The 51,921-nt window shown below is 63.8% G+C and carries 55 protein-coding genes and 34 tRNA genes (1 of these 89 only partly in view); 33 read left to right on the forward strand and 56 right to left on the reverse strand.

All coding sequences use genetic code 11. From position 1 onward, the window contains the following. The 3 genes from AKN83_RS00005 to AKN83_RS00015 all read right to left on the reverse strand — a co-directional run. A partial coding sequence (locus AKN83_RS00005; RefSeq protein ID WP_063695117.1) for an AIDA repeat-containing protein occupies positions 1-5,116 on the reverse strand: 5,116 nt, incomplete at its 3' end. A gap of 503 nt (positions 5,117-5,619) precedes the next feature. Further along, the gene (gene mfd, locus AKN83_RS00010) at positions 5,620-9,138 is read right to left on the reverse strand and encodes a transcription-repair coupling factor (protein WP_050405427.1); all 3,519 of its coding nucleotides are present in this window, start codon (positions 9,136-9,138) and stop codon (positions 5,620-5,622) included. After that, positions 9,135-9,425 (reverse strand): FAD assembly factor SdhE, encoded by a 291-nt coding sequence (locus AKN83_RS00015; RefSeq protein WP_050405429.1) that lies wholly within the window; start codon positions 9,423-9,425, stop codon positions 9,135-9,137. Before AKN83_RS00015 ends, mfd begins: the two co-directional genes overlap by 4 nt. A gap of 142 nt (positions 9,426-9,567) precedes the next feature. Here AKN83_RS00015 and recG point away from each other — a divergent pair, with 142 nt between their 5' ends. Then, positions 9,568-11,673 carry an ATP-dependent DNA helicase RecG gene (gene recG / locus AKN83_RS00020; protein ID WP_050405426.1) on the forward strand — a complete coding sequence of 702 codons (2,106 nt, stop codon included), beginning with the start codon at positions 9,568-9,570 and terminating at the stop codon, positions 11,671-11,673. Positions 11,674-11,807: 134 nt separating this feature from the next. On the opposite strand, the gene AKN83_RS00025 is transcribed toward recG, so the two are convergent. The 3 genes from AKN83_RS00025 to AKN83_RS00035 form a co-directional block, all read right to left on the reverse strand. After that, positions 11,808-12,587: a DUF502 domain-containing protein gene (locus AKN83_RS00025; RefSeq protein ID WP_050405425.1), complete on the reverse strand. Its 780-nt coding sequence runs from the start codon at positions 12,585-12,587 to the stop codon at positions 11,808-11,810. A gap of 107 nt (positions 12,588-12,694) precedes the next feature. Next, positions 12,695-14,521: a glutamine--fructose-6-phosphate transaminase (isomerizing) gene (glmS, locus tag AKN83_RS00030; RefSeq protein ID WP_050405424.1), complete on the reverse strand. Its 1,827-nt coding sequence runs from the start codon at positions 14,519-14,521 to the stop codon at positions 12,695-12,697. Between the two features lie 377 nt (positions 14,522-14,898). Then, on the reverse strand, positions 14,899-15,174 hold the full coding sequence (locus AKN83_RS00035) for a hypothetical protein (RefSeq protein ID WP_050405423.1): 276 nt from the start codon (positions 15,172-15,174) through the stop codon (positions 14,899-14,901). Positions 15,175-15,293: 119 nt separating this feature from the next. Here AKN83_RS00035 and AKN83_RS00040 point away from each other — a divergent pair, with 119 nt between their 5' ends. Continuing rightward, on the forward strand, positions 15,294-16,511 hold the full coding sequence (locus AKN83_RS00040) for a GGDEF domain-containing protein (RefSeq protein WP_063695118.1): 1,218 nt from the start codon (positions 15,294-15,296) through the stop codon (positions 16,509-16,511). A 40-nt stretch (positions 16,512-16,551) separates the two neighbouring features. Here the strand turns inward: AKN83_RS00040 and AKN83_RS00045 are convergent, their stop codons facing one another. Continuing rightward, positions 16,552-17,346 carry an adenylate/guanylate cyclase domain-containing protein gene (locus AKN83_RS00045; RefSeq protein ID WP_050400312.1) on the reverse strand — a complete coding sequence of 265 codons (795 nt, stop codon included), beginning with the start codon at positions 17,344-17,346 and terminating at the stop codon, positions 16,552-16,554. A 102-nt stretch (positions 17,347-17,448) separates the two neighbouring features. Continuing rightward, the gene (locus AKN83_RS00050) at positions 17,449-18,489 is read right to left on the reverse strand and encodes a carbon-nitrogen hydrolase family protein (RefSeq protein WP_050400313.1); all 1,041 of its coding nucleotides are present in this window, start codon (positions 18,487-18,489) and stop codon (positions 17,449-17,451) included. A gap of 161 nt (positions 18,490-18,650) precedes the next feature. Between AKN83_RS00050 and AKN83_RS00055 the strand changes: the two genes are divergently transcribed. From AKN83_RS00055 to AKN83_RS00065, 3 genes are all read left to right on the forward strand, one after another. Next, on the forward strand, positions 18,651-19,601 hold the full coding sequence (locus tag AKN83_RS00055; RefSeq protein WP_050400314.1) for a LysR family transcriptional regulator: 951 nt from the start codon (positions 18,651-18,653) through the stop codon (positions 19,599-19,601). A gap of 78 nt (positions 19,602-19,679) precedes the next feature. After that, on the forward strand, positions 19,680-19,985 hold the full coding sequence (locus AKN83_RS00060) for a DUF485 domain-containing protein (RefSeq protein WP_050400315.1): 306 nt from the start codon (positions 19,680-19,682) through the stop codon (positions 19,983-19,985). A gap of 14 nt (positions 19,986-19,999) precedes the next feature. Next, positions 20,000-21,583, forward strand: coding sequence for a solute symporter family protein (locus AKN83_RS00065; RefSeq protein ID WP_050400316.1), 1,584 nt, complete (start codon positions 20,000-20,002; stop codon positions 21,581-21,583). A gap of 86 nt (positions 21,584-21,669) precedes the next feature. Here AKN83_RS00065 and glmU read toward each other — a convergent pair whose 3' ends face one another. Then, positions 21,670-23,028: a bifunctional UDP-N-acetylglucosamine diphosphorylase/glucosamine-1-phosphate N-acetyltransferase GlmU gene (gene glmU / locus AKN83_RS00070; RefSeq protein ID WP_050400317.1), complete on the reverse strand. Its 1,359-nt coding sequence runs from the start codon at positions 23,026-23,028 to the stop codon at positions 21,670-21,672. A 183-nt stretch (positions 23,029-23,211) separates the two neighbouring features. Between glmU and AKN83_RS00075 the strand changes: the two genes are divergently transcribed. Continuing rightward, positions 23,212-24,552: a hypothetical protein gene (locus AKN83_RS00075; protein WP_063695119.1), complete on the forward strand. Its 1,341-nt coding sequence runs from the start codon at positions 23,212-23,214 to the stop codon at positions 24,550-24,552. Positions 24,553-24,648: 96 nt separating this feature from the next. Then, positions 24,649-25,029 (forward strand): hypothetical protein, encoded by a 381-nt coding sequence (locus AKN83_RS00080; protein WP_050400318.1) that lies wholly within the window; start codon positions 24,649-24,651, stop codon positions 25,027-25,029. Here AKN83_RS00080 and AKN83_RS00085 read toward each other — a convergent pair. Beyond that, complete coding sequence (locus AKN83_RS00085) at positions 24,989-26,617, reverse strand: glycoside hydrolase family 17 protein (protein WP_050400319.1); 1,629 nt, start codon at positions 26,615-26,617, stop codon at positions 24,989-24,991. The genes AKN83_RS00080 and AKN83_RS00085 overlap by 41 nt on opposite strands. A gap of 244 nt (positions 26,618-26,861) precedes the next feature. Here AKN83_RS00085 and AKN83_RS00090 point away from each other — a divergent pair, with 244 nt between their 5' ends. The 12 genes from AKN83_RS00090 to AKN83_RS38035 all read left to right on the forward strand — a co-directional run bounded on the left by AKN83_RS00090 (position 26,862) and on the right by AKN83_RS38035 (position 34,886). After that, positions 26,862-27,470, forward strand: a complete 609-nt coding sequence (locus tag AKN83_RS00090) for a hypothetical protein (protein ID WP_050400320.1) — start codon at positions 26,862-26,864, stop codon at positions 27,468-27,470. A gap of 192 nt (positions 27,471-27,662) precedes the next feature. Continuing rightward, the gene (locus AKN83_RS00095) at positions 27,663-30,530 is read left to right on the forward strand and encodes a glycosyltransferase (RefSeq protein ID WP_050400321.1); all 2,868 of its coding nucleotides are present in this window, start codon (positions 27,663-27,665) and stop codon (positions 30,528-30,530) included. Between the two features lie 280 nt (positions 30,531-30,810). Beyond that, a tRNA-Lys gene (locus AKN83_RS00100) sits at positions 30,811-30,886 on the forward strand. 125 nt (positions 30,887-31,011) lie between these two features. Further along, positions 31,012-31,371 (forward strand): hypothetical protein, encoded by a 360-nt coding sequence (locus tag AKN83_RS00105; protein ID WP_050400322.1) that lies wholly within the window; start codon positions 31,012-31,014, stop codon positions 31,369-31,371. Positions 31,372-31,379: 8 nt separating this feature from the next. Next, on the forward strand, positions 31,380-31,586 hold the full coding sequence (locus tag AKN83_RS00110) for a hypothetical protein (RefSeq protein ID WP_050400323.1): 207 nt from the start codon (positions 31,380-31,382) through the stop codon (positions 31,584-31,586). A 61-nt stretch (positions 31,587-31,647) separates the two neighbouring features. Next, positions 31,648-31,863, forward strand: coding sequence for a hypothetical protein (locus AKN83_RS00115; protein WP_157113121.1), 216 nt, complete (start codon positions 31,648-31,650; stop codon positions 31,861-31,863). Positions 31,864-31,888: 25 nt separating this feature from the next. Continuing rightward, complete coding sequence (locus AKN83_RS39275; RefSeq protein ID WP_157113122.1) at positions 31,889-32,155, forward strand: hypothetical protein; 267 nt, start codon at positions 31,889-31,891, stop codon at positions 32,153-32,155. After that, a complete protein-coding gene (locus AKN83_RS00125) occupies positions 32,152-33,483 on the forward strand; it encodes a hypothetical protein (protein WP_157113123.1) in 1,332 nt (443 codons plus the stop codon). Before AKN83_RS39275 ends, AKN83_RS00125 begins: the two co-directional genes overlap by 4 nt. Next, positions 33,483-33,728: a hypothetical protein gene (locus AKN83_RS00130; protein WP_063695121.1), complete on the forward strand. Its 246-nt coding sequence runs from the start codon at positions 33,483-33,485 to the stop codon at positions 33,726-33,728. The genes AKN83_RS00125 and AKN83_RS00130 overlap by 1 nt, the downstream gene beginning before the upstream one ends. After that, positions 33,725-34,258, forward strand: coding sequence for an HD domain-containing protein (locus AKN83_RS00135; RefSeq protein ID WP_063695122.1), 534 nt, complete (start codon positions 33,725-33,727; stop codon positions 34,256-34,258). Before AKN83_RS00130 ends, AKN83_RS00135 begins: the two co-directional genes overlap by 4 nt. Continuing rightward, positions 34,245-34,583: a hypothetical protein gene (locus tag AKN83_RS00140; protein WP_050400329.1), complete on the forward strand. Its 339-nt coding sequence runs from the start codon at positions 34,245-34,247 to the stop codon at positions 34,581-34,583. The genes AKN83_RS00135 and AKN83_RS00140 overlap by 14 nt, the downstream gene beginning before the upstream one ends. A 12-nt stretch (positions 34,584-34,595) precedes the next feature. Further along, positions 34,596-34,886 (forward strand): hypothetical protein, encoded by a 291-nt coding sequence (locus tag AKN83_RS38035; RefSeq protein ID WP_083991858.1) that lies wholly within the window; start codon positions 34,596-34,598, stop codon positions 34,884-34,886. On the opposite strand, the gene AKN83_RS00145 is transcribed toward AKN83_RS38035, so the two are convergent. Beyond that, a tRNA-Trp gene (locus AKN83_RS00145) sits at positions 34,855-34,928 on the reverse strand. The genes AKN83_RS38035 and AKN83_RS00145 overlap by 32 nt on opposite strands. A 12-nt stretch (positions 34,929-34,940) precedes the next feature. Here AKN83_RS00145 and AKN83_RS00150 point away from each other — a divergent pair. Then, positions 34,941-35,330: a hypothetical protein gene (locus AKN83_RS00150; RefSeq protein ID WP_157113124.1), complete on the forward strand. Its 390-nt coding sequence runs from the start codon at positions 34,941-34,943 to the stop codon at positions 35,328-35,330. Here the strand turns inward: AKN83_RS00150 and AKN83_RS00155 are convergent. Then, positions 35,331-35,405 (reverse strand) — tRNA-His (locus AKN83_RS00155). A gap of 10 nt (positions 35,406-35,415) precedes the next feature. Here AKN83_RS00155 and AKN83_RS00160 point away from each other — a divergent pair. Then, entirely contained in the window at positions 35,416-35,607 is a 192-nt protein-coding gene (locus AKN83_RS00160; RefSeq protein WP_050400331.1) for a hypothetical protein, read from the forward strand. Between the two features lie 288 nt (positions 35,608-35,895). Here the strand turns inward: AKN83_RS00160 and AKN83_RS00165 are convergent. The 5 genes from AKN83_RS00165 to AKN83_RS00185 all read right to left on the reverse strand — a co-directional run bounded on the left by AKN83_RS00165 (position 35,896) and on the right by AKN83_RS00185 (position 36,515). Further along, positions 35,896-35,970, reverse strand: a tRNA-Met gene (locus tag AKN83_RS00165). A gap of 7 nt (positions 35,971-35,977) precedes the next feature. Further along, a tRNA-Gln gene (locus tag AKN83_RS00170) sits at positions 35,978-36,054 on the reverse strand. A 5-nt stretch (positions 36,055-36,059) separates the two neighbouring features. Next, a tRNA-Glu gene (locus AKN83_RS00175) sits at positions 36,060-36,136 on the reverse strand. 127 nt (positions 36,137-36,263) lie between these two features. Beyond that, positions 36,264-36,339 (reverse strand) — tRNA-Gly (locus AKN83_RS00180). 99 nt (positions 36,340-36,438) lie between these two features. Next, positions 36,439-36,515, reverse strand: a tRNA-Arg gene (locus AKN83_RS00185). An 89-nt stretch (positions 36,516-36,604) separates the two neighbouring features. Here AKN83_RS00185 and AKN83_RS00190 point away from each other — a divergent pair. Beyond that, positions 36,605-36,808, forward strand: coding sequence for a hypothetical protein (locus AKN83_RS00190; RefSeq protein WP_050400332.1), 204 nt, complete (start codon positions 36,605-36,607; stop codon positions 36,806-36,808). A 44-nt stretch (positions 36,809-36,852) separates the two neighbouring features. Here AKN83_RS00190 and AKN83_RS00195 read toward each other — a convergent pair. The 8 genes from AKN83_RS00195 to AKN83_RS00225 form a co-directional block, all read right to left on the reverse strand. Continuing rightward, a tRNA-Arg gene (locus tag AKN83_RS00195) sits at positions 36,853-36,928 on the reverse strand. A gap of 39 nt (positions 36,929-36,967) precedes the next feature. Beyond that, positions 36,968-37,042 (reverse strand) — tRNA-Cys (locus AKN83_RS00200). 4 nt (positions 37,043-37,046) lie between these two features. Next, positions 37,047-37,124 (reverse strand) — tRNA-Gln (locus tag AKN83_RS00205). A gap of 8 nt (positions 37,125-37,132) precedes the next feature. Next, a tRNA-Pro gene (locus AKN83_RS00210) sits at positions 37,133-37,208 on the reverse strand. Between the two features lie 6 nt (positions 37,209-37,214). Continuing rightward, positions 37,215-37,293, reverse strand: a tRNA-OTHER gene (locus tag AKN83_RS39280). Positions 37,294-37,297: 4 nt separating this feature from the next. Further along, positions 37,298-37,372, reverse strand: a tRNA-Glu gene (locus AKN83_RS00215). Positions 37,373-37,417: 45 nt separating this feature from the next. Beyond that, positions 37,418-37,813, reverse strand: coding sequence for an HNH endonuclease signature motif containing protein (locus AKN83_RS00220; protein ID WP_063695123.1), 396 nt, complete (start codon positions 37,811-37,813; stop codon positions 37,418-37,420). Between the two features lie 6 nt (positions 37,814-37,819). After that, positions 37,820-37,903 (reverse strand) — tRNA-Asn (locus AKN83_RS00225). Between the two features lie 149 nt (positions 37,904-38,052). On the opposite strand from AKN83_RS00225, the gene AKN83_RS00230 reads away from it, so the two are divergent. The 3 genes from AKN83_RS00230 to AKN83_RS00240 all read left to right on the forward strand — a co-directional run bounded on the left by AKN83_RS00230 (position 38,053) and on the right by AKN83_RS00240 (position 40,502). Then, positions 38,053-38,388: a hypothetical protein gene (locus tag AKN83_RS00230; RefSeq protein WP_050400333.1), complete on the forward strand. Its 336-nt coding sequence runs from the start codon at positions 38,053-38,055 to the stop codon at positions 38,386-38,388. Positions 38,389-38,664: 276 nt separating this feature from the next. Next, positions 38,665-39,738: a ComEC/Rec2 family competence protein gene (locus AKN83_RS00235; protein WP_050400334.1), complete on the forward strand. Its 1,074-nt coding sequence runs from the start codon at positions 38,665-38,667 to the stop codon at positions 39,736-39,738. Next, on the forward strand, positions 39,738-40,502 hold the full coding sequence (locus AKN83_RS00240; RefSeq protein WP_050400335.1) for a hypothetical protein: 765 nt from the start codon (positions 39,738-39,740) through the stop codon (positions 40,500-40,502). Before AKN83_RS00235 ends, AKN83_RS00240 begins: the two co-directional genes overlap by 1 nt. A 7-nt stretch (positions 40,503-40,509) precedes the next feature. Here AKN83_RS00240 and AKN83_RS00245 read toward each other — a convergent pair. The 6 genes from AKN83_RS00245 to AKN83_RS00255 form a co-directional block, all read right to left on the reverse strand. Continuing rightward, positions 40,510-40,585: transfer RNA gene (locus AKN83_RS00245), tRNA-Phe, on the reverse strand. 33 nt (positions 40,586-40,618) lie between these two features. Then, positions 40,619-40,692 (reverse strand) — tRNA-Gly (locus tag AKN83_RS39285). Positions 40,693-40,698: 6 nt separating this feature from the next. After that, positions 40,699-40,786, reverse strand: a tRNA-Tyr gene (locus AKN83_RS39290). Between the two features lie 113 nt (positions 40,787-40,899). Continuing rightward, positions 40,900-40,976: transfer RNA gene (locus AKN83_RS00250), tRNA-Met, on the reverse strand. A 110-nt stretch (positions 40,977-41,086) separates the two neighbouring features. Continuing rightward, positions 41,087-41,172 (reverse strand) — tRNA-OTHER (locus AKN83_RS39295). Positions 41,173-41,260: 88 nt separating this feature from the next. Then, positions 41,261-41,338, reverse strand: a tRNA-Arg gene (locus AKN83_RS00255). 287 nt (positions 41,339-41,625) lie between these two features. Between AKN83_RS00255 and AKN83_RS00260 the strand changes: the two genes are divergently transcribed. Beyond that, entirely contained in the window at positions 41,626-41,895 is a 270-nt protein-coding gene (locus AKN83_RS00260) for a helix-turn-helix domain-containing protein (protein ID WP_050400336.1), read from the forward strand. Between the two features lie 156 nt (positions 41,896-42,051). Beyond that, entirely contained in the window at positions 42,052-42,636 is a 585-nt protein-coding gene (locus tag AKN83_RS38040; RefSeq protein ID WP_083991859.1) for a zinc ribbon domain-containing protein, read from the forward strand. Between the two features lie 28 nt (positions 42,637-42,664). On the opposite strand, the gene AKN83_RS00270 is transcribed toward AKN83_RS38040, so the two are convergent. Beyond that, on the reverse strand, positions 42,665-43,201 hold the full coding sequence (locus AKN83_RS00270) for an HNH endonuclease (protein WP_050400338.1): 537 nt from the start codon (positions 43,199-43,201) through the stop codon (positions 42,665-42,667). A 112-nt stretch (positions 43,202-43,313) separates the two neighbouring features. Between AKN83_RS00270 and AKN83_RS00275 the strand changes: the two genes are divergently transcribed. Then, positions 43,314-43,946, forward strand: coding sequence for an outer membrane protein (locus tag AKN83_RS00275; protein WP_083991860.1), 633 nt, complete (start codon positions 43,314-43,316; stop codon positions 43,944-43,946). A gap of 2 nt (positions 43,947-43,948) precedes the next feature. Here the strand turns inward: AKN83_RS00275 and AKN83_RS00280 are convergent. The 4 genes from AKN83_RS00280 to AKN83_RS00295 all read right to left on the reverse strand — a co-directional run bounded on the left by AKN83_RS00280 (position 43,949) and on the right by AKN83_RS00295 (position 44,319). Beyond that, a tRNA-Ile gene (locus AKN83_RS00280) sits at positions 43,949-44,023 on the reverse strand. A 5-nt stretch (positions 44,024-44,028) separates the two neighbouring features. Next, positions 44,029-44,105: transfer RNA gene (locus tag AKN83_RS00285), tRNA-Pro, on the reverse strand. A 33-nt stretch (positions 44,106-44,138) separates the two neighbouring features. After that, a tRNA-Asp gene (locus tag AKN83_RS00290) sits at positions 44,139-44,214 on the reverse strand. 21 nt (positions 44,215-44,235) lie between these two features. Further along, positions 44,236-44,319, reverse strand: a tRNA-Leu gene (locus tag AKN83_RS00295). 12 nt (positions 44,320-44,331) lie between these two features. On the opposite strand from AKN83_RS00295, the gene AKN83_RS39300 reads away from it, so the two are divergent. Further along, the gene (locus AKN83_RS39300) at positions 44,332-44,490 is read left to right on the forward strand and encodes a hypothetical protein (protein WP_157113125.1); all 159 of its coding nucleotides are present in this window, start codon (positions 44,332-44,334) and stop codon (positions 44,488-44,490) included. A 3-nt stretch (positions 44,491-44,493) separates the two neighbouring features. Here the strand turns inward: AKN83_RS39300 and AKN83_RS00300 are convergent. The 7 genes from AKN83_RS00300 to AKN83_RS00325 form a co-directional block, all read right to left on the reverse strand. Beyond that, a tRNA-Lys gene (locus AKN83_RS00300) sits at positions 44,494-44,582 on the reverse strand. Positions 44,583-44,650: 68 nt separating this feature from the next. After that, positions 44,651-44,809, reverse strand: a complete 159-nt coding sequence (locus AKN83_RS39305; protein WP_157113126.1) for a hypothetical protein — start codon at positions 44,807-44,809, stop codon at positions 44,651-44,653. Positions 44,810-44,826: 17 nt separating this feature from the next. Then, a tRNA-Ile gene (locus AKN83_RS00305) sits at positions 44,827-44,901 on the reverse strand. A gap of 7 nt (positions 44,902-44,908) precedes the next feature. Next, positions 44,909-44,983 (reverse strand) — tRNA-Val (locus AKN83_RS00310). Between the two features lie 4 nt (positions 44,984-44,987). Continuing rightward, positions 44,988-45,062 (reverse strand) — tRNA-Val (locus tag AKN83_RS00315). Positions 45,063-45,067: 5 nt separating this feature from the next. After that, positions 45,068-45,146: transfer RNA gene (locus AKN83_RS00320), tRNA-Leu, on the reverse strand. Between the two features lie 24 nt (positions 45,147-45,170). Beyond that, a tRNA-Leu gene (locus AKN83_RS00325) sits at positions 45,171-45,253 on the reverse strand. A gap of 32 nt (positions 45,254-45,285) precedes the next feature. Between AKN83_RS00325 and AKN83_RS00330 the strand changes: the two genes are divergently transcribed. Then, positions 45,286-45,747 (forward strand): hypothetical protein, encoded by a 462-nt coding sequence (locus tag AKN83_RS00330; protein ID WP_063695125.1) that lies wholly within the window; start codon positions 45,286-45,288, stop codon positions 45,745-45,747. Between the two features lie 22 nt (positions 45,748-45,769). Here AKN83_RS00330 and AKN83_RS00335 read toward each other — a convergent pair. The 4 genes from AKN83_RS00335 to AKN83_RS00350 form a co-directional block, all read right to left on the reverse strand. Next, positions 45,770-45,844 (reverse strand) — tRNA-Thr (locus AKN83_RS00335). 4 nt (positions 45,845-45,848) lie between these two features. Further along, a tRNA-Thr gene (locus tag AKN83_RS00340) sits at positions 45,849-45,925 on the reverse strand. A 100-nt stretch (positions 45,926-46,025) separates the two neighbouring features. After that, positions 46,026-46,100, reverse strand: a tRNA-Thr gene (locus tag AKN83_RS00345). 159 nt (positions 46,101-46,259) lie between these two features. Then, entirely contained in the window at positions 46,260-46,454 is a 195-nt protein-coding gene (locus tag AKN83_RS00350; protein WP_050400341.1) for a hypothetical protein, read from the reverse strand. Positions 46,455-46,914: 460 nt separating this feature from the next. Between AKN83_RS00350 and AKN83_RS00355 the strand changes: the two genes are divergently transcribed. The 3 genes from AKN83_RS00355 (at position 46,915) to AKN83_RS00365 (ending at position 48,402) form a co-directional block, all read left to right on the forward strand. Then, entirely contained in the window at positions 46,915-47,349 is a 435-nt protein-coding gene (locus AKN83_RS00355; protein WP_157113127.1) for a hypothetical protein, read from the forward strand. After that, on the forward strand, positions 47,346-47,609 hold the full coding sequence (locus tag AKN83_RS00360; RefSeq protein WP_050400343.1) for a hypothetical protein: 264 nt from the start codon (positions 47,346-47,348) through the stop codon (positions 47,607-47,609). Before AKN83_RS00355 ends, AKN83_RS00360 begins: the two co-directional genes overlap by 4 nt. 190 nt (positions 47,610-47,799) lie before the next feature. Beyond that, positions 47,800-48,402 (forward strand): ATP-dependent DNA ligase, encoded by a 603-nt coding sequence (locus tag AKN83_RS00365; RefSeq protein WP_050400344.1) that lies wholly within the window; start codon positions 47,800-47,802, stop codon positions 48,400-48,402. 5 nt (positions 48,403-48,407) lie between these two features. On the opposite strand, the gene AKN83_RS41670 is transcribed toward AKN83_RS00365, so the two are convergent. The 9 genes from AKN83_RS41670 to AKN83_RS00400 all read right to left on the reverse strand — a co-directional run. Continuing rightward, positions 48,408-48,542, reverse strand: a complete 135-nt coding sequence (locus AKN83_RS41670) for a hypothetical protein (protein ID WP_283807341.1) — start codon at positions 48,540-48,542, stop codon at positions 48,408-48,410. Between the two features lie 224 nt (positions 48,543-48,766). Then, on the reverse strand, positions 48,767-48,940 hold the full coding sequence (locus tag AKN83_RS39310) for a hypothetical protein (protein ID WP_157113128.1): 174 nt from the start codon (positions 48,938-48,940) through the stop codon (positions 48,767-48,769). Positions 48,941-48,949: 9 nt separating this feature from the next. Further along, entirely contained in the window at positions 48,950-49,339 is a 390-nt protein-coding gene (locus AKN83_RS00370; RefSeq protein ID WP_050400345.1) for a hypothetical protein, read from the reverse strand. Position 49,340: 1 nt separating this feature from the next. Beyond that, complete coding sequence (locus AKN83_RS00375; protein WP_050400346.1) at positions 49,341-49,625, reverse strand: hypothetical protein; 285 nt, start codon at positions 49,623-49,625, stop codon at positions 49,341-49,343. Next, positions 49,622-50,146: a hypothetical protein gene (locus AKN83_RS00380; protein WP_050400347.1), complete on the reverse strand. Its 525-nt coding sequence runs from the start codon at positions 50,144-50,146 to the stop codon at positions 49,622-49,624. Before AKN83_RS00380 ends, AKN83_RS00375 begins: the two co-directional genes overlap by 4 nt. Next, a complete protein-coding gene (locus AKN83_RS00385; RefSeq protein WP_050400348.1) occupies positions 50,146-50,388 on the reverse strand; it encodes a hypothetical protein in 243 nt (80 codons plus the stop codon). The genes AKN83_RS00380 and AKN83_RS00385 overlap by 1 nt, the downstream gene beginning before the upstream one ends. Continuing rightward, complete coding sequence (locus AKN83_RS00390; RefSeq protein ID WP_050400349.1) at positions 50,385-50,651, reverse strand: hypothetical protein; 267 nt, start codon at positions 50,649-50,651, stop codon at positions 50,385-50,387. Before AKN83_RS00390 ends, AKN83_RS00385 begins: the two co-directional genes overlap by 4 nt. A 10-nt stretch (positions 50,652-50,661) precedes the next feature. Next, the gene (locus tag AKN83_RS00395; RefSeq protein WP_050400350.1) at positions 50,662-51,351 is read right to left on the reverse strand and encodes a hypothetical protein; all 690 of its coding nucleotides are present in this window, start codon (positions 51,349-51,351) and stop codon (positions 50,662-50,664) included. A gap of 51 nt (positions 51,352-51,402) precedes the next feature. Continuing rightward, positions 51,403-51,921 carry the 3' portion of a sterol desaturase family protein gene (locus AKN83_RS00400; protein WP_050400351.1) on the reverse strand. It continues 51 nt past the right edge of the window, so only the last 519 of its 570 coding nucleotides appear in the window; its start codon lies off the right edge, out of view; its stop codon occupies positions 51,403-51,405.

The raw sequence follows: 51,921 nt of genomic DNA on the forward strand, positions 1-51,921 counted from the left end.
CCTGATAGGTGGTCTGGGAAAGTTGCGCCGCCGTGATGTCGATCTCGGTATTCGCGGCCTGCGTAGCTCCGTTGACGCTCCAATGCCCGTTGGTATTCGAATCCCACAGCGCATATTTCGTGATGGCATCGCCATCCGCGTCCGTCGCGCTGAACAGGTTCGATGCAGCAAAGGTCTGCCCCGAGACCGTCACGACGTTGGCGACCGAGACCGTCGGCGCCTGGTTGGTGGCGGTTGCCGTGAAGCTCTTCCAGGCGCTCCACATGCTGCCGTCATTGGCCTTCACCCAGAGCGTATCCGATGCCGAGCCGCCGGGGCCGAACACGTAGCTCACCTGCGACAGGTTCGCCGCCGCAACATCGATCTCGACGCCGGCCGCCTGCGCGACCCCATTGACCACAAAGTGGCCGTTGCCGCCGGTGTCCCAGAACGCGTACTGGGTGATGGTATCGCCTAGATCGGGATCCGAGACCGAAAACAGGGTCGAGGCCGCCACCGAATGATCGTGGATTCCAGTCGTGTTCGACGCCGTCACCACCGGAGGCTGATCGGGTCCGGGTGTCGCGGAGAATCCCTTCCACGCACCCCACATGCTGCCGTCATTGGCCCGCACATAGAGCGTATCTGCCGTCGAGCCGCCGGGGCCGAACACATAGCTGACCTGCGACAGGTTCGCCGCCGACACATCGATCTCGACGCCGGCCGCCTGGGCGACACCATTGACCACAAAGTGGCCGTTGCCGCCGGTGTCCCAGAATGCGTATTGGGTGATCGCATCGTTCTCGGCGTCGGAGACAGAGAACAGGCTCGAGGCGAGCGTTGAAAACTCGCCGTGAACCGCTGCCAAGTTCTGCGCCGTTACCACCGGAGCCTGATCAGGTCCCGGGGTCGCCGTGAATGCGGCCCAGGCGCCCCACTTCGATCCGTCGTTGGCCCGCACGTAGAGCGTGTCCGGCGTTGAGCCGCCGGGACCGAACACGTAGCTGACCTGTGACAGGTTTGCCGCCGCGACGTCGATTTCGGTATTGGCGGCCTGGACAACGCCATTGACCACAAAGTGGCCGTTGCCGCCGGTGTCCCAGAATGCGTATTGGGTGATCGCATCGTTCTCGGCGTCGGAGACAGAGAACAGGCTCGAGGCGAGCGTTGAAAACTCGCCGTGAACCGCTGCCAAGTTCTGCGCCGTTACCACCGGAGCCTGATCAGGTCCCGGGGTCGCCGTGAATGCGGCCCAGGCGCCCCACTTCGATCCGTCGTTGGCCCGCACGTAGAGCGTATCTGGCGTCGAGCCGCCGGGACCAAACATGTAGCTGACCTGCGACAGGTTCGCCGCCGAGACATCGATCTCGACATTGGCTGCCTGGGCGACTCCATTGACCACAAAGTGGCCGTTGCCGCCGGTGTCCCAGAACGCGTACTGGGTGATCGCATCGTTCTCGGCGTCCGACACCGAGAAGAGGCTCGAGGCGAGCGCCGACGTCTGGCCGTGACTGGCGGTCACGTTCTGCGCCGTCACCACCGGAGCCGTGTCGGAGCCCGGTGATGCCGTGAACGCGGTCCAACCTCCCCACAGCATGCCGTCATTGGCCCGCACGTAGAGCGTATCGGATGGAGAGCTGCCGGGACCAAACATGTAGCTGACCTGCGACAGGTTCGCCGCCGCAACATCGATCTCGACATTGGCTGCCTGGGCGACTCCATTGACCACCCAGTGACCGTTGCCGCCGGTGTCCCAGAACGCGTACTGGGTGATCGCATCGTTCTCGGCGTCCGACACCGAGAAGAGGCTCGAGGCGAGCGCCGACGTCTGGCCGTGACTGGCGGTCACGTTCTGCGCCGTCGCAACCGGAGCGTGATCGGATCCTGGCGTTGCCGTGAACGCGGTCCAGCCTCCCCACAACGTTCCATCGTTCGCCTTGATGTACAACGTATCGGGTGCCGACCCTGTGGGCCCGAAGACGTAGCTCGTCTGCGACAGCTGCGCCGCCGTAATATCGATCTCGGTGTTGGCGGCCTGCGCCACGCCGTTCACCACCCAATGACCGCTTCCTCCGGTGTCCCAGAGCGCATACTGGGTCATCGTGTCGCCGTCCGGATCGCTCACTGTGAACAGGCTGGATGCGGCAATCGACGTTTGGCCGTGCGCCGCAGTCACGTTGACTGCGTTCACGGTCGGCGCGGTGTCGGCGAATGCTTTGGCCGTGAATGCAGTCCAGCTGCTCCAAGCCGTGCCGTCATTAGCCCGAACGTAAAGCGTGTCAGTCGATCCGCTTGGACCGAAGACGTAGCTCACCTGCGACAGGTTCGCCGCCACAACATCGATCTCGGCGTTAGTGGCCTGGACGACGCCGTTGATGGCCCAGTGGCCGTTACCCTGCGTGTCCCAGAACGCATATTGGGTGATGGGATCGCCATCGGCGTCCGAAGCGGTGAAGAGGCTGGACGCCAGCGCAGAGCTCTCGCCACGAACTGCCGTGACGTTGGACGCGGACGTCACCGGTGCGACATCGGCGCGCGTCGTGACCAGCGTGCCGGTGCCGGAATCCGCGCTGACGCTGAAGCGCACGCCGGGCGTTGCATCAAGCTGCAGATCGAAGGAGGAGGCTCCCTCGGTGACATGCAGGATGTTGCCGGCGAGCAAGGTCGCCGACCCGCCGGAGACGAAATTGAGGCCTGCCAGATCGATGCTGTCGCCCAAGACCAGACTGCCGATGGTCGTGCCGGCCAACGACGTGCTGTCGATCTTCAGCTGACCGCCGGACCCGCTGAAGGTGATGCCGCCGCTCGCGGTGCTGCCCGCCTGCAACTCGACCACGCCGCCCGAGATCGACACCGGACCTGTCGACCCGCCGGAGGAGACGATTTCCGCGCCGCCGGCAAACACCACCACGTTGCTGGTCACTGCGCCGGCCACATTGAACGTACCGCCGCTGGAGACGGAAACATTGTGCGCAGTCGCTCCGGACCGAACGTTCAAGACGCCGCCACTGATGACGGTCGTGTGGTCGATCGCGCCTCCCGACGACACGTTCACCGTGCCGCCCGAAATGCCGGTCCCGGAGCCGGTCACGCCGGTGACCACACCTCCGGAGAAAACGTTCTCGATGCCGCCGGCAAAGACCGCGACATTGCTCAGAACCGTACCGCCGACGTTGAAGATACCGCCGCTCGAGACGGAGATATGGTCCGCCGTCGCGCCGGACGAGACATTCAGGTCACCGCCATTGAAGACTGTCGCGTATTCGAACGACGCTCCGGAGAGAACGTCGACCAGCCCGGAAATTGCGGTCCCCGAACCGGTAACGCCGGTGACGGAGCCACCTGCCGAGACGATTTCGTGGCCGCCGCTCTGAATGGTGACATTGCTGGTGATCTTGCCCCGCACGTTGAGCGTGCCGGACACGTTGATCATGCTGGCCGAGCCTCCAGCCAGCACGTTGAGCGTTCCGCCCGCCGCGACGAACGTTCCCGTACCAGCCGTGCCGCTGATGGTGCCCTGGATCACGCCACCGGACGAGACGTTCTCGATGCCGCCGCTCAACACCGCGACCGTATTGGACGTGGTCCCCGTGACATTCAGAGTGCCGCCCGCCGAGACCGTCGTTCCAGTGGCAAATCCACCACCCAGCACGTCGAGCGTTCCCCCGGAGACGAGCGTTCCGCTGGCCGCACCGCCGCTGCTGACGAACATCGTCGCGCCACTTGCAACGACGGCATTCGCATCGTTCCCAGCGACCACTTCGGTGCTGCCGGAAGAGATGGTCGTACCCGTGTCGTTGCCGCCCTTGCTGATGGTCAGAAGGCCGCCGCTGCTGACGGTGGTGCTGACGGCTGTCCCGCCCGAGGCAACGAACATCGAACCGCCATTGAGCACGGTATCACCGGTGTCGGTTTGTCCGCTCGACACCGTGTAGGACGATCCGCTGCTGACGGTCACAGGGGCGCTTTCGATCACAACCGTGCCGCCATTGCTGGTCACGTTCGTGACATTGGCGCCGGCGATGAGAATCAAGGTGCCGCCGCTATCGACAGTGATGCCGCTTGCGGTGCCGCCGGACGAAACGACCTCGGTGCCGCCGGAGCTGATCACTGTGCTGCTGGCGATGCCGCCCGCCATCACGGTCTCGGTGCCGCCGGCGCTGATCACCGTAGTCCTGGCGATGCCCCCGGATGAAACGATCTGGGCGCCGCCGGAGCTGATCACCGTGCTGCTGGCGATGGGGCTGTACACGCCGCCGCCCCACACGATCTGTTCGCCGCCCGCGATCAGCGTGGTGGAGATCGCCGTTGCGCTTCCGCAGTATTGGCCACTGCCGACGTATTGGATGCTGCCGCTGCCGGTGACCGTCGTACTGACGGCTGTGCCGGTTTCAATGTAGCCGTATGGCGCAATGTACTGGATTCCGCCATCGGTAACGGTGGTATTGCTGGCGTAACCAATACCGGCGCTCCCGAAGGCGGCATAGCCTATGTACTGCGTACTGGCGTCGACGACGGTGCTGACCGCAGAGCCGGCCCCAAGAAATCCAACGATCTGTTCGGAACCGCCTTGCAATGTCGTATTGGACGCGAATGCGCTGCCGTAGGCGTTAGGGTTGTTGTTGTAGTCGTTCGAGATGTACTGGTATCCGCCGCTCACAACCGTCGTGTTGAACGCGGTACCGCCATAGATTTCCTGTCCTCCCCCACTGACAGTCGTATTGCTGGCGGTGCCGCCGAACAGGTCTAGCCTGCCGCCGCTGTCGAGCGTGGTGTTACTCGCGGTTGAGCCGGTGTCCACTGACAGTCGGCCGCCACTGATCGTGGTGTTGATCGCGGTTCCAACGCCGGTTGTGTATGAAGGGACATAGCTGAAGCCGAGGATCGCGTTGCCGCCGTCGATCACGGCGCTGATGATGGTGCCGAGAACATACAACTGCGCGGCACCATTTGAATCGTAGGATACGGTGTCGCCGATATCGGTGCCGCCGGAGGACACAACGACAGTGCCGACATCGAGCGTGCTGCTGATCGTCCCGCCATTCAGCACGTAGAGCGTGCCGCCGTCCTGGACTGTATTGCCGCTTTGCGTATTGGAAACAGAAGCGGTGCTTCCGCTGGAAACGAACACCCCCATAGACCCCCCGAAAAAAAACCTACGAAATGCAATACGTCCGTCGTGCAATTCATCCCGCGGCCCGGCCCGCCCGAAATCCTGCCGACAGCGGAATCAAGACGCCTGCAAGCCCTCGCCAATTCACTTGGCGCGAGCTCCTGATCACTGAGTTTTGGAGAGCAGTTGAAATGCTGGCGGGACGCGAACCAGATTCAAGTTACTACGTCATCCAAAATATAAAGGCCGATCTGAACTAAATACACGACCAGCTTACAAATCGCGCAAAGGCCGTCAAGGTCGCGTTGGCAAAAGTCCAATGTTCCTCGCCTGTTGTTCACAATGTGGGACCTTCGCGCCCGCCTTGAATATTCCGTTCGATCGCCGCGAGCGATCCGCCCTCTCCAAATGTTTCTGGACGTTTCAGAACAGTCGTGACCGGCACAAGCGCGGCCATGCCAAGCTTGCGACAAACGCCGATCACCTCGCCCCCGATGCCACAGCCGTGCCTGCCGGGCGCGAATGCCTCACGCCGCCTTCTTGCTCTCCGCAAGGTTGGCGAGCTGGCGCAGGATCTCGGTGGTGCCGGCGAGCCGCTCCTCCGGCGTATCCCATTCCTGGAAGAACACCACCTTCATGTCGGGGCGTACCTTTGCGGCTTGGCCGTGCTGGCGAATGAACGTCACCAGCCGCTCCGGATGCGCAAAGCTGTTGTCGCGGAACGCGATCACGGCGCCCTTCGGGCCGGCATCGACCTTGCCGACATTGGCCCTGCGGCAGTAGGCCTTGATCGCCGCGACCTTGAACAGATAGCGCACCTCGTCGGGCAGCACGCCGAAGCGGTCGCGCATCTCGGCGGCGAAGGCGTCGATCTCGTCGTCGGTCTCCAGATCGGCGAGGCGCCGATAGAGCGACAGCCGCACGCTGAGGTCGTTGACGTAGTCCTCCGGGATCAGGACCGGCATGCCGATCGTGATCTGCGGCGACCAGCGGTCGGCGGCGGGCTCGGCGACGCCGGCCTTGAGGTTGACGATCGCCTCCTCCAGCATCGACTGGTACAGTTCGAAGCCGACTTCCTTGATGTGGCCGGACTGCTCCTCGCCAAGCAGATTGCCGGCGCCGCGGATGTCGAGGTCGTGCGAGGCAAGCTGGAAGCCGGCGCCAAGCGTCTCCAGCGACTGCAGCACCTTGAGCCGCCGCTCCGCCTGCGCCGTGATCTTCTGCTGGGCCGGCAGCGTGAACAGCGCATAGGCTCGCAGCTTCGAGCGGCCGACGCGGCCGCGCAGCTGGTAGAGCTGGGCGAGACCGAACATGTCGGCGCGGTGCACGATCAGCGTGTTGGCGTTCGGGATGTCGAGACCGGATTCGACGATCGTGGTCGAGAGCAGGATGTCGTATTTGCCGTCGTAGAACGCCGACATGATGTCCTCGATCACGGTCGGCGGCATCTGGCCGTGCGCGACCGCAACCTTCATCTCCGGCACGTTCTTGTCGAGGAAATCCTTGACGCCGGCGAGATCCTCGATCCGCGGCACGACGTAGAACGCCTGACCGCCGCGGTAGCGCTCGCGCAGCAGCGCCTCGCGGATCATCAGGGGATCGTGCGGCGCGACGAAGGTGCGCACCGCGAGGCGATCGACCGGCGGCGAGGCAATGATCGAGAGCTCGCGGACGCCGGTCAGCGCTAGCTGCAGCGTGCGCGGGATCGGGGTCGCCGACAGCGTCAGCACATGGACCTGGGCACGTAGCTGCTTCAGCCGCTCCTTGTGGCTGACGCCGAAATGCTGCTCCTCGTCGACGATCAAGAGGCCGAGGTCCTTGAACTTGATGGCCTTGCCGAGCAGCGCGTGGGTGCCGACCACGATGTCGACGCTGCCGTCGGCGAGCCCCTTCTTGACCTGGTTCAACTCCTTGGTCGACACCAGCCGCGAGGCCTGCGCCACATTGACCGGGAAACCCTTGAAGCGCTCGGTGAAGGTGCGCGAGTGCTGCCGCGCCAGCAGCGTGGTCGGCACCACGACCGCGACCTGCCTGCCCTCAAGCGCTACGGCGAACGCCGCGCGCAACGCCACCTCGGTCTTGCCGAAGCCGACGTCGCCGCAGATCAGGCGGTCCATCGGGCGGCCGATCTCGAGGTCCTTCAGGGTCGAGGTGATGGCCCCCAGCTGATCCTCGGTCTCCTCATAGGGGAAGCGTGCGCAGAACTCGTCATAGACGTGCGGCTGCAGCGGGAATTTCGGCGCCTCGTGCAGCTGCCGCTCGGCTGCGATCTTGATCAATTCGCCGGCGATCTGGCGGATCCGGTTCTTGAGCTTCGCCTTGCGCGCCTGCCAACCGCCGCCGCCCAGGCGATCGAGCTCGACATTGGCGCTGTCGGAGCCGTAGCGCGACAGCAGCTCGATGTTCTCGACCGGCAGGAACAGCTTCGTCTCTGCCGCATAGTGCAGCTCAAGACAATCATGCGGCGCGCCGGAGACTTCCAGCGTCTGCAGCCCGACGAAGCGGCCAATGCCGTGCTCGACATGGACGACGAGATCGCCGGTCGCAAGGCTCGTCACCTCGGAGATGAAATTGTCGAGCTTGCGGCTCGCCTTGCGCGGCCGCACCAGGCGGTCGCCGAGAATGTCCTGCTCGCTGATAACAGCGAATTCGTCGGTCTCGAAGCCGGACTCCATGCCGAGTACGGCGAGCATTGTCTCGTTGCGCGGGGTTGCCTGCACGATCCGCCAGGTGTTGACGCTGGTGGTGTTGAGCAGCTTGTGGTCGCGCAGCATCGCACCCATGCGGTCGCGCGAGCCCTCGCTCCACAGCGCGACGATGACCTTCTTGCGTTGCGACTGCAGCGCGCCGATATGGCCGACCACGGCCTCGAACACGTTGACGTTGGTATCGGCGCGCTCCGGCGCGAAGTTGCGGCCCTGCCGGGCACCGGCGTCGAATACGTCGGGCGAGCCTTCGGGCACTGCGAACGGCGTCAGCCGCGCCAGCGGCGCCTCGCCGAGCAGTTTGGTCCATTCGGCTTCGGTCAGATAGAGCTTGTCCGGCGGCAGCGGCTTGTAGATCGCGCCGCTGCCGGGATGCTCCAGCGCCTCGCGCCGCGCGTCGTAATAGTCTGATATCTGCGAGAAGCGTTCGCGCGCGGCGTCCTCGCCCTGCGGCTCGATCGCGATGGTTGCACCGTCGAGATAGTCGAACAGCGTGTCCATCCGCTCCTGGAACAGCGGCAGCCAGTGTTCCATGCCGGGATGGCGGCGCCCCTCGGAGACCGCTTCATAGAGCTGGTCGTCACGTTCAGGCGCGCCGAACGCCGCGACATAGCCCATGCGGAAACGGCGGATGGTTTCGGTCGTGAGCTGGAATTCGGAGACCGGCACGAGATCGAGTCCGCGCATGTCCAGATGCGTGCGCTGGGTCTCGGCATCGAAAGTGCGGATCGATTCAAGGGAGTCGCCGAAGAAGTCGAAGCGCACCGGCTGGTCAAGGCCGGCCGGAAACAGATCGAGGATGCCGCCGCGCACGGCATATTCGCCTGGCTCACGCACGGTCGACGAGCGGGTGTAGCCGTTGTGCTCGAGCCACGCAACGACCGAATCCATCGGCACGACGTTACCGGGTGCAACCGACAGCGCCTGCGCCGCGACCTGATCGCGCGCCGGCACCCGCTGCACCGCGGCGTTCACCGTGGTCAACACGATCAGCGGCTTATCGCTGCCGACCAGCCGCGACAGCTTGGCGAGCGTGGTCAGGCGTTGCGCCAAAATACCGGAATGCGGCGAGACCCGATCGTAAGGCTGGCAGTCCCAGGCCGGAACCTGCAGCACCGCGATATCGGGCGCAAAGAACTCCAGCGCGCGGGCGAGCTGCTGCATCCGCGCGCCGTCGCGGCACACCACTGCGAGACTGACCGCGGGCCGCTTCGGCTGCGCGGCGATGGCGCGCGCCAGGTCGGAGATGACGAGCCCCTCGGCGCCCTCGGCGACGTTGGCGATGGTCAGCACCCGGCCGGGCGCGAGCATTGCGACCGGCGATTTCATCGGCTGTTTCATGCGCTGGGATCCGCGACCCGGAACGCCTTGATGCGAGCGAACAGCGCGGTCGCATATTCCGCCGCCAGCACCTTGTCGCCGGTCAGCGCGGCATAGAGGTCGGGGTCCGGCACCTCGATCAAATGCTCGAGTTCGCCGAGCTCCTGATCGGACAGGTCGGCGATGCTGGCATCGGCGAACCGGCCGAGGATCAGGTCCATCTCCCGGGTGCCGCGATGCCAGCAGCGAAACAAAAGCCGCTTGCGGCGGTCATCGAGCCCCTGGCTCGATCGTGTCGATCCCGTCATGTTCCAAAATCCATCGAACGCCAAAAGCCCGGACGTGCCGGGCGCGCTTGATATAGCGATGGCGGCGGCCCATGTCAGCCCTCATTTGCCGCCTTTTGCGGTTGCCTTGCGCGCATGCCGTGAGTCGTGTGTAAAGGCACCGATGCGCCCCAGCCTGCTCAATCCGCTGTTTGCCCAGGTCACGACCTTGCAGGGTGTCGGCCCGAAGCAGGACAAGCTGCTGCGCTATCTGCTGGACCGCAGCGAGACGCCGCGGCTGGTGGATCTGCTGCTGCATCTGCCGGCGAGCGTGATCGATCGCCGCGCGCGGCCGAAGATCCGCGACGCCGCGGTCGGAACCATGGTCACACTGGAAGTCACCGTCGACCGCCATCGGCCGCCGCCCCGCAATTCGCGCGCGCCCTATCTCGTCTATGCCAGCGACGACACCGGCGATGTCGTCCTGACGTTCTTCCGCGCCCAGCCCGGCTATGTCGAGAAGCTCTTGCCGGTCGGCGAGAAGCGCTACGTTTCCGGCACGCTGGCGATGTATGACGGCATCCCGCAGATCGTGCATCCGGACCGGGTCATCGATGAAGCCGGATTTGCAAAACTGTCCGGTATCGATCCGGTCTATCCGTTGACCGAGGGGCTCGCGATCGGCTCGCTCCGCCGCGCCATCGCTCAGGCGCTGACCAAGCTGCCGGAGCTACCGGAGTGGATCAGTCCCGAGGTGCTGCGCCGCTGCAACTTTCCGCCGATCCAGGAGGCGCTGACCCGCGTCCATGTTCCGATTGAACTCACCGACATCCTGCCCGACGGCCCGTTCTGGTCACGCCTCGCGTTCGACGAATTGCTCGCCGGCCAGCTCGCGCTGGCCTTGATCCGCGCCACCCTGCGCCGCCCCGCCGGCGTCCGCAACGCCGGCGACGGCCATCTGCGCAACCGGATCATCGACGCCCTGCCCTATGCGCTGACCAAGTCGCAGCAGCAGGCGGTCGCGGCGATCATCGAGGATCTGCGCCAACCGGTACGGATGCTGCGCCTCGTGCAGGGCGACGTCGGTTCCGGCAAGACCGTGGTGGCGCTGATGGCGGCCGCCGCCGTCGCGGAAGCCGGCAAGCAGGCGGCGCTGATGGCGCCGACCGAAATCCTGGCGCGCCAGCACATCAAGACCATCGCGCCGCTCGCCGAACGCGCCGGCATGCGGGTTGCGATCCTGACCGGCCGCGAGAAAGGCAAGGAGCGCCGCGAGCTGCTGGCGCGGCTCGAGGCCGGCGAGATCGATCTTTTGGTCGGCACCCATGCACTGATCCAGGACGACGTGACCTACAAGGCGCTGGCGCTCGCCGTGGTCGACGAGCAGCATCGCTTCGGCGTGCGCGAGCGCCTCGCGCTGACCTCCAAGGGCGAGGCCGTCGACGTGCTGGTGCTGAGCGCGACGCCGATCCCGCGCACGCTCGTGCTGACCTATTTTGGCGACATGGACGTCTCGGAGCTGCGCGAAAAACCCGCCGGCCGCCAGCCGATCGACACCCGCGCGGTGCCGATGAGCCGGATCGAGGATGTCATGGACGGCGTCGGCCGCGCGCTTGGCGCCGGCAAGCTGGTGTACTGGATCTGCCCGCTGGTCGATGAGTCCGAGGCCGAGGGCACCGAACACCTCACCAACGCGACCGAACGTTTCGAGAGCCTGCAGCAGCGGTTCGGCGATCGCGTCGGCCTGGTGCACGGCCAGATGAAAGGCACCGAGAAGGATCGCGTGATGGCGCAATTCGCTGCGCATGAGATCGGCTTGCTGGTCGCGACCACGGTGGTGGAGGTCGGCGTCGACGTGCCGGCGGCGACCATCATGGTGATCGAGAACGCCGAACGCTTTGGCCTCGCGCAATTGCACCAGCTGCGCGGCCGCATCGGCCGCGGCTCGGAGGCCTCGACCTGCCTGTTGCTCTACAAGGAGCCGCTCGGCGAGATGTCGAAGGCGCGGCTCAAGGTGATCCGCGAGACCACCGATGGCTTCCGGATCGCCGAGGAAGATCTGAAGCTGCGCGGCGAAGGCGACGTGCTCGGCATCCGCCAGAGCGGCCTGCCCGGCTACCGCATCGCGCGCTCCGAGGTGCACGGCCAGCTCATCACCCAGGCGCGCGACGAGGCGCTGCGGATCTTGAAGGACAATCCGAAGCTGAAGGGCGAACGCGGCGAAGCGCTGCGGGTCCTGCTCTACCTCTACGAACGCGACGAGGCCGTGCCGCTGATCGGCGCGGGGTAGCGGCCAACCGCATCATTGCGAGCCCTTCCCACCGTCATTGCGAGCGAAGCGAAGCAATCAATCGCGCAGCATATGCGGAGCCATGGATTGCTTCGTCGCTTCGCTCCTCGCAATGACGGGATGGAGCGGGGCCCCTACTCCACCTTCGCCGGCGTGGGCTGAGTGGCCGGCTGCAGCGAGGCCTGGTTGGCGATCCGCGCGGCGTTGGCCATGCCGGCAAGCGCTGCGGCGCGCTTCGGATCGTTGGCGCCGGGCTGTACCACGCCGGCCGACATGATAAGCGTCGCGGCATCCTCGGTGCTCATCTCGATCTCGATGATCTTGCTCTTCGGCACGTAGAAGAAGAAACCGGTGGTCGGGTTCGGCGCGCACGGCAGGAACACCGAGATATGCTCCTCCTCGCCGGGGAAGCTGGCGGCGAGCTCGGCGCTCGGCGCCTGCGAGATCAGCACGATCGACCACATCCCGGGCGAGGGAAACTCGACCAGGCCGACGCGGCGGAAGCTCGAGCCGTTGCCGGAGAACAGCGTCTCGAACACCTGCTTCAGGCCGCGATAGATCGCGCGCACCGCAGGGATTCGCCCGAGCAGCCGCTCGCCGAGGTCGACCAGGGTTCGGCCGATCAGGTTGGCGGTGAGGAAGCCGAGCAAGGTCAGCGCGATGACGGCGACGATCAGGCCGGAACCGGGCAGCCCGAACGGCAGATAGGTCTCCGGCCGGTAGGCCGTCGGCACGAACGGCCGGACCAGATTGTCGACCCAGTTCACGAACCACCAGGTCAGATACAGCGTGATCGCAACCGGGCCGGCCACCACCAGGCCGGTCAGGAAATAGTTGCGGAAACGCGCCATCAGCCCGCGAGGGGCATCCGGGGGCAAATCACCCGTGACGGGAGGCACTTGGTTGGAGGTCATTGCGGTTCCAAGGTCGTCGAAGCGGCATCGAAGCGGCCGTTGCCCACCACCCAGCTAAGCCATTCTGACGCATTTTTGAAGGGCCCGCGTGACGGCCCGGCTTGCGGCTATTCGACCGTGACCGATTTGGCCAGATTCCGCGGCTGATCGACGTCGGTGCCCATCACGACGGCTGTATGATAGGCGAGCAGCTGCACCGGCACGGCATAGACCATCGGCGCGAAGGTCGCCCCCATGTCCGGCATCACGATCGTCACCAGCGACTGGATGGTCGCCTCCGCGGCGCCCTTGGCGTCGGTCATCAGGATGATCTTGCCGCCGCGGGCGGCGACCTCCTGCATGTTGGAGACGGTCTTCTCGAACACCTTGTCATAGGGCGCGATCACCACGACCGGCATGTGCTCGTCGATCAGCGCGATCGGCCCGTGCTTGAGCTCGCCGGCGGCGTAGCCCTCGGCATGGATGTAGGAGATCTCCTTCAGCTTCAGCGCGCCTTCCAGCGCCAGCGGATAGCTGGTGCCGCGGCCGAGATAGAGCACGTCGCGCGACTTCGAGATCTCGCGCGCCAGCTTCTCGATCTGCAGCTCCGACGTGAGCGCTTCCGACATCAGACGCGGGATCTCGACAAGGCCATGCACCAGCTTGGCCTCGTCGGCATCGGACAGCTCGCCGCGCGCCTTGCCGGCGGCAACCGCGAACGAGGCCAGCACCATCAGCTGGCAGGTGAACGCCTTGGTCGAGGCGACGCCAATCTCGGGACCGGCCAGCGTCTGCAGCACGGTCTCGCTCTCGCGCGCGATCGTCGAGGTCGGCACGTTGACGACCGAGAGCGTGTGCGCGCCCTGCGCCTTGGCGTAGCGCAGCGCCGCCAACGTGTCGGCAGTCTCGCCGGACTGCGAGATGAAGATCGCAAGGTCGCCCTTGCGCAGCGGCGCCTCGCGGTAGCGGAATTCCGAGGCGACATCGAGCTCGACCGGCAGCCGCGCCAGCCGCTCCAGCCAGTATTTTGCGACAAAACCGGCATAGCTCGCGGTGCCGCAGGCCGTGATCGAGATGCGCTGGATGTCCTTGAAGTCGAACGGCAGCTTGACCGGCAAGGTGACGCGCTCGGTCGCCATGTCGACATAACGTGCGAGCGTGTGCCCGACCACTTCCGGCTGCTCGTGGATCTCCTTCGCCATGAAGTGGCGATAATTCGCCTTGTCGACCAAAGCCGTTGCAGTCGTGTGCTTGATCGCCTCGCGATGGACGATGGCGTTGTCCTTGTCGAAGATCGTGGCGCCCTTGCGGGTCAGCACCACCCAGTCGCCGTCCTCGAGATAGCTGATCGTATCGGTGAACGGCCCGAGCGCGATCGCATCGGAGCCGAGATACATCTCGCCGTCGCCATGGCCGACCGCGAGCGGCGGGCCGTTGCGGGCGCCGATCATCAGATCGTCCTGGCCGGCGAAGATGAAGCCGAGCGCAAAGGCACCCCGCAGCTGCGAGAGCACCGCCCTCACCGCCTCGATCGGCTTGACGCCGCCCGTGAGCAGATCGTCGACCAGATGCACCACGACCTCGGTATCGGTCTCGGTCGCGAACACCGCGCCCTTGTGCTCGAGTTCCTCGCGCAGCTCGCGGAAATTCTCGATGATGCCGTTATGCACCACGGCGACGCGTTCGGTTGAGTGCGGATGCGCGTTGTTCTCGGTCGGCCGGCCGTGGGTGGCCCAGCGGGTGTGGCCGATGCCGGTGTGGCCGCCGAGCGGCTTGGCCTGCAGCCGCGCCTCGAGGTTTTTCAGCTTGCCCTCGGCGCGGCGCCGCGCCAGCGAGCCATTCTCCAGCGTGGCGACACCGGCCGAATCATAGCCGCGATACTCCAGCCGCTTCAGCGAATCCACCAATTGCTCCGCGACCGGAGCGCGTCCAAGAATGCCGACGATGCCGCACATGCGGTTCAATGTCCCCAAAAATCGCCGAAAATTTGCCGAAGCGGCGACACGGTCCCTTAACGGGAATCGCCGGTCGCAAGATACTCAATAATTATTGCCGATTGCGACAGTCTTAAGCGGCAAGGTTGGTGCGAAGGGCTGGTTAATCGGGGCTAACTATTTTGGCAAGAGCGCGTCGTCGGGATCCGTCTACGGCAGCCCAGCCTTGAGCTTCTACCCATGCATCTTGGCGTAAGCGAATATGCTCACGAAGGCCCAGAATATCATTCCGCTGATCATCGCCACGACGTCGTGCGGCCGCAGACCGAGGAGCCCCCACAGCCCGCGACCGGTCTTTGTGAAGATCGTTTCGACCAGTGCTTGGACTAGATATTCGATCACGGTTCCCAACCCCGGCCGCGCAGCCAGACGTCGCGGCACGTGACCAGCATGCCGTGCAGTCCGTTCTTGAGGAAAAACAGATAAAGCGCGAACAGCAGCACCAAGCTGAGCCGGTCGTCGCTCCAGGAAACGAACTCGGGTTGGTCGTGCGTCTTCCGGGACAGCACGGCCAGGTGTCCGGTCTCGGCCCATTGGTACAGTCGTGCGGCGCTGAAATACGTCACCAGGCTGCAAAAGACTCCAATCAAGACAGTCGCGGCATGATTGCGCATGACGTGTTTTGCCTCGTCGCCTGCTAAAGCCAGTGAAACCGCCACCGGCGAACATGTCGGATCACGTCAACGCAGCATTAACGCCTTTCGGAGAGGGTGCCGCCGCCGGAGGTACCCCGATGCACACTGCGCATGATCGCGAGGCCCGTCGCCTCGATACGCTCGCGGAACTCGACATCCTCGACACGCCGCGCGAACTGGCATTTGACCGCCTGACATCGCTATGCCGCAAGATCTTTCGCGTACCGATGTCGACGATGACCTTCATCGACGGCCACCGGCAATGGTTCAAAGCCTCCGACGGGCTGGACCTGCGCGAAACCGACCGGCGCCCGGCGCCGTGCAATGTGACCATTACGCTCGATGAGCCGCTGGTCGTCCCAGATATGACGCGCGACTCGCGCTTCGCCGACAACATCTTCGTGCGTGGCGCACCGTTCGTCCGCTTCTATGCCGGCGCACAGCTCAAATTGTCCGGTGTCGTGATCGGCAGCCTGTGCGCCATCGACACCCGCCCGCGCGATGACTTTGACGCCGAGGCGACCAGCATGCTGGTCGATCTCGCCGCGATCGCGGTCGACGAATTGAAGCTGCGGAACCTGTCGATGCAGGACGGCCTCACCGGCTGCTCCTCGCGGCGCGCCTTCCGCGGCGAAGGCGAGCGGCTGACCGCGCTGGCGACACGCCATCTGAGCCCGCTGTCCTGCGCGGTGCTCGATGTCGATCACTTCAAGGCAGTCAACGATACCTACGGCCATGCGGTCGGCGACATGGTGCTGGCGGCGGTCGCAGACGCAGCACGCGGCGCGGTGCGCGGCTCCGACGTGATCGGTCGGCTCGGCGGCGAGGAATTCGGCATCCTGCTGCCGCACACCAGGCTCGATCAGGCGATGGGCGTGCTCGAGAAGGTGCGCGCCGCCGTCGCGGCGACGCGGATCGATACACCGGCCGGCACGATCGGCGTCACCTGCAGCCTTGGCGGCGCGGTGCTCTCGCCCGGCAACTGCTTCGACGACATGCTGCGCAACGCCGACCTTGCGATGTACGGCGCCAAGCAAGGTGGCCGCAACCAGGCGCTGGCCTGGGTCGAGCGGGCGCCGTCGATTGCACCGACCGCGCGGCGGGTGTTCAAGGCCGGCACGATCAGCTTCAACGCCGGCCATTCGACGATCGACTGCACAGTGCGCGGCCTGTCCCGCGACACCGCGACGATCGAGGTGATGTCGACCTCGGGCATTCCCGACCAGTTCAAGCTCGCGATCGCCGCCGACGCGCTGTCGCGGGCCTGCCGGATCACCGCGAAGGCCGACAACCGGATCGAGGTCGCCTTCACCTGACCTGCGGGCTGCGAAACCGGCGCCACGCTGGCAAGACGCTCTATGGTTCGACCCGGTAGAGCCGCCAGCGCTCCGGCACGCCCTTGAGCTGGTGCGCGCCGCGATCCTTGAAACGGATCTCGGACTCCAGCATCAGATTCCTGACCGCGCTCGAGACCAGCACCTCGCCGGCCCGCGCTTTCGCGGCGACGCGGGCGCCGATGTGAAACGCAAGGCCGATGACCTCCGCGCCGCTGACCTTGTATTCGCCGGCGTGCAACCCCACCCGGATCTCGAGCCCCAGCGTGCGCACGGCGTCACGGATCGCGGTCGCGCAACGCACCCCGGCCACCGGCACGCCGAACGTCGCCAGCACGCCGTCCCCGGTGGTCACAACCTCCTTGCCGCGCAACGCCTTCAGCTCGCGGCGAACCGCGGCGTAATAGTGATTCATCACCGTTGCCCAGCGCGCGTCGCCGAGCCGGGCTGCCTTTTCGGTGGATCGGACGATATCGACGTAGAGGATGGTGGCGAGCGCCTGCTTCAGCTCCGAACTTCGGTCGGCGGTCCGGCGCCGGTTCGCGATATTTCCGGTCAGCGGTTCATAGCTATGGCTGCGCCGCCGCGCGATGGCGGCTTTGGTGTAGTCCTGGGCACGCTGTACGGTGCGGCAGCGAATGGTTTTTTCCTGCGGTGGAAAGGTCCAATAGACCTTTCGCCCGGCTCCGGCGCCCTGCACCTCCACCGCGCCCCACTTCAGGAACACGGTCGAGCCGGTGCGTCGAATGCACCATGCCTTCGACGTGTATCCGGACACGTTCGACTGATGCACTCCGATGCGAAGGAATTTGGGCATGAGCGTCCGGCCGATCGAACGAGCGCTTTAAGGGCTTACCTGGGGTAAACCGTAGCCAGACATTCCCGCATTGGCAACAGGACTGCTGAGCAGCGATCCAAATCAGCGATCGGCGATATCAACGTCGACGGACAGAAGCGCCTCGTCGCTCGCTTTCGCAGTTTGCAGTTCTTCATCGCGAAAGCGCGCCGGAGTAAGCCGGCGGCGGTCGACCGTCATGCCGAAGATGTCGAAGCGGTTGTAGTAGCCGACCACGTCGTGAAACTGCTTCGGCTCGACGCAGCGATTGAGATCGATCTCCGCATAAGCGATCCCCTCCTGGTCCTGCAACTCATCGCCAAAGACGCCTCCCGTCGGATCGACGAAGAAGCTCGCTGCACGCGGCGTCTGGTCGATCACGTCGGCGATGGCTCTGTCGCGTTCGATGAGGAAGGCCCGCATCGGCTGGTCCATGTAGCCGGCGGTGACGATTCCGAAGACCTTGGCTTCGAAGCAGTGCGCGCTGGCACGGATGCGGTTGGCGGCGACATTGTCGAAATTGCCGCCGCCCGCCGGGCGCCTTGTCGGCCACATCGGCGGCCAGCTCGAGATGTGCACCTGCTCGCCCTGCGCCATCAATGCGAAGCGGGCCAATGGATTGGTGTTCTCTCCACAGATCAGCCCACCGATCCGGCCCTGCCGCGTCTCCGCGACCTTGAGGCCCGCACCGTCCCCCGACGACCACACCAGCTTCTCATAGAAGGTCGGTACCAGCTTGCGGTGATGGACCAGGATTTCGCCGGTCTCGCCGATCAAGAGGTTCGAGTTCCACAGTCCGCCAACGCTGACGGCCGAGCGCTCGCTGATGCCGATCGAGACGGTGACGCCGAGGCTGCGCGCCTCGGCGCACAGCCTCGCCACTTCCGGTCCGTCCACCAGCACCGACTGCTCCGCCATGCGCACGAACAGATCGTGGTTGTCGATCGGGGGCCACAGGGCGGCCCACACCGGAAAGGCCGGAATGTAGGTTTCAGGAAACGCGATCAGCTCGGCGCCAGCCCTTGCTGCCTCGCGCATGATGGCGATCGCCTTTTCGGTGGTCGCCCGGCTGTCGAGGAAGACGGGTGCGGCGTGCACGGCGGCAGCCTTGAAACGAGGGAGCATGTCGAAAATCCGGCTAGGACCAGGGAGGCGAAGCGGTATCATCCCTACCTTTCCGGCGTGCATGGGAATTGTCGCAAGGTCGGTTGCGAAGGATCGGAGCCGTCCGGCGCGTTGGAACGGGAATTGCTTTGCTGACAGGGGCCGCAATCCGGAGGCAGGTCATGTTCGATACGATCAACTGGGACGATCTGCGGGTCTTTCTCTGCGCCGCTCGCGCCGGCAATCTGAGCCAGACAGCCAAACGGCTGCGGCTGGATCATTCCACGGTGAGCCGGCGTATCGCCCAGATGGAGGCTTCTCTCGGGATTGCGGTGTTCGAACGCCATCGCACTGGGCTCAAGCTCAACGAAGTCGGCGAGCGCTTGCTGCGTCATGCCGAGCGGGTCGAGAGCGCGGTGATCGCCATTCGCGAGGAGGCCAGCGCCAACGACACCCAGGAACTGATCGGGACCGTGCGGCTCGCCACCATGGAGGGGATCGCCTCGCTCTATCTGGCGCAACGTTTTGCGAAACTGCGTCAGAGCGCGCCGCAACTCTCCGTCGAACTCGTCACGTCAGCGCAGACGGTCTACGTCCACAAGCGCGAAGCCGATCTGTTCGTGTCGTTCTTCCGGCCGCCGGGTCCGGGCCTGATCTCCGAGCGCATCGGCAAGTTTCGGCTTGGACTGTTCGCCAGCCGGAGCTATCTCGACAATCACGGCATGCCCGCAAGCCTGCGCGACCTCGCCGATCACTGGTTCGTCTCCTACATCGAGGACCTGATCCAGGTCGATTCGGTGCGCTGGCTCGCCGACGTCATCGAAGAGCCGAAGGTCGCATTCCACTCCAACAGCATGATCGCGCAGATGAACGCCGCGGCGGGTGGCCTCGGCATCGTCATGCTGCCGAGCTTTGCCACCAACGATCGGCCCGACCTGATCCCCGTGCTGCCCGCCCTCGCCGGCACCTTTCGCGAGGTCTGGCTCAACGTCCACAGCGACCTGCAATTTGCCCCACGCATCCGCGCCGTCCGCGCGTTCTTGAAAAATACCCTGAAGCAGGACCCCGACATGCAGGTCACGCTGGCCGATGCCGTGGCGCAGCCGCGCACGGCAGATTGCAAAAATCCATAGTTCCCTTCCATCGGAGCCCGGCTGAAGCTCGTCCGATTGGCGCAAGGTAGCGCGCACTGAAGCTTTGAGAGGGCAAGCATGAACGTGGTTATTCCCGGCAAACCCGATCTGGCGCCGAGCGCCAGCGCCGCCTTGGCCAAGAAACTGGCCAAAAAGCGGTTGACCGTCGCGCTCGTGCTCAGTGCTGCGATGATCGCGATCTATTTCGGCTTCATGGGGCTGTTCGCGTTCGACAAGCCGCTGCTCGGCACCATCCTGGTGCCCGGTCTGTCGCTCTGCATCGTGCTCGGCCCGCTCGTCATCGTCTCCTCCTTCGTGCTCTGCCTGGTCTACGTGCTGTGGGCGAACCGGGTGTTCGACGCCGGCATCCGCGATCTTCGCTAAGGGAGCGGTGCAAGATGGGCAGCAGCACGCTTTCGATCGGGTTCTTCTTTGCATTCATGGCATTGACGCTGGCGATCACCTATTGGGCCGCACGGCGCACGCGCACCACCGAACACTTTTTTGCCGCCGGTGGCCAGGTCACGCCGTGGCAGAACGGCTGGGCACTCGCAGGCGACTTCCTGAGCGCCGCCGCCCTGCTCGGCATTGCTGGCATCGTCACCTCGAATGGCTTCGACGGCATGATCTATTCGATCGGGTGGCTGGTCGGGTGGCCGATCATCCTGTTCCTGATCGTCGAGCCGCTGCGCAACGTCGGCCGCTTTACATTTGCCGACGTCGTGGCCTATCGGCTGCGCCAGCGCCCGGTGCGCCTCGCCGGCGCCGCCGGGACGCTCGCCGTCATCCTGTTCTACCTGATCGCCCAGATGGTCGCGACGGGATCGCTGATCAAGCTGCTGTTCGGCCTGCCCTACACCTGGTCGGTCGTCGTGGTCGGCAGCGTCATGCTGGTCTATGTGCTGTTCGGTGGCATGCTGGCGACGACCTGGGTGCAGGTGGTGAAGGCCGCGCTGCTGATGGGCGGCGGCATCCTGCTCGCCTTCCTGGTGCTGACCCATTTCGACATGAACCCGCTCAAGCTGTTCGCCGCGGCGTCCGAGAAATACGGCACGAAAGTCCTGCAGCCGGGATCGAAGGTAGTCTCGGGCCAATGGGACGCCATCTCGCTCGGGCTCGGCCTGATGTTCGGGACCGCCGCGATGCCGCATGTGCTGATGCGGGCCTATACGGTGAAGGATGCCAAGGCCGCGCGGCTGTCGATCCTCTATGCCACCGGCCTGATCGGCGTCTTTCATCTCATGGTCTTCATCATCGGCTTCGGCGCCATGGTGCTGGTCGGCGCCGACGCGGTGGCCAAGGCCGGAGGCGGCGGCAACATGGCCGCGCCGCTGCTCGCGCTCGCGGTCGGCGGCAATGCCTTTTTCGGCTTCATCTGCGCGGTCGCGTTCGCGACCATGCTCGCCGTCGTCGCGGGGTTGACGCTGTCGGGCGTCGCCACGCTCTGCCATGACGTCTGGACCAATGTGATCCGGAACGGCACCGCTTCGGAGGCCGAGCAGCTCAAGGTGGCGCGGATCGCGACCGTCATGATCTCGATCTTCGCCATCCTTCTTGGTATCGCGTTCGAGGGCCAGAACGTCGCCTTCATGGCGGGCCTCGCGTTCTCGATCGCCTGCGCCGCCAACTTCCCCTCGCTGGTGCTCGCCATCACCTGGCGCCGCTTCACGACGCCTGCAGCCGTGGCGAGCATCCTCGTCGGCACGCTGAGCTCGCTGGTGCTGATCTATCTGTCGCCGACCATCCAGGTCGACATTCTCGGCAAGCCGCTGGCCGCGGTCGAGCAGCAATGGTGGTTCGTGTCGCTGCGCAACCCGGCGATCGTCAGCATGCCGCTATCGTTCGCGGTCGCGATCCTGCTCTCGCTGGTCACGCAGGAGAAGAACGCCAATCTCGCCTTTGACGAGATGCAGCGGCGCATCCTGCTCGGTCCTGTTCAGCGCGGCGCCGATGAGCCCGCCCGGGCAAAGAGTGCGGCCTGAACCGCGGCGCGTCACTGCCAGCGCTACGTATTCGCCGGGACGACGTCATATCGATGAGACACGCTCGCGAACGTCGCGCGACGTCTTCACTTCCCCTTCGCGGCCTTCGCCTTCAGCTTCGCGGCGCGATAGCGCGCGGCGCCGCCTTCGCGGATCGACTGTTCGCTGCGCTCGAGCGCCATCGCGTCGTCGGGGACGTTCTTGGTGATGACCGAGCCCGAGCCGATATAGGCGCCCTTGCCGATCGTCACCGGCGCGACCAGCGAGGTGTTGGTGCCGACGAAGGCGCCCTCGCCGATCAGCGTCTTGTGCTTGAGGAAGCCGTCATAATTGCAGGTGATGGTGCCGGCGCCGAGATTGGAATTGGCGCCGACATGGGCGTCGCCGACATAGGAGAGATGGTTGACCTTGACGCCGGCCTCCAGCGTCGCGGCCTTGGTCTCGACGAAATTGCCAATCCGCGCGCCGTCACCGAGCGAGGTGCCGGGCCGCAGCCGGGCATAGGGACCGACCGACACCTGCTTGCCGATGGTGGCCTCGACGATGTGCGAGAAGGAATGGATCACGGCGCCGTCGTCGATCGAAACGCCCGGTCCAATCACCACGAACGGCTCGATCACAACGTCCTTGCCGAACTTGGTGTCGGCGGCGAGATAGACCGTCTCAGGCGCGATCAGGGTCACGCCGGCCTCGAGCGCCTGCTTGCGCAGCCGGGCCTGCATCACGGCCTCGGCCTCGGCGAGCTGCGCCTTGGTGTTGATGCCGCGCACTTCATCTTCGCTCGTCTCGATCACGACGGCCTCCAGTCCCAGTTCCCTGACGATGCCGACGGCATCGGTCAGATAATATTCGCCCTTGGCGTTGGCATTGCCGATCTTCTCGATGATCGCGAGCGCCTTGCTGCCGTCGAACGCCATCACGCCGGCATTGCACAGCGTGATCTTGCGCTCCCCGGCGCTGGCATCGGCATGCTCGCGGATCGCAACGAGCTTGCCGTTCCCGGTCACCAGCCGGCCGTAACCGGTCGGGTCGGCGGCGTGGAAACCGAGCACCGCGAGCGCGGCGCCCTCGCGCAGCGGCGCGCGCATCCGCGCAAAGGTCTCGGCCGAGATCAGCGGCGTGTCGCCGAACGCGACCAAGAGGTCGTCAGCGCCGCGGCCGAGCGCCTCGCGCGCAGCGAGCACCGCATGCGCCGTGCCGAGCCGCTCGCGCTGCACGAAGATCCGCGCGTCGGGCCGCACCCGGCGCGCCTCGGCGGCGACCGCCTCGTGGTCGGGACCGATCACGACCGCGAGCTGCGATCCCTCGCCGGCGGCTGTGGCATCGAGCACATGCGCCAGCAACGACTGCCCGGCCACCAGGTGCAGCACCTTCGGTAGCGACGAGCGCATCCGCGTGCCCTCGCCGGCCGCAAGCACCACTGTCAGGCTTGATCGCGCAGTCATTCAGTATCCTCGACGGTTCACGCAGTTCGCTGCGCAGGGCTTTCTTCGAGGCCGTCTTTAATTGTTTTCCCGGGCAGAAGAAACCGATTCGCCTCCGCGGCCCTCCAGATTCAGGTTCCCGGTCCATTTCCTGTTAATCTTTGCCTCGTGATTCGGCGGGCCTCGAGGAGGGCCAAGCGGGCTTTGGCCAAAGATCCCGACAATCTGGCGGCGGATTTCGACACCGAGAGCACCACCGGCTTTTTGGCCGAGGAGGATGCTCTCGATCGGCGCATGCTGTGGCGGCTCGGCTCGTGGGGCGCGGCTGCGGTCGGTGCCGTCACCATCGCCGTGATGGCCAACCAGTCGGCACTGACGCTGCGGCGCGACCAGGTTGCCGCATCCGATATCGCACGGCAGGCCCAGCAGCTGCAGACGCTGGCGAAGGAGAGCCACAACGAAACGCGCCGGCTGGCCTCCGCGATCGATACGCTCAACGGCGACCGCGACCGGCTCTATTCGCGCGTCACCACGCTGGAACAGGGCCTCGACTCCGTGACCGGCACGATCGCGAAACAGCCGGCGGCGCCCGCTACGCCGCCCGCCTCAGCCAATTCGGCGCCCGCGGCGGCGGCACCAGCCGTTGCCGCCGTCGCAACAACCCCGCCTGCCGCATCGGACAAGCCGGTCGCCACCGATAAGGTGTCATCCGTCGACAGCAAGGCGCCAGCGCCGGTCGAGAAGCCGGTCGCTGCGGCCGAGAAGCCTATGGCGGCCGACAAGAAGCCAGCCGCCGCCGCGAGCAGGCCACAGCTTGCCGCGGAGAAGCCGTCCGCCTCCGAGAGTTCGCCGACGATTGCTGCCTCCACCCCATCCGTTGCCAGTCCGATGAGTGCCGCCGTTGCCGCGGCCAGCGCCGAGGAAACAAAGTCGTCGGCAGCCACGCCGGTCGCGGACAAGCCGCTGATGGCATCGCGCGATCCTGCGCCGAACAGGGCAACCGAAGCGGCCAAACCGGCGACCGCCAAGGATGTCAGCGTCGCGCCGATCCCGCCGCTGGTGATCACACCGGATCCGGACTCCGACGCTGGCGACGATGCGCCGAAGGCGCAGATCCAGCGCACCGAGTTCGGCGTCGATCTCGGCACCGCAAATTCGGTCAATGGACTGCGCGCGCTGTGGCGCGGCCTCTTGAAGTCGAAGGCCAACGCGCCGCTGACTGCGCTGCGGCCGATCATCGTCATCAAGGAGAACAGCAACGGGCTCGGCATGCAGTTGCGCCTGGTCGCCGGACCGCTGAACGACGCCGGGACCGCCGCCAAGATTTGCGCCGGGCTTAGCCTGGTCCAGCGGACCTGCGAGACGGCGATCTATGACGGCCAGCGGCTGGCCCTGAACGAGCCACCCGCCAGCGCCAAGCCGGCGCTGCCGCACCGGCGGGCCGTGCCGAGGCGCACCGTCGCACCACCGCCGCAGCCGGTTGCCGAGGAAAAGAAGCCGGAAGGAACGACAATCTCCTCGATGTTCCGGCGGAACAGCCAATAATCATGCCCGGCAAAGGGATTGCGGCCAAATTCTCAACCGATTTCGCTGCTTTGACCGAGCCTTGTCCCAGACCCCGTTCCCGACCATAGTGCCGCGATGACAAAACCTCCGTTCCGCCTCTCCCCCTATCAGGTCCAGTTCCTGATGGTCGTGGGCTTCATCACCGTCGGCTACGCGCTGTATGTGCGGTATCTCGCCATCGAGTTCTCGCCCGTTGCATTGGCCTGCGACGCCGGCACGCAGACCATGCTGTGCAAGGCGCGGGCGCTGTCGACCGTGCTGTTCAAGAACTCGGTGTTCGGGATCACCGCGCTGGTGATCGCGGTGCTGAACCTGACGCGGCCGTCGATCGTGCTGCTGACCTTCGGCTTGATCGCAGCCGGGCTCGGGATCGTGCTCTACAACGTCGTGCTGTCGGGGCTCGCGATCGGGCTGTTCATCCTGGGTTTTGCGCGGCCCGCGCCCGCCACAGCGTAGCGGCGAGCAAGAGGTACATCACGCAGGTCCAGTCCGACTGCCAGTTGATCGTGCCCTCGTTGAACATCGTATAGAGGGCGGCGACCACGAGCAGGCCGGCGAACACGGATTCCGCGAGCGGCCGGATGCCTTCCTTCGGGCGATTGAGCATCGTCAGCAGCGCGAACGGCACCACCGCCATGGTCAGCGAGGCATAAGGGAAATCGCGGTAGCGCGGATCGAAGGTGAAGCCGAGCGCGGTTTCGGCTGCAATCACCGTGGTGATGACCAGCACGATCGCCAGCAACGCGCCGATCGCGCCCTTGCCGCGATAGTCGCGCGGCCCGACCAGTTCGAGGAAAGTCGGCAGCGAGCGCCCGGCGATCAGCGCATGCGCGGTGAGCAGCGGCGAGACGATCGCGGCGGCGAGCAGCGCGCCCCAATGCAGCCAGCCGCCGAGGCCGTAGCTCTCGTAGTACATCTTGTCGCCGGCGATCCCGAGCAGCGCCCCTGCCGTGGTCGCCGAAATCGCGACCGCGATCCATGCCGACGGCCGCGGCGTCCAGGGCCGGCGGCGCAGCGTCAGCCAGGCGACAAGGAAGGTGGCGATCGACAGCGCCATGCCGCCCACCATCTGCGGCTTCCAGTCCGGATAGTTGCTGATGGCGACGCCGGGCGGATACTTCACCTGCCGCTTGATCGAATCGAACAGGCCCCAGTTGCCGCCGACGGTGCCCTCGAGCTTGCGCTTCCAGGGCTGGTCATAGGCCTCGATCAGGTTGACCCGAAAGCCCTCGCGCCTGGCGAGGTCGAGGATCTCGGACACCACCCGCGCCTGGTTGGTGCGCGACGGCAACGCGCCCTCCCGCATGCGCCCCTGGCTCGGCCAGCCGGTTTCGCCGATCAGGATCTCCTTGCCCGGGAACGTCACCGCCATCCGCTTGCGGATATCGTCGACATGCGCGGCGGCATATTTCGCCTTGACCGGGACGTCCTCCCAATACGGCAGGATGTGAATGGTGACGAAATCGACCGCGTCATAGATCTCGCGGTTCTTCACCCAGTATTCCCAGACGTCGGCATAGGTGACGGGGAGATTACCCGCCGCAGCCTTGACCGCGCGGATGTTGCCGGCAAGATCGGCGGCGGTCATCTCGCCGCGCAGCAGCACCTCGTTGCCGACGATCAGCGAGGTGACGACACCAGGATATTCCTTGGCGAGCCGGACCGCGATCGCGATCTGCTGCAAATTCTTGAAGCGGTTGCTGCTGAGCCAGATGCCCTGCATCACCTTCAACCCGACCTTGGCCGCAACGCCGGGCACCTGGTCGAGGCCGTTCTCGATCGAATAGGTCCGCACGCAATCGGTGACCTTGGCGAGATCGGCGAGGTCCTGCTCGATCTGCTCGACCGGAATCTGCGTGGTCGGATCAAGCGGGGTCTGGGCGCCGCGGAACGGCGTGTAGGACACGCATTGCAGCTTTGCGGCAGGATCGATCGGCGCACGCGCGAGGGTAATCGGCGTGGCGAGCCACCACCACACGGATGCAATCACGGCGAGCGAGATCAGGAGAAGCGCCAGCGGCGTACGAAGCGAAATCGGTTCCATCCTCCGGGGGACCGTCGAATTAGCCGGTCACAGCCCGTCTGCCAAGTCCAGGAATCGGTCAATACCATGGTTGTCCTGCGACAGTTTTACGCCGGATCGATAAAGTTGTGAGTTTGCTGGACAAAATACCAAATTCCAGTCATGGGATTCCGCCAGCGTCTCCGCCGCACTGGAGACCTATTTGGACGGCATCACGCGAGCCGTTAGGATGATCCCGCAGGGGCAGGAACATATCGGGGAATGCATGCGTCGACGGCTGCTTGAGTTGAAGAACACTGCTTTGCGCCATCTTGCCGTAACGGGCCTTGTCACAGCGCTTGCGCTCTTGAACGGAGCCGGCGATGCGTTCGCCCAGAGCGGCACGCCGAATCCGCCCGACCAGGCCAAGCAGCAGCCCGGTCAGCCCGACGCCAATGCCAACGCCGCGCGCGAGGCCAATCAGCGCAAGGTCGAGGAATTCGTCGAGGCCCAGCAGGCCATCAACGGCCCGGCCGGCAACCCGGAATGCGTCTGGCTCGGCCGCCGCGTGGTCCGCCTGATGTGGAACGACGACCTCGATACGGCGTTTCGCCATCTCGACCTCTACGACCGGTTCGGCTGCCCCGGCGGCCACGTCCAGGCCGCGTTCCGATGCCTGACCCGGTTCGGCGCCCAGATCGACAGCAAGGTGAGCGGCAGCCTCGACGGCCGCATCCACGCCTGCTGGATCAACCCGGGTGCCCAGCCGCAGGCCGCTGCAGCCTCCGCGCCCAGCCCCGCGCCGTCGACGGCAGGCAATGCCGCGCCTGCGCCGGCAGCATCGCCCTCGCCTGCGCCGATCCCGTCGGCGTCACCCGCGCCGGCGTCGAAATAGCCGCATCCCGCAGATCGGGTCCGGCCGCGCTTTTTTTCGCGGCTGGAACGGCTTGCGCCCTTAAAACGCCACTGCGGCATACCAGTTGTTAAATCTGATGGCGGAGATATCTTTCCGTCGCCGCTAGTTGGTCGAACCCAGGGGACGGGTTCGCTTAGTCCTCAATCTCAGGCCCCGTATGGTTTAACCGCGATGCGCGCCGTCGCCGCCGTCCTGTTGCTTGTCACCGCCGCCCACGCCGCCCTGTGGGGTCTCTTCCAGGAGAGGCAGTCGGCGCCCGATTTCCGTGGCACGCTGCCGAGCCTGTCCTATACGCCGTTCGAGCCGAAGCACACCGTCGTCGATGGTGATGCCGACAAGGTACGCGCCGACCTGAGGAAACTCTCCACGCTAACGCGAGCAGTCCGTGGATACTCCTCGACCGAGGGCAACGAACTGGTGCCGCCGATTGCTGCCGAGTTCGGCATGAAGGTCATGATCGGCGTCTGGATCGGCACGGATGCCGACCGCAACAGTCGCGAACTTGCATCCGCTATCGATCTTGCCAAGAGCAACAGCAACGTCACGGGCATCGTGATCGGCAACGAAACCGTCTATCGTGGCGAGCAGATTCCAATCGAGAACCTCGGGCCGATACCAAAGCTCAAGCCGACCTCCGAAGAGAACGAGCGCTATACTGCCGAGTCTGCGCGCTTCCTTCACGAAGAAACCCCGCGCATCGATCAAGAAGAGGATGGACGACTTCAAGACGCCAAGGCGCAGCCCGAGGACAAGCGGGATGAAGCCGTCAAATGGGCGATTGCCGAAAACAACGTCCATCGGCTGATCAAGGTGATCCAGCGCGTCAAGAAGTCCGTCAGCGTTCCCGTCACGACAGGTGAAATCTGGAACATCTGGCGCGACCATCCGCAGCTCGCCAACTCGGCCGACTTCGTCGCCGCGCACGTGCTGCCGTACTGGGAAAACTTCACCGACAAGCAGGCGGTGGACCAGGCAGTCGACCGCTACAACCTCTTGCGCGACTCCTTCCCCGGCAAGCGCATCCTGATCGCGGAATTCGGCTGGCCGAGCCAGGGTTACAATCTGCGCAACGCCGATCCCGGCCAGTTCCAGCAGGCTACGGTGCTGCGCAACTTCGTCACCCGCGCCGAGGCCATCGGCATGGACTACAACATCGTCGAAGCCATCGATCAGCCCTGGAAGTACTTCGAAGGCGGCGTCGGTCCTTACTGGGGTATCCTCAACGCCGACCGCGAGGCGAAGTTCGCCTGGACCGGTCCGGTCACCAATCTGGACTACTGGAAGCTTGCGCTCGTCGCCGTGCTGGTCGGCCTGTTCATGTCGCTGCCGATCCTGCGGCTGGACCAGCCGACCGTGATGCAGGCGCTGCTGCTGTCGGCCGCGGCCAACGGCGTTGGCGCCTGGGCCGCGACCGTGTTCTCGTACTGGACCACGCACTATTTCGTCTGGGGTTCGGCCTTCGCGCTCAGCCTTGGCCTCGTGCTGCTGGTTCCGCTGGTTTTGATCGCGATGGCGCGGATCGAGGAGATCGCGGCGGTGGCGTTCGGCCGCGGCCCGCGCCGGCTGATCGGCAGGAGCGCGCCGCTGGCGCCCGCCACGATGGGCGAGGACGTCAAGTTTCCGAAGGTCTCGATCCACATCCCGGCCTATTTCGAGCCGGTGGAGATGCTGAAGCAGACGCTCGATGCGGTGTCGCGGCTCGACTATCCGAACTTCGAGTGCGTCTGCATCATCAACAACACCCCCGACCCCGACTTCTGGCGGCCGATCCAGGATCACTGCCGGCTGCTCGGCGAGCGCTTCAAGTTCATCAACGCCGAGAAGGTGCAGGGTTTCAAGGCCGGTGCGCTACGGATTGCGATGGAGCGGACGGCAGCGGACGCCGAGATCATCGGCATCATCGACGCCGACTATGTCGTGCATCCGGACTGGCTCAAGGACCTCGTACCGGCGTTCGCCGATCCGCGCGTCGGCCTGGTGCAGGCGCCGCAGGAGCATCGCGACGGCGACCGCTCGCTGATGCACTACATCATGAACGGCGAATATGCCGGGTTCTTCGACATCGGCATGGTCCAGCGCAACGAGTTCAACGCGATCATCGTGCACGGCACGATGTGCCTGATCCGCCGCGCCGCGATGGACAAGGCCGGCGGCTGGTCCTCTGACACGATCTGCGAGGACACCGATCTTGGCCTCTCGATCCAGCAACAGGGCTGGCTGACGCACTACACCAATGTACGCTACGGCGAAGGCCTCCTGCCCGACACCTATGAGGCGTTCAAGAAACAGCGCCACCGCTGGGCCTATGGCGGCTTCCAGATCGTCAAGAAGCACTGGCGGCGCTTCTTGCCCGGCGCCAGCCGGCTGACGCCCGACCAGCGCCGCGAGTTTTCGCTCGGCTGGCTCAACTGGCTCGGGGCCGAAAGCCTCGGCGTCGTGGTCGCGATCCTCAATCTGATCTGGGTGCCGATCGTCGCCTTCGCCGACATCGCGATCCCCGACAAGATCCTGACCCTTCCGATCATCGCCTCCTTCATCGTCTCGCTGGTGCATTTCGTCGCGCTCTACCGGCTCCGGGTGAATATCAAGGCCGGCCAGATGCTGGGCGCCATGATCGCGGCGATGAGCGTGCAGTGGACGGTGTCGCGCGCGGTGGCGCAGGGCCTGATCACCGAGCACCTCGCGTTCGCCCGCACCTCGAAGGGCGGCCTGTCGCGAATGTCGATCGAATTCCAGGCGTTCTGGGAGGCCGTGATCGGCGTGCTGCTGCTGGTCGGCGCCACCGTGCTGGTCGTCACCAACGGCTACAAGCAGGTGCGCGAGATCTACATCTTCGCCGGCGTGCTGGTGCTGCAAAGCCTGCCGTTCCTTGCCGCGGTTTCGATTGCGATCCTGGAGAACTCGCGGATCAACGAGTTCGCGTTCTGGCGCAACAGCGCGATCCGGACCGCGGAACTGATCGGGCTGCGTCCGGTCAGCCTGCCCTCGGTCGCCGCCCCGTCGCAGCCGGTCGGCTCGGAAATCCGCCACGACAGCTAGAGCGTTTTCGAGCGAAGTGGATCCCGGGTTCGCGTGAGGAAAACGCGTCAAGACAAGAATCCGGAGCTCTTCCGTTCCGATTCAATAGAAACGGAAGAGCTCCAACTTCAAGAAACCGGCCTAACCCGAGGGGCCGGAACGGCAAATCCCCCATCACGGTGCCACAATTGGCCGCCCGTCGGCTATTGACCCGATGGGCCCTGCCCCCTACACAGCGCGGGCTGGAGCATGATCCGGAGCGGCTCAGAGCCTATCGTCCGGATCCGATGTTCAGGTGAGTGAGCGCGTAGCTCAGGCGGTAGAGCACGTGACTTTTAATCATGGGGTCGAGGGTTCGAGTCCCTCCGCGCTCACCAACAACTAACTCATATCATTCAAGTTTCGGCCTATCCCCCTCGATAGTCGAGGGGGCTTGTCTACAAATTTCCCGGATTGTCTACAAACTCGGTTCACTGAGCGTTCTCCAGAAGGAGCGCCAGCGATGATCGCGACGCTTCCCCGGATCGTCTCAGTTTTCGACCGCCGCTTCCCTGAATTGCGGTCACCGGAGGCCTGCGCTGGCCTGTGCTGTTGGGCCGCCGGACTCTTTGCGGCAGCGGTGCCCGGCGCGCGCGTCGTCTACCTGCTCGGCTCTCGCCTGACCTTCCGGGACCGCGTCGACGAGTACCCGGCCCGCGACCCCCACTTCTTCCACGCCGTCGCCGTCGTACGCGGCCAGGCCTTCGACTGGACCCGCCGGCAACTCGACCCGCGCGCCCGCCACCCGTTCGTCCAGCCGGCCGCCGAGTTGCGCCGGGATTGGATCCGGCTCGGCCGCTCCCCTGAAGAACTCGGCTTGTGAGGTATCCGATGGCGAAACAGCATGTGGTTGCGGTCCTCAGAAACCCGCCTGGCTCGAAGCGTGTGAAAGCGCGGCTCGGGGCCGACGGGTACCTCGAGATCCGATCCCCTATCGATTTCCCTGGGACGATCCGGATCTCCCGGTTGGAGATCGAGCGCGTCCTGGCGGCCAACCCGCGCCCGCAGCGGCGCAACCTGGTCGGCGGCCATGAATAGGCGGTCCGTCCTCCAGCCACGCGAGGCCGCAGTCCTCTCCCGCCTCGCCGCCGACGGCTCCATGACGGCGATGGAGATTGGCCACGACTCCGGCCTTTACCCGAACGGCAGGCCGGCCACCTGGGCCGAGCTCGGCCGCCTCCTCGTCCAGCCGCTGCTACGCGCCGGCGCCGTCACCAAGGCCGGCCGCAAACCCCTTCGCTTCGAAATCACGGAACGCGGCCGGATCGCGATCGCGCTCTTCAAGGCCATCGCCAACAGAAAGGCATCGACATGACGACCTCACATGAAGGGAGACTAGCTTGACCCGCTCAGGTGTTCTTCTGGCTGGGCTGATCCTCGCCCATTCCTGGTACCCGCCCGAGTGCTGCAGCGACGGCGACTGCCGGGCGGTTCCCTGCGAGCAGATCTCCACAGATCCGCGCGCGCCTGGCCAGATCGTCTATGGCGACCATGCCGCCGGCAAGGAGGAGATCCGCCAGAGTCCCGACGGCCAGTGCCATGTGTGCGCGCGGCCGTCGTCCTGGAAAATGTTCTGTGTGTGGATGCCGAAGGATCTAACGTCATGACCAATACGACTGCCCCTACCCACCGACCCGTGTCCGACGAGCGCGCGTTCGAGCTCGCACGCCGCCTCAAGGATCATCTCACGGCCGAAGAGGCCGCCATCGCGATCATGGAGTACGCGACGGACGCCATCGAGCAGGAACGCGCCCATCGCAGGGCCGCATGGGCTGACGATGACGACAGGCCGCTGCCGACCTATGGCCAGATCCCGTGGAAACAACTCGGCCGCGACGTCGTGGACGCGATGTACGCCAAGCGCAGAGACTATGAATTTGACGAGACCTATTACCCTGGCCACCAGATGGTGCCCCAGATCAACTTCAATTCCCTCGCCCGCATCGTCGACAAATATCGCTACTACGGACAACCGCCCGCTTCGCGGCTGGAAGGAGGCCGCTACGAGTTCCCATACTCAAGGACGTTCCAGGCGATCGCCGCAGCGACGTCGTTGTATGCCGGTGGCATCGGCATCAACGTGTCGGTGGAGAAGTTTCAGGCGGCATTCAACAATCATCCCGGAGGAAAGCCCCTTCCGCACGAACAGGGCTCAGAGCCAAGCTGCCCGTTCTGCGGCCGCGATCCATTCCACCGTGTGGACAACGGCGTTGCCATGGAAGCCGTCGCTGTGACCTGCTGCGAGCTTGGCGACGCCTATTTCCGCGGCGCGCGCCCTCCGCTCGAGGAAGTCACCCTGGGTTGGGAAGAGTTCGTTCAGATCGGCCAGCGGCTATCCTCGCGACCGGAGACGCAGGGCGGCGACGTCGAGGTCGACGTTGACCGCCTTCGCAAAGCCATGACCGAGGCCTGCGACCTGCTGGCTGAGCGGACCCCCGGTAGCCCGGCCCGATCGCCGGGACACAACGCGCGTCTGCTTCTGGAGCGGGCGCTGAAGACCATCCCCGCGCCGGCCGCAGAACAGACGCCTGCGGCGCGTTGGCGCGAGGACGGCGAGCCCGATCCGCACGGCGACCGATACGACTGCGAGCGAGCACAGCTGGCCGGCGGCGACATGACCGATGACGAGGTGGCCAACGCGGTCTTCCTCAATTCAAGCATTCACAATCTGACAGTCGCTAAGGACCGGATCCGCTGGCTGTCCCGCCGGCTCGAGTCCGCGGGCAGGAACGCTCCTATCATGGCTGCGCTGGCGAGGCGGCTTTGCCAGCTCTTCGACAGCGGCGGAGAGAGCCAGCGAACCGCCCGAGCGCGCCACGCGTCAGTTCTGTTCCGCATGCTCGATCAAGACGAGCCGCGCTATCGGGACGAACAGCGCAAATGCGACGCGGACCCGGTTGGCTATCTCGAGGCAGCCGAGCGCAGGGACCGTTGATGAACTTCGCGCCGGTCAGCACCCTCGCCGATCTTGAGACGCTCGAGCACGAGCAGATCCGCGAGGGCTATAGATCGGCCGAGCGCGGAGATCCCGAACCGGGACCGAACCGCGGCCGCGCCTTTTGGCATGGATGGAGAAACGCGATGATAGATCTGGGGGAGTTGCCCGGCGACGATGCGTCCAGGTCTTTGGCCCGCGAATATGCGGCCGCTCAGCGGCAGCGGGCGACGGAGGGGAAATGAACTTGATCGAAAAAGCCCGCGAATTCGCGCGGGAGAAACACGCACCACAAAAACGGAACTACACCGGCGAACCGTATTTCGTTCACCTCGAGGAAGTCGCCGGCATCGTGGAGCGCGCTGGACTGTCCGAGACGGCGATCGCCGCGGCATGGTTGCACGATGTCGTCGAGGACACCGATGTCACCCTGCCCGAAGTCTGCGCCAAATTTGGCTCCGGCGTCGCGTTGATGGTGTTCGACCTCACCAACACTCCGCCCATGGCGGGCATGAACAGCGAGCGCCGGAAGCGGGCTGACCGTCTCCGACTCGAGCTCGCCGGCCCTGAGACCCAGGGCATCAAGTGCGCGGACTTCATCAGCAACACCTCGACGATCGTGAAGCACAATCCGGGCTTCGCGAAGAAGTATTTGCCGGAGAAGAGAGCCACGCTCGAGATCCTGACGAAGGCGCCGGCGCCGCTGCTCGACCAGGCGTGGCAATCGCTGATCGAGGCCGAGCGGCAGTTGGAGGCGACAAATGCCGCACGATGAGGATTACGATTACGGCTATGACGACGACTACGATTCCGAGCGCGACTGTGAGCATGAGCACTACGAGATCGACGTCTGCACCGGTCGGGCACAGTGCGATTATTGCTCGAAGTCCTGGCATCTGTCGGCGGAAGAGATTGATGCCGAACTGGATCGCCAAGCCAGCTATCAAGAGGAATGCGAACGCGAAGAACGTCGCCGGCGCAGACGAGAGTTCTGGCGGAAGCTGACACTGCCGGTCCGATGGCGGGTCTTCCGGCTGCTTGAGCGGATCTGGCCGCGCAAATCCCTGTCCGTGCTGACCGATGACGAGATTCCTTTTTGACAGGCAGCAACCATGACCAACCCGCAGCAGATGATCACCATGGACGAGCTCGAGGCCGGCAAGATCGAGCAGATGTGGCTGGAGGCGGTCGTCGAAAAACTCGGCCTCAAGGGAAAGCCCGGGTCGGAGATCACTCAGGAGCGCGTGAAGGACACCAACGTCACCACGCTCTGGCACAAGAACCAGCCGATCGCGATCGCTGTCCGGCAGCGGAACGACTGGAATTGGACCGCGCTGACGATGGTGGAGATCCAGCCGATGAAGGCCGAATTGGCAGGAGCGGTAGGAATCGAACCCACGTAACCGGTGTTGGAAGCCGGTGCCTTACCACTAGACGACACTCCCATGGAGAACTTGATGACCGCCGACGAGACCTTCGATGCACTGGAAAAGCACTTCGGCACCACCGTTCATGGCTGGCCTTGCATCCCGCGGACTCGCGCCAGGTGGTGGCAGTTCCGGGCGCGTCGCGAAGACAAGCTGGTCGATAGCGCCCTCGCCGCGATCGGCCGCGGTCCCTTCACGCCGGAGATGAGCCGCGTGTTCTGGGAGCAGGTCCGGTACGGCCAGGACATCTGCGAGGACGCCGGCGGATACGACTGGCGCTGCTGGTGCGCGGCACTCGGCCTGCCGTTCCGGCGACCGACCTTCACGTACAGCGGCTACGTCGCGCCCGGAGAGGATCCAAAGATCGGCGCCGCATATCGAGACGTCTTCACGGCACTCGGTGCCGGCGAAGGTATTTGATGGTCCTGACTGGGTGAATCGAACACCGCGTCTCCCGGTCCACGGCCGAGCGTCCTACCATTGAACGAAGTCAGGAGAATTGAAGATGGCAACAGACGAACAGAAGACCGCATCCAAGCACGTCATGGATGCTGTGACGGCGCTCAACAACGCGCTAACCGATGCCGGCGCGCTGGGCATCTTCGTCGAGCTCAGACAGTACGGCACAATCGGCGGGCGGAACGGCGGCTATCTCGTCGAGAAGATCGAGATTCGGGAAACGGTGCTACCGGCATGAGATATCCCGTTCGCTGCTGCTGCGAGCCGACGAAGCTCTACGGTCACATCGAACTACCCGGTCCAGCCCGCCGCTCCGGCGACGCGTTCGTGGTAGAGCGCGCCGAACGCCTGCCGCGGCCGCGGTCCATACGCGAAATCCTCGACGGTCAGCCCAGCATGATGCCGGGCCTCCGCAGGCATCGCATGGAGTTGAAGCGCGTCGTCGGCCCCGGCCTGGATGAAATCGCGGTCTTTTCTGACGACAGGCCGATTGAGTTCTGGCGCAACATCGTCGGGTTTGAAGAATTGGTCCCGGCGGACAGATTCGAACTGCCGACCAACGCCGTATGAAAGCGCTGCACTACCGCCGTGCTACACCGGGATGAGAATGGCAGGCGCGGCAGGAGTCGAACCTGCGGATGTCGGAATCAAAATCCGGTGCCTTAACCAGCTTGGCTACGCGCCCATGGGTGGTCCTGCCAACGGGAGTCGAACCCGCGAAGTCCGGCTTTGAAAGAGCCGTACCCTTTCCACCAGGCGATGGCAGGCCATTTGCCGCCCACATCCTGCGCGAGTAGGATGGCAGTTGCCGGAACGCTGTTACCGCGGCGCCCGGCGCTTGAGTGGAGGGCCCCCGAGGAGATCACTCTCTCCTCGGGGTTTTCGTCTCAGAATTGGTGCGGGCGGTCGGGATCGAACCGAACACCTCCTGTTTGGAAGACAGGCACGCAGCCCACTACGCCACGCCCGCGTTGAAATTGGCGGAGAGCCGAGATCCCGCCTCCCATGGCCGTAGCCACCAACCGGTTAGCAACCGGCGCCGGGCACTCGCCCGATTGACTCTCCAAGATGGCGATCGCCGCCGGACTCGAACCGGCAACCTCCGGGATAGGAGCCGGGTGCTCTGTCCTGTTGAGCTAGGCGACCCTGGTGGACCAATTGCGCTGTTGATTTTCGTCAGAAATAGCAGTCATTTCGCTGCCCGGCGATTTTGCCGAGATTGTTGGAGTCCGTTTATGAAGGTTAAAATTAAGCGATTTGACGTGGAGATGGAGATCAAGAACAGCGGCATCGAGCTTGAAATCCGGTCACCCGATGGCGAGAAGCAACTGGGTGATATGCAGGTTACCAAGACGGGTTTGGAATGGCATAACGGCAAAGCGTCGAGCGGCCCCAAGAAGACATGGCAGCAAGTGATCGCGTGGATGAATGACGAATGATTGACGAGAGGCGGCGGTTTTCCCAACCGTCGCCTCGTCGGCATTGGCGCGCTCGGCAGGACTCGAACCCGCATGCGGCGGAGTAGAAATCCGCTGGCCGTCCAGTTGGCCCACGAGCGCTCTGCAAAAGATCTGAAAATTAATCCTCCGTTTTGGCGTTGGAGTTCCAGGGCGGACTCGAACCGCCGTGCACGGTTTTGCAGACCGGCCGATAACCCCTCTCGGCACTGGAACGAATTGGCAGGGGATGACGGATTCGAACCGCCGATACCGCGTTCAGAGCGCGGCGCTTTAGGCCAGGCTAAGCTAATCCCCGTCAACCTATGGTCAAGGCGGTCGGACTCGAACCGACGACATCCGGTACCCAAAACCGGCGGGTTAGCCGCTACCCTACGCCCTGATGATTTGGTGCCCACGGCAGGAGTTGAACCTGCATGCTCCAGTTACGGTTCTTGTGCTTCGTAGGCACAGCCGGTTACGTGGGCGAACTGGTGCAGCCAACAGGACTCGAACCCGTGTCGACCGGTTGAGAACCGGGCATCCTGGCCACTAGACGATGACTGCGTGAATTGGCTCCCCGACCAGGACTCGAACCTGGATGGACCCGGATTAAGCCGCGATCGGCTCTGCCGGCATCACTCTCGGATTCGACCCCTTCGGGATCGGAAGGCCGCGCGCGATATACGGGTCGACCCAGAATTTGGCCTCATCGAAGCTGCTTTGGGATGGGCAATCACGCAAACCAGCGTGCACTTCGCGGTGACAGTTGGCACAGAGCAAGATGCATTTCTTCAACTCGGCGACCAACACCTGCAACGAGCGGGGTGCGGCCCTGAACTGGCTGAACGAGAATTCCTTCTTGCTGGGATCAAGGTGGTGAATTTCCAGCGCTTCCTGGCAACGGTCGTAGCCGCACGTTTGGCATTTTCCACCCAAGGAGTCGCGCATTCGCATGGCTGTCCGGATGCGGTAGCGCTTCACCTTTTCCGTATTTGGCGCACCCATTTTCTTTGGCTCCCAAGGCACGACTCGAACGTGCAAGTCCTTCGACGTCGGATTAACAATCCGGTGCGTTTACCATTCCGCCACTTGGGAAAACTGGATTCGGAGAGGCCATCCACCGGCAAGTGGTTGGCCCGTAAGGGATCGGGAAATACCGTCGGAGTTATCCCTCGAGCGGCATTTTGGACGATGGACGGAACCGCACGCCCCGTGGTTGTATGCCGGCGCTGGGAGTACCATCCATGGAATTGAAATTTGCGTGGCTCGCGCTGGCGCTGGCCCTGGCGGGCTGCGCCGGCAGCAGTAGCGCTGACCGAGTGTTGCAGGCCTACGGGAATGTTCGCGTCGACGCCGCCTCACCTGGCCTGCCCTACGATTACGTCGTCTCGATCAACAACGTGAAGGACATCGGGTACGATCCCGACAATCCCGAGACCCGGAACAGCACCGCGCTACGCTTCATGAGCGCCCAGTGTCCATCCGCGCGGGTTGTCGGCGAGACCGTCATGACCACCGGATCCTATCCGCTCGGCGGCGCCGCCCGCACCTATGCGGTGCAGGTGAAGTGCAAAGCATAGTGGTGGAGAGCGTCGGTACCGCCCCGACCGAGCCGATGGTGCAAACATCAGCTGCGCCCTTGCGCGCTCCCCAATTTTACAACGATGTCCGTGGTGCGGGGGCATCCCAGACGGCGAGCTACCCCCGGTGGACAGCGGGAGGATTCCGTATTTTGGAATCGAAAAGGCCTGTGAAACCTGGGTGTAAGTTTTTCGAGAACATCGCCGGGGTTGCAGAACCTGCTGGAACTTCCGTAAGGGATGAAGGGGGCGGAAAGCTGGACATAGGGGATTTCTTTGCCCGAATTTTTCGAGATCGATTTTATTCCGGTTCATAGGCGGGACAGCGGCGATGCGATTTCAATGCGCTATCAGAACGGCGCAACCTGGGAGGTCCATGCCGTCGACGGCGGCTTCGACACCACGACGCCAATAGTCGCAGCCCATATCAGGAACAACTACGGCACGGATTTCATCAACCGGGTGGTGGTGACCCACCCGGACCAGGACCACGCCGAGGGGCTCGCAGGCATCCTCGAAGACTTCCGCGTCGGCGAACTCTGGATGCTGATGCCCTGGGATTATGCGGGAGAGCTGTTGCCGCACTTTGCGCGGTATAACAACGTCGCCCGTCTGCAGGAGCGTCTGCGTGAGGACTATCCGTACATCGCAAAGCTCGAAGAGATCGCGCGCCGCAAGCACATCCCGATCTACGCACCCTTCCAAGGAGCGCAGATCGGCGCGTTCACTGTCTTGGCACCGACACCGGATCGCTACCTGCGCATGGTGATCGAGTCGGAAAAGACGCCGCAGCGATCGATTCGCTCCAAATCCGTCCTTGCGACAATTACAGAGGCGGCCCGCTCGGTCGTGTCGATGATTAAGGCCGGCTGGGGCTCCGAGAATTTCTCGTCTGAGCCGACGAGCGTGGAAAACGAGATGAGCGTAGTGCAATACGCCTACCTGTGCGGCGAGCGCATCCTGCTCACCGGCGATGCCGGGCGCGACGGGATGAAGGAGTCCGCCGACTATCTCGAAAGCCGCGGCGTCTCTCTGCCTGGCATAGATCGTTTCCAGGTGCCACACCACGGCGGCCGTCGCAACATATCGACCGAACTCCTGGATCGCTGGGTCGGCCAGCGCCTCCCGCAAATGGTGAAGGAAGGCGATGAGCTGTTCACGGCTATGATTTCATCGGCCAAGGAAGATCCAGACCATCCCCGAAATGCCGTGCTGCGCGCGCTGTATCATCGAGGTGCCCGCATCGCGACCACAGAAGACGGACATTTTCGAACACAGAAGAACGCGCCCGAGCGCGCTGGCTGGGTCGCCGCGAAGCGACCGGCTTATCCCAGCGAGCAGGAAAGCTGATGCTCAAGAACCTCGACACATACACCTTGAAGGCGCGCTACTATCCCGCGCTCCTTGCTACCATTCCGGGATTAGCCGCGCTCGCGATACTGATTTCCTGGAGCAAATTTGGCCTCACGACGATTGTCGGATCGGCAGCTATTCCAGTGCTCGTGTTTGCGGCCGCTGACATCGCGCGCCGTCTCGGAAAGCGCATTGAGCAACGGATTTACAATGAGGTCGGCGGCAAACCCTCCGTGACGATGCTTCGATACTCTGACAACACGTTCGATGCCGGCTCGAAAGCCCAATACCGAGCTCTCCTAGAGTCCAAGGTAAATCAGCCTGCGCCGACAGAGGAGCAGGAACGCGAAAACATAATGGCAGGTGATGCCTTCTATGAGCGAGGCGGAGCTTGGCTTCGCGAGAACACTCGCGACGTTAAAAAATTCTCGCTTTTGTTCGCCGAAAACATCACTTATGGATTTCGACGAAATCTTTTCGGACTCAAGTGGCCTGCCTTACTTTTGAATCTAGGGCTCGTCCTGCTATCAGCCTTCTTTCTTTACAAGAAGATCCCACTCGATACCGACGACGATACAACGCTTCGACTTCTCGTCGTCTTTGCGCTGGCGATCATTCATTCGGTCTATATGGCTTTCGGTGTCAGCAAGCAGAGCGTGGTCGATGCTTCGCGCATCTACGCTCGACAACTCATCCTGTCATGCGAGATCTTTATCGCGAAAGCGAGCAAACTCACATCCAAGACCGCGAAGAAAAAGTGAGGATATTTGGTGCCCGGAACAGGAGTTGAACCTGTATCTTCGCGTTTTCAGCGCGCCGCATAGACCAGCTTTGCTATCCGGGCAAGTTTGCGAAATTGCGCAAATGCGCAAGTTGATGGCGCGGGCACCGGGAGTCGAACCCGGGCTTCGAGAGTGGCACTCTCGACGACTACCGTAGTCATTTGCCCGCTTGAATTGGTGCGCAGAGACGGAGTTGAACCGCCACAGGTTTAACCGGCGCGTTTACAGCGCGTTGGGCTCGCCACATGCCACAGTGTCTGCGCGTGATGGATCTGCTGCCGGGCCGAAGCCGATGCCGACTGTCCCTTCCCAGAGCCTCCGAACTTAATCCGAGGTTGCGGGCCTAGCGCGCGGGCGCGACACCCGGCAGCAGAATTGGTTGCGGGGGCACGATTTGAACGTGCGGCCTCCAGGTTATGAGCCTAGCGAGCTACCGGGCTGCTCCACCCCGCGATAATCGTGCAAAGGCTACAAACTCCTCTGCGGCGCCGGCGTACATCCGGCCAAGGCGCGATCGTTAGCCCGACGACTAAATTCAGTTCGTGGCCTAACTGAGTCAAAATTGGCGGAGAGCCGAGGAGTCGAACCCCCATCCCGAAGGAGCGACGGTTTTCAAGACCGCTGGCAGACCATCCCGCCTGGACTCTCCAATTTCGTAGACCTATCCGCTGGCGCGGCAGGCGCGGCCGTTTCAAATCTCCCAGTGAAGGGCGCGGGCCCCGCGCTTTTCGGTCATCTGGCTTCCCCTGCTGGACTCGAACCAGCGGCCTCGGCCTTCGGACGGCCGCGCTCTCACTCCACTGAGCTAAGGGGAAATGCAAAACGAAAGCCGCCCGGATCGCTCCGGACGGCCTCGGAAAGAATTCGCAGAAACTGCGAAAATTTCAGTTGACCCGATTCGCAGAAACTGCGAATCTAAAGGGGTCAGGTAAACCCGCCTGACGACTAGGAGAAGGAAGAATGAAGGTCACCTTCATCATCCGCCTCCGGTTCTGGAAGTGGACACTAGCACTGTCCGTTTCCCGGTAACCGGGTTCCGGAGGGGGTCCAATCCCCTCCGGTTCCTTGGTTGAATATAGCCGTTTCATAGGAGGGCTTCAACATGGCCATCGAGAAGATCGCCACTGGCGCCGACATCGAGGCGCTGCGAAAGGCCCTTGGCTTCAACCAGGCTGAAATGGCCGACCGGATGGGGCTTGGCTCCAGGGCATATTTCACCATCGAGAAAAGCCCGGAAGCGGTCAATGACCGACATATCATGTTGGCCGAGCACGTCGCGCTGACCGTTGCAGTGGAGCGCGGCGACCGAAGTCTGGTCCCGAGCAACGTCGCCGATCTGGCGGACCGTTTCGCCAAGATCCGGAAGAAGTAACCCGGCGGCCTAACCCGCCGCCGGTCTTTTCAACGCTCACGCCGTCTGGTTGTATTGGGGCGCGGTCATCCCGCCTCTTTTTGACAACACTGAATTTCTTCCTGGGCAATTTCCGGGACAAAGCCGTTTTGAAGTTGACCATTTCAGGAGACGCATATGGCGCTGGTCGCCTGCAGCGAATGTGGCCAATCGATCAGCGATCAGGCTACGGCGTGCCCGCACTGTGGTATGCCGCAATCGACACCTGCGCCACCGGACCTCGCTCCGCCAAACCCGGCGAAGCCCGGAGGTAAACCGTCTACGCGCGAGAAGTTCGTTGTGGGTGTCGCGCTCCTAATTGGAGCAGCCATCTTCATGACACCAAAGAGCGACACCGGTTCTGGCTCGGCGGCACGGTCAGCCGCGCCACCGGCAAAGGCGGATTGTGGTGACGATCTGGCTTGCCTCTTTAACCAGGTTCGCTTCGAGGCGGGCCGCGTGTGTCGGGACGATATCGAACGCCGTGCAAAGTACAGCTTCGAATGGACGAACTGGACGATTGACGGAATCTTCAATCAATACGGTTGGCTCGACAAGCAGGCTCGAACAGTCATTCTCGCTGGCGACGAACTCAAATTCCAGAACGGTTTCGGTGCGTGGTCAATCATGAACTATCGTTGCGACTACGATCCAGCAAAAAAACAGTTGCTGGCCGTGCGCGTCGGCGAAGGACGATTGCCAAGAATCGAACCCAAGAAGTAGCCGACGGCGGGTACCGCCGCCGGCCCCTTCATCTCTCGAGCTCGACGTCCCAGTACAGGAAGTCCTGCCAGGACTCGTGCAGGAAGTTCGGCGGGAAAAGCCGCTGTGCCGCCAGCAGGTCGTGCTGGTTCGGCTCGAACGGCGCCCGCAACGGCTTCAGGTGGAAGCGGTCCTTCCGCGTGTTGCAAGGACTGCACGCCGCCACGATGTTCGTCCACGACGTCTGACCACCGTCAGCGCGAGGCAGAACGTGATCGAACGTGAGCTCCCCGCGCAGGTGCTGCTCGCCGCAGTATTGGCAGCGGAAGCGATCGCGGAGGAAGACGTTGAACCGCGTGAAGGCCACCCGGGCCGGCGGCTTCACGTACTCGCGCAGCGCGATCACCGAGGGCAGGCGCATCACCGTCGACGGGCTGCGGATGACCTGGTCGTACTCCGCGACGACGGCGTGAGATCCCTTCACCACGGCCTTAACGGCGTCTTCCCAATTGAATAGCGACAGCGGGAAATAGGACAGCGGCTGGAAGTCGGCATTGAGTACCAGCGCCGGATTTGCGGCAAACATCGTCGGCTCCCTTGGCTGGAACTATGGTTGAATTGCGGCTGCGGGTTGGCTAGTTAGGATCGGTTCTTCTCTGGGTTGCGATTCCAAAACCAGCTATTTGCGGTGAATTTCAATGAAATCGGGTACTTTCGGCCTTTTGTTGACCTGTATTGCCTGTCCCGCCTTGGCCGATCCGCTACCCAACCCAGCAATGAACTGGACAGGCTTTTACCTCGGCGCCCACGGTGGCTACGGCGTCGCGTCCTCGATCTACAACGAGCGCGAGGGCGGCTTCGGCGGCGGTCAGGTAGGCTACAACTTCCAATACGAGCACCTGGTGCTCGGCATTGAGGGCGATGGCTTTGCTGGTCGGATAAGCCAAAGCACGAATACCGGCTACGCCATCTCCAACACGATCAACGGCGGCTTCAGCGTCCGCGGCCGCGCAGGTATCGCTGTTGATCAGCTTCTCCTTTACGGCACGGGCGGCGTCGCCTTCGTCAAGAACCAGTTTTACTGGACCAATCTGTCCAACCCCGGCATCGGTCGCCCGTTGGTCGGCACTCCGATGCAGGATGCTCAGTGGCACGACGGCTGGACTGTTGGAGCCGGCCTCGAGTACGCGTTCGATCGCAACTGGTCGGCGCAGGTCCAGTACACTTACGCGCGCTTTTCGGCTCACGACTATCTGTACCTCAACAGCAACATCAACCACTACGGCTTCGACCTGTCGACGGCCCGAGCTGGCGTGAACTACCGCTTCTAGGTTGGTAGGCGCAGCCGGATTCGAACCGACGACCAAACCGTTATGAGCGGCCGGCTCTACCACTGAGCTATGCGCCCGTTGATGGTCGGCGTGGCAGGATTTGAACCTACGGCCCCCTGCTCCCGAAGCAGGTGCGCTACCAGGCTGCGCCACACGCCGGATGAACTTTCCGATGAAATCGGACGATAGGAATGGCGCCCCTGACGAGGATCGAACTCGCCGAAACCCGATCGACAGTCGGGCCCCTTCTCCAGCTGGGTCCAGGAGCAATTTGCATTTTTTGCAAAGATGGTGCGCTCGGCCGGGGTCGAACCGGCACGGTTTCCCGGCGCCCTCTCAAGACGCTGCGTCTACCGAATTCCGCCACAAGCGCATATAAAGCCCCATGCCCGAGAACGTCCGCTGCGACCATTGCGAAGAAGAATTCACGCCGGAAGAACTGGTCGTAGTGGCACCACCGGCCGGCGACGGCGAGTTGGCCTGCAAGCGGTGTATCGAAATCATGCTGAGGCGAGCGATCGCGAAGTTGCCTCGCGAGAACTGATCTTGGTGAACGAGGCAGGATTCGAACCTGCGCGGGGCTCAAGGCCCGTGCGGTTAAGAGCCGCGTGCCGTCGACCGCTTGGCTACTCGTCCATGGAGAATCCGGGTGGTTTCGAACCACTTGCGCACGGGTTAAAAGGCCGCTCCATCTCCAGTCAGGTTTAACGCTCCGGATCCATCGTTGCGATGGTTGCGGCGGCCAGCCGCTCCGGTTTGATGTGGCGCGCCGTGACGGCGTCGCTCTTCGCCTTTGCGCGCGCGAGCGCAGCCTGGCTCTCGGCCGACAGCACATGCACGCCGGCGGGCAGCTTCTCGGTCATGTCGGCCTCCTCGTTGTTGGTGCACGCTGCTGGAATCGAACCAACTGCCACTCGCTTATCAGGCGAGGCCCTCACCGGTCGGACTAACGTGCGTTGAAATGGTGCGTCTGGATGGAATTGAACCACCGGCATCGACCGTGTCAGGATCGCGCTCTACCACTGAGCTACGGACGCGAATTGGTGCGCGCTGACCGGCTCGAACGGCCGACATCCTGCGTGTAAAACAGGCGCTCACCCGCTGAGCTAAGCGCGCGGTTGTGGTGCCCCAGGCCGGATTCGAACCGGCAATGAAGCTGCTTTTGAGGCAGCGGCGTCTACCACGTTCCGCCACCGGGGCAATGGAATGACCATGGAATTGCAATGGTGCGGACGGAGGGGATCGAACCCACACTCCGAAGAACCGGTTCCTGAGACCGGCGCGTCTACCACTTCCGCCACGTCCGCGCTAACTTATCTCGAGCTAGGGGGCTCTCACGATGCACAAAATTCTAACGGCAGCAGTGGCTTTTACGGCCATCGCCGGGATCTCGCATGCGGAAGATAGGCAGACCCAAATGTTCACGGATCCTGACATGAACGCATGCTGGTTCGGGGAAGCCCCCGGTTGCGAATCCTGGGCGCGCGCGGAGAGCTATGCCACTATGGCGCTCATTTGCCGACAGATCGGCAAAGCCGATCGTTGCATGCCAGCCGAACAGGTTTTTGACATTACCTTGGTGGCCGGTGCAGCGATCGCTCTCGCCAAATCGAGCGCAGCAGGCAATCCGCTCCAGGACGATCGATTTTGGCTTGTGACGACCATATTGCGCGCCGCGAGCCGCGCTCGCGCAGCCCAATCAAATGCCGCTATTGAAGGCTTGCGAGCCGCGATTGCGGCCGTACCTGAGAAGCTCCGGTGGGACGGCTTCCGCGAGACGCTGAAGGACAAGGGCTTGTAGAAGGCCTTGAGGTTTGACCGTCTGGTGCTTCCAGCAGGCCTCGAACCTGCGTTGCCGCCTTACCAAAGCGGTGTCCTCCCGACTGAACGATGGAAGCGGATTGGTGCCCGCAGCATGGGATCGAACCTGCGACCTCTCGCCTACAATGCGAGCGCTGCTACCGCTGAGCTATACGGGCGGATCTGCTGGCCCCTCACCCGAACTCTGCGCCTGCAAGCGCAATGCGCGGAGCGAGGGAGCAGGACGGGAACAGTTTGCAGGCCGTGACCGTCAATCCTTGGTGCCGGCGGCCAGATTTGAACTGGCGACCTTCGCGTTACGAGTGCGCTGCGCTACCGCTGCGCCACGCCGGCGAGAGAGAAATTCACAAACGGCCAGGACGAGCCTGGCCAAAGAGAAAAACATCGCTGCCTGAAACCACCGTTTGCCGCTCCACTGAAGGAGACCGGTACCGGTCAGCGAGATCGCCTTATGTCCTTGCGGGGGCGATCGTCCCGTATTCCAAATTCACGTCATGCAGCCGTCGGCGCGCCGCGACGATGCGGCTGCGAGCGGTTTAGGTAATCGAGATAGATCCTGCGGGCCTGGGCCTCGGTGACCTTGCGGCGGGCCACGACGGTCCGCACGAAGGCGAGCGCGACCGGCGAGGAGAAAATCCTCTGCTCGGCACGGTTCTCGAGTCCTGTGGTGGTCTTGGTCCGGGACATCGCCCTTCTCCGCCTGGTGTGGCGGAGGACGATTCCTGCCGCCGGTTACGCTCTTGCTGGTGTGGGTAGCCCGGACTGTCCGAGCAGATAATTCGAACCTTGCTTCGTCACGCGCATGCACGCCCAATCGCTCGACCGGGTAAACGGTCGTTCGATGGCGGCGGCGACGATATGTGCAGCTATGCGCAACACGGGCTTCGGTCCTAAGAGCGCGGGCAAATCATTTGCCGGCGGTTTCGATGGGGCAGCGGTATGCGCAGAACTTCGCGAATCCGTCAAGGCCTCCACTCCGCACAATCGTTGAGCGAGGCCTCCGTTCCGTGCCGCCACGGGCAGTATGCCGCTCTAGCTAACTGCCTCAAGATATGGACGATTTGACTCCGGCGGAGCGCGCGGCATTCACTGCGGCATCATGACCGAAAAAATTTCTTCAGATGCCGCCAAATTGACGCGCCGACCGATGGAAGAGCGCACCGGATGGCACGTCTACTACGCCGATGTTTGCATCGGATGGATCGCCGCCCGAGCCGGCGTCCCCCGCGAGTCCGACCAGTGGGCATGGTACTGCGGCTTCTATCCGGGGGCTGCGCAGCACACCGAGCGTGACGGCACCGGGGTCGATTTCGAGCAGGCGCGAGCCCGCTTCGAGGGCGCCTGGGGAAATCTCGCTGAGATCCTGACCGAGGCCAATCTGCAGGAATGGCGCGATCAGCGCGACTGGACCGAGCGGAAATATGCGATGTGGGCGCGTGGCGAAAAGCTGCCTTCTCAACGGCCGTCATCGTTGATGCGCTGTCCCTGCGGGGCGACCTTTGATAGCCAGCAGCCCGACGAGAGCTACTCGCACCGCCAACACATCTATGCCGCGCAGAAGCGGGATGGGATTTCTCGATGAGAATGAAGGGCGATCGCCCCTATTCCGACGCCGAGAAGGCCGCCCGCAGGATCATGGAGCACGCCCGCGCGTTCGAGCCGATCCAGGATGGCCGGATCTACATCGAGAAGATCAACCGACCGATGATCGACGACGACCAGGCCACGCCGGCTGAATATTGGGCCGGGCTCCAATATGCGATCGGCCAAGGCTGGCTCGAGTACCACGAGAGCGGAACGTTTGTGAGGATGAAGCAGGCAGGGAAAGACCTGTTCGCATAAAAAACACCAGCGCCCTACCCCGACGCTGGTGTTGTAGGTCCGCATGCGTTGTAGCTGCCGCTGCGTGAAGCCAGCTTCCAAAAATTACCGCCTGCACGGCAATCGGCCAATGGTCTAACGGAACTATTGGAACAATTTGCACGGACGAGTTCCGACTCGCAAAACCCACCTCGATACCTATCTCCTGGGCATGCCAAAACCCCTGTTTCAGCCCTGCGTGCCGGTCGCCGCCAAGGCCGTCCCCACCGGGCCGGACTGGCTGCACGAGGTCAAATATGACGGCTACCGCGGCCGCGTCGAGCGCGACGGCAACGTGGTGCGGGTAAGATCGAAGTCCGGGCTAGACTGGACGTGGCGCTTCCCGTGGATCGTCGAGAGCGCGCTGCAACTGCAGGCCCAGCGCTTCGCGATCGACGGCGAGATCTGCGTGCTCGATGTCCGCGGCGTCTCCGACTTCGACGCCCTGCACTCCAACCGACACAACGAGGAGGCCCAGCTCTACGCCTTCGACCTGGTCGCACTCGACGGCGACGATCTGCGCGAGCTGCCGCTATTCGAACGAAAGGGTCGGCTTGCAAAGCTGCTGGCGCGCCGGCCGCAGGGCATCTTCGCCGCACCCTTCGAGGCCGGCGAGATCGGCCCGGACCTATTTCGCGCAGCCTGCGACATGGGGCTCGAGGGCCTCGTCTCGAAGCACCGGAACCGGAGCTACCGTCCGAAAACCTGCAGCTGGATCAAGGTCAAGAACCGGAAGCACCCCGCATTCAGCCGGGTGAAGGACGCCCTGTCGTGAAGTTTTCAGCCGGCGGCTGAATGCACGATGAGAGAACCGACGAAAAAGGCGAGCGCGAGCAAGCTTCCGGCGACGAGCAAAATCATCGCGGTCGGAAACAGTGATCTGCGCTGCGGCGTGGAAATCACGATGTCGGTCATTTAACCAGATGTAGTATCCGCCGACACCGGATCATATCCGGACTGATACGGATAGACCCTAGAAACGCAAAAAAAGCCCGGCCATCCCCATCGGGACAGCCGGGCAAGGTGGCGTTTGGGTAGTTGGATGGGCGGCCACGGATTGCTCCGCGACAGCCCTTGGTTACCGTCGCAACTTGGAGGGCAACGACGGGTCCGTCACGGCGCGGGCATGCGCCGGATATCTATTGAGAGATGGGCACGACGATGAAGCAGAGCGCGACGATCAAGAGCCCGATGAATGCGACACCGAGAGCCGTGTTCGTCTGGTTGACCGACTGGGCGCGCTTCGCCATGAAAAACCCGGCAAGCGCAGCGACGACGCCGGCGCCGGCAGCAATCGGCACGACCCAATCCATCGCGGCCGCCTACGGGATGAGAGAAAGCGTCGTAGCGATCGCGGCCGCAACGATGGTGGTGAAGATCCAGACCTCGCGGCCCCAGCGGTCAGGCGCAAACACCCGAATGACGCAGGCGACGCCGAGGATTTGAACAAGCGCTGTAACGAGAAGCACCGGGCTGTGCAGCATGGAGTCAGCGTCCATGCCGCCGTTATCGAGATGGCGCCAATACCAGATCCATATCCGGGAAGCCGCCTCGGGCGCGAACGCGACGAGCAGCGAAATTGCGGCCTGAAGCCGGACGCGCCTCACACCGTTCTCCATGATCTCGCGTACCATGTAGACGCCGAACATAACGCAGGCGAAAATCAACAGAAACGCCAACGTGCCATTGGCGCTCTCGAGGAGTTTCAGCATTTCAAATTCCTTGCCTCTTGCCGAATGACCGCATGTCGTGAACGAGTTGCGCAATCTCGTCGTGCCGTGGCGATGCCTGCGCGGACTCGCTCGACGAACGCGAAAGACTTACTGCTTCACGAAGCCTGCTCTGCGCATTGGTGATCTCGCGATCAGCAGTGTCGAGGCGGCGCATCGTGGCTTCGTGATCGTGCAATGCATTTTCGGCTGAAGCTTTGTCGATCTCCTCGTCATCAAACGCCTTGATGATGCGGAGATGGCGCAAAAATTGTCGGAAGAGGCTCATCGCTGCCTCCGCAAAAGGGCCCCATCAATTTTCGAAGCGATGCTGTCGATCTTCACTTTTGTTTCGGTGGCGGCTGTCGCCGCGGCGGAGCTGCTGTCTCGCGCCAGCGTGACCATACCCGTTAGGACTCGAACGGCATCCGCCTGTGAGGCAAACGTGCCGATCAGGTCTTTCAGCTTTTCGATGTTGTTGCCGTGGTAGAACTCGATCCGCTGGTTCACCATCTCGAACGCCGTGGCCTGCACCTTGATGGCCTCGGCGAGCGCCTCGGTGACACGATTCCGCTCCTCGGTCGACTCCGCGACCTTGGTCAGGGCCGCGTTGTTTGCCTCGACGAGCTTGCTGAAACGCGCGAGCTCTTCCTTCCGCTCGACATGGAGACGGTTGTTCGCTTTGAACAGCACCACGATTGCTCCAGCCAGGACGGAGATGGTTGCCAGCAGCACCGCAATCACGGCGCCGGCCGGCCCCCACCCGGCAAGGGTTTGGGCAACGATTTCAGGCGTGCCGGCGGCTCCCATCACCGCTTGCCCGCCTTCTTCTGTCGCGAGCAAGCCCGGGCGACGTCGCGGTCACCGATCGCTTGGACTGCGACCGCGGCGAGCGCGCTGCTCGGCGCCGCCCGCATCTCGGCGGCTACCTGTTTTTGGAAGTCCTGCGACCAGGTGCGGACCGGCGGGCAGACAACCGCCGGCGCGGTATCGGGCATAGTGCAGGTAAGCTGGACCGCGATGAAGGCCCAGCCGGTGCAGGTGAACGTCATGCCGAGCCCTCCTCGAGGCGCTTGATGGCGTCGTCGACCGACTTCGGGGCATTGGCTTGTGCCTCGAGCTCGGCCTGCTGAGCGTCAATGGTGGCGTTCTGCTGCTGGACGGTCGCCTGCGCCGCGCCGAGATCCTTGGCGTTCTGGTCGGCACGCTGCCGCGCCAAGTAATCGTTTAGCGAGTTCCCGAAGGCGTTGAAGAACGCCTCCAGGAGCGGCTGCAGGACCGTTAGAACAGCGGCGACGGTCGTTCCGCTGAACATGGCGATCGCCTTACGTTTTGGGGACGCTGGTCACGGCGGCGTTGACGTCCGGGACGGCTTCCGGCGCCAGGTTCAGCCGCGCGATGATCTTCTGTGCGATCTGCTCCGGGGTGCCGATGAACTGGGCCAGCCAGTCGGAACCGTGATCCAGCACGTACTGGAGAGCGGCCGCGACGACCTGGTTGTGCACGTCCGCGGTCAGGGCTTTGTCCTTCGTCGCGCCCTGCACCATGTTGATGCCGTAGTTGATGCCCTTCTGGAGCAGCTGGTCGGCACGGACCGACACCAGGATAGCGTAGACCTGCGCCGGCAGCTTCCGCAGCAGCCACGTCACGAAAGCGAAGATCATGGTGCCGATCGCAGTGGCCCACTGAGACACCGTGGCACCGTACGCCCAGGTGACCTTCGTGGTGTCGCTGGTCGCCTGCGCGACCGTCTCCGGTGCCGCGGCGTCGGCTGCGAACGCGACGTCGATCGCGAGCGAGACGCCGACCAGCACGGCCAATCCGAGAGCGAACGGGCGGACGCGACGCGGCAGCGCAACGGCAGCCAGCGCCAGGCCGATCAGGCCGGCGATCAGCATGCCCGTCGGATCAAAGGACGGGCCTGCGGCGACGAAGAACGATTTGCCACCCGCCAGCGCCAGGCTCGGCGCGAGCAGAAGGGGCACGGCAAAAGCCGCGCTGTAGAAGCGGTTCATATTTCACCTTTTCGGTTGTGGAAATGCGCGATTTCCGTCGCGCGGCGTTCTTCAAGATGCCCGGCGATAGGTGCCGAACACGAAGTCCCAGATCGGCGTGGTGACGCCGAAATTACCCTTCCCGCCCCGGTGATGACCGGAGTGGTGATCGTTCATGAAAGCGATGTATCGCGACAGCTTCGCCTTCGGTCCGTGATGGTGGAACCGGACGTGGATGGCGCAGTACGCCAGGTAACCGATCATCACGCCGGCCACAAAGACCGCCGCGCGATCCTCACCCGCAACCGCGCAGGCCAGCAGCCAGACCGCGGCGAACGCCGAGAACGTGCCGAGGCTCGAGATGCCGATCATGTCGCGAGGGAGTCGATGGTGCATGTCATGCATCGGCGCGAAGCGATTGTTGCCGTGGAAGATCGCGCGATGGATCCAGTATTCCGCGAGCGTCCACGCCGCCACGCCGGCGCCCACCCATCCGGCGATCGCCGAGAGGCTGATGCGGCCGAGGACCGCGAAGGCGATCAACGTGCAGATCGCCCATGGCACCAGCAGGAAGTCGAGGAAATACTGAAA

The organism is Bradyrhizobium embrapense, assembly GCF_001189235.2.
Taxonomy (GTDB): Bacteria; Pseudomonadota; Alphaproteobacteria; order Rhizobiales; family Xanthobacteraceae; genus Bradyrhizobium; species Bradyrhizobium embrapense.

What these genes read in the sequence shown, in the direction of transcription:
- AKN83_RS39310 (WP_157113128.1), bottom strand. Translation starts at nt 48,940, where the DNA reads ATGGATTGGGTCGTGCCGATTGCTGCCGGCGCCGGCGTCGTCGCTGCG.
- AKN83_RS00050 (WP_050400313.1), bottom strand. Translation starts at nt 18,489, where the DNA reads ATGCTCCCTCGTTTCAAGGCTGCCGCCGTGCACGCCGCACCCGTCTTC.
- AKN83_RS00135 (WP_063695122.1), top strand. Translation starts at nt 33,725, where the DNA reads ATGAACTTGATCGAAAAAGCCCGCGAATTCGCGCGGGAGAAACACGCA.
- AKN83_RS00160 (WP_050400331.1), top strand. Translation starts at nt 35,416, where the DNA reads ATGGCAACAGACGAACAGAAGACCGCATCCAAGCACGTCATGGATGCT.
- AKN83_RS00125 (WP_157113123.1), top strand. Translation starts at nt 32,152, where the DNA reads ATGACCAATACGACTGCCCCTACCCACCGACCCGTGTCCGACGAGCGC.
- AKN83_RS00035 (WP_050405423.1), bottom strand. Translation starts at nt 15,174, where the DNA reads ATGCGCAATCATGCCGCGACTGTCTTGATTGGAGTCTTTTGCAGCCTG.
- mfd (WP_050405427.1), bottom strand. Translation starts at nt 9,138, where the DNA reads ATGAAACAGCCGATGAAATCGCCGGTCGCAATGCTCGCGCCCGGCCGG.
- AKN83_RS00130 (WP_063695121.1), top strand. Translation starts at nt 33,483, where the DNA reads ATGAACTTCGCGCCGGTCAGCACCCTCGCCGATCTTGAGACGCTCGAG.
- AKN83_RS00085 (WP_050400319.1), bottom strand. Translation starts at nt 26,617, where the DNA reads ATGGAACCGATTTCGCTTCGTACGCCGCTGGCGCTTCTCCTGATCTCG.
- AKN83_RS00015 (WP_050405429.1), bottom strand. Translation starts at nt 9,425, where the DNA reads ATGACGGGATCGACACGATCGAGCCAGGGGCTCGATGACCGCCGCAAG.
- recG (WP_050405426.1), top strand. Translation starts at nt 9,568, where the DNA reads ATGCGCCCCAGCCTGCTCAATCCGCTGTTTGCCCAGGTCACGACCTTG.
- AKN83_RS00260 (WP_050400336.1), top strand. Translation starts at nt 41,626, where the DNA reads ATGGCCATCGAGAAGATCGCCACTGGCGCCGACATCGAGGCGCTGCGA.
- AKN83_RS00395 (WP_050400350.1), bottom strand. Translation starts at nt 51,351, where the DNA reads ATGAACCGCTTCTACAGCGCGGCTTTTGCCGTGCCCCTTCTGCTCGCG.
- AKN83_RS00330 (WP_063695125.1), top strand. Translation starts at nt 45,286, where the DNA reads ATGCACAAAATTCTAACGGCAGCAGTGGCTTTTACGGCCATCGCCGGG.
- AKN83_RS00355 (WP_157113127.1), top strand. Translation starts at nt 46,915, where the DNA reads ATGGAAGAGCGCACCGGATGGCACGTCTACTACGCCGATGTTTGCATC.
- AKN83_RS41670 (WP_283807341.1), bottom strand. Translation starts at nt 48,542, where the DNA reads ATGACCGACATCGTGATTTCCACGCCGCAGCGCAGATCACTGTTTCCG.
- AKN83_RS39305 (WP_157113126.1), bottom strand. Translation starts at nt 44,809, where the DNA reads ATGACCGAGAAGCTGCCCGCCGGCGTGCATGTGCTGTCGGCCGAGAGC.
- AKN83_RS00350 (WP_050400341.1), bottom strand. Translation starts at nt 46,454, where the DNA reads ATGTCCCGGACCAAGACCACCACAGGACTCGAGAACCGTGCCGAGCAG.
- AKN83_RS00095 (WP_050400321.1), top strand. Translation starts at nt 27,663, where the DNA reads ATGCGCGCCGTCGCCGCCGTCCTGTTGCTTGTCACCGCCGCCCACGCC.
- AKN83_RS00090 (WP_050400320.1), top strand. Translation starts at nt 26,862, where the DNA reads ATGCGTCGACGGCTGCTTGAGTTGAAGAACACTGCTTTGCGCCATCTT.
- AKN83_RS00230 (WP_050400333.1), top strand. Translation starts at nt 38,053, where the DNA reads ATGGAATTGAAATTTGCGTGGCTCGCGCTGGCGCTGGCCCTGGCGGGC.
- AKN83_RS00270 (WP_050400338.1), bottom strand. Translation starts at nt 43,201, where the DNA reads ATGTTTGCCGCAAATCCGGCGCTGGTACTCAATGCCGACTTCCAGCCG.
- AKN83_RS00390 (WP_050400349.1), bottom strand. Translation starts at nt 50,651, where the DNA reads ATGTTCAGCGGAACGACCGTCGCCGCTGTTCTAACGGTCCTGCAGCCG.
- AKN83_RS00065 (WP_050400316.1), top strand. Translation starts at nt 20,000, where the DNA reads ATGGGCAGCAGCACGCTTTCGATCGGGTTCTTCTTTGCATTCATGGCA.
- AKN83_RS00105 (WP_050400322.1), top strand. Translation starts at nt 31,012, where the DNA reads ATGATCGCGACGCTTCCCCGGATCGTCTCAGTTTTCGACCGCCGCTTC.
- AKN83_RS00115 (WP_157113121.1), top strand. Translation starts at nt 31,648, where the DNA reads ATGACGGCGATGGAGATTGGCCACGACTCCGGCCTTTACCCGAACGGC.
- AKN83_RS00240 (WP_050400335.1), top strand. Translation starts at nt 39,738, where the DNA reads ATGCTCAAGAACCTCGACACATACACCTTGAAGGCGCGCTACTATCCC.
- AKN83_RS00055 (WP_050400314.1), top strand. Translation starts at nt 18,651, where the DNA reads ATGTTCGATACGATCAACTGGGACGATCTGCGGGTCTTTCTCTGCGCC.
- AKN83_RS38035 (WP_083991858.1), top strand. Translation starts at nt 34,596, where the DNA reads ATGACCAACCCGCAGCAGATGATCACCATGGACGAGCTCGAGGCCGGC.
- AKN83_RS00025 (WP_050405425.1), bottom strand. Translation starts at nt 12,587, where the DNA reads ATGACCTCCAACCAAGTGCCTCCCGTCACGGGTGATTTGCCCCCGGAT.
- AKN83_RS39300 (WP_157113125.1), top strand. Translation starts at nt 44,332, where the DNA reads ATGCCCGAGAACGTCCGCTGCGACCATTGCGAAGAAGAATTCACGCCG.
- AKN83_RS00220 (WP_063695123.1), bottom strand. Translation starts at nt 37,813, where the DNA reads ATGGGTGCGCCAAATACGGAAAAGGTGAAGCGCTACCGCATCCGGACA.
- AKN83_RS00140 (WP_050400329.1), top strand. Translation starts at nt 34,245, where the DNA reads ATGCCGCACGATGAGGATTACGATTACGGCTATGACGACGACTACGAT.
- AKN83_RS00040 (WP_063695118.1), top strand. Translation starts at nt 15,294, where the DNA reads ATGCACACTGCGCATGATCGCGAGGCCCGTCGCCTCGATACGCTCGCG.
- AKN83_RS00360 (WP_050400343.1), top strand. Translation starts at nt 47,346, where the DNA reads ATGAGAATGAAGGGCGATCGCCCCTATTCCGACGCCGAGAAGGCCGCC.
- AKN83_RS00060 (WP_050400315.1), top strand. Translation starts at nt 19,680, where the DNA reads ATGAACGTGGTTATTCCCGGCAAACCCGATCTGGCGCCGAGCGCCAGC.
- AKN83_RS00110 (WP_050400323.1), top strand. Translation starts at nt 31,380, where the DNA reads ATGGCGAAACAGCATGTGGTTGCGGTCCTCAGAAACCCGCCTGGCTCG.
- AKN83_RS00365 (WP_050400344.1), top strand. Translation starts at nt 47,800, where the DNA reads ATGCCAAAACCCCTGTTTCAGCCCTGCGTGCCGGTCGCCGCCAAGGCC.
- AKN83_RS00190 (WP_050400332.1), top strand. Translation starts at nt 36,605, where the DNA reads ATGAAGGTTAAAATTAAGCGATTTGACGTGGAGATGGAGATCAAGAAC.
- AKN83_RS00375 (WP_050400346.1), bottom strand. Translation starts at nt 49,625, where the DNA reads ATGAGCCTCTTCCGACAATTTTTGCGCCATCTCCGCATCATCAAGGCG.
- glmS (WP_050405424.1), bottom strand. Translation starts at nt 14,521, where the DNA reads ATGTGCGGCATCGTCGGCATTCTTGGACGCGCTCCGGTCGCGGAGCAA.
- AKN83_RS00385 (WP_050400348.1), bottom strand. Translation starts at nt 50,388, where the DNA reads ATGACGTTCACCTGCACCGGCTGGGCCTTCATCGCGGTCCAGCTTACC.
- AKN83_RS00275 (WP_083991860.1), top strand. Translation starts at nt 43,314, where the DNA reads ATGAAATCGGGTACTTTCGGCCTTTTGTTGACCTGTATTGCCTGTCCC.
- glmU (WP_050400317.1), bottom strand. Translation starts at nt 23,028, where the DNA reads ATGACTGCGCGATCAAGCCTGACAGTGGTGCTTGCGGCCGGCGAGGGC.
- AKN83_RS00380 (WP_050400347.1), bottom strand. Translation starts at nt 50,146, where the DNA reads ATGGGAGCCGCCGGCACGCCTGAAATCGTTGCCCAAACCCTTGCCGGG.
- AKN83_RS00150 (WP_157113124.1), top strand. Translation starts at nt 34,941, where the DNA reads ATGACCGCCGACGAGACCTTCGATGCACTGGAAAAGCACTTCGGCACC.
- AKN83_RS00370 (WP_050400345.1), bottom strand. Translation starts at nt 49,339, where the DNA reads ATGCTGAAACTCCTCGAGAGCGCCAATGGCACGTTGGCGTTTCTGTTG.
- AKN83_RS00045 (WP_050400312.1), bottom strand. Translation starts at nt 17,346, where the DNA reads ATGCCCAAATTCCTTCGCATCGGAGTGCATCAGTCGAACGTGTCCGGA.
- AKN83_RS00080 (WP_050400318.1), top strand. Translation starts at nt 24,649, where the DNA reads ATGACAAAACCTCCGTTCCGCCTCTCCCCCTATCAGGTCCAGTTCCTG.
- AKN83_RS38040 (WP_083991859.1), top strand. Translation starts at nt 42,052, where the DNA reads ATGGCGCTGGTCGCCTGCAGCGAATGTGGCCAATCGATCAGCGATCAG.